A 57,671-nucleotide genomic window follows, 5' to 3' on the forward strand; every position below is an offset into this window, starting at 1 on the left:
GACAGCCAGGGGTTCTGGTTTTTCACGCACCAGCCGCTTTCTGGGTTTGATGCGTAAATTCAGTTCTAGCTCACGATATATCCGGTAGACCCGTTTGTGGTTCCATGAAAAGCCCTTTACGTTGCGCAAATGCAGGTAACACAGACCAAAACCCCAGTTCTTTTGGTTATGCGTGAGGCGGATCAGCCAGTCGGCAATTTCAACATTCTCGTCGCTCAGTTTCGCCTGGTAGCGATAGCAAGTTTCGCTGATGCTGAAGATCCAGCAAGCCAGACGGATGCTAATCCCATTTTCAGCAACAGCTTTCTGCGCCATCTCTCGACGACGAGACGGCTTTACCACTTTTTTTCGATGGCTTCCTTGAGGATGTCAGCTTTCAGCCGTTCCTCCGCATACATCTTCTTCAGACGCCGGTTTTCCTCTTCCAGCTCCTTCAGACGAGCCATCATGGAGGCATCCATACCGCCAAACTTTGCACGCCATTTATAAAAAGTCGCGCTACTGATTCCGTGCTCACGGCACAGTTCTGGCACCGGAATGCCATTTTCAGCTTGCTTGAGGACTGACAGGATTTGGCTGTCGGAAAAACGTGATTTCTTCATTGCAGAATCTCCCTGCGTGTAGCTTACGGAAAATTCTACTTTTGATCACCGTTGTTTTCTGGGGGGATTACCGGTTGGCACGTTCGAGTGATTTGGTGGCGGACTCCCTGGATATGCTGGCCGATGTGCTGGCGTATTCCGTGAGTCTGTACGCTGTTGTTGGTAGAGGGCTTGCTGAGAAAGAAAAAGCGGCCTTGCTTAACGGTAGCCTGCAACTGTTGTTGGGCGTCAGCGCTTTCCTGCAGACGAAGTAGTGCGTCCGGAATCTTCTCGTTCCGACTCCGGTGGGCCTGATTCATCTTTATTGCGTCCGGGAACGGAGCAAAATGCGTGTCGCAATTCATACGCAATACTCAGACTCAGTACAGTTCTCACGACAATCACCAAGCCCAACAAAGCAATGCCCTCCAGCGTGGGGGTATGCAACGTGGCAAGAATGTCCGCCGCAACGAGAAATTCCAACGCCAATACCAGACGTTGACCGAATTGCAGTCGGAGTGGTTCGATATCTTCCCGTAGCCCTTTATTGAACCAAGTGCGTACAAGATCAAATGATGACAGTGCTGCAGCACAGGCAATAATCAAGCCGCCAATCCCTTCCAGGATCAACATGGCAAGATGTAGCAACGTTTCCATTCCGTCCTCCGGATGTTAGTGATGTTTGTACCAACCGACGTTCTTGATGTCATTCCAACTGTTGGTTTTATGGCAGAGAAAGCATTGAGAGACGTCGGCGTGCATCACACCCGATACTTTCATAGACACCATCTTGAAATGTTCCATGTAATGACTCGGCGGGGCTTGATGACATTGCGCGCACTCTGTCGACGTCGCTGCCGGATGTTGGAACTCGGGTACGGTCCATGCGGCGGTTGAGTGGCAGATGACGCAGTCGGCGCCAAAGAGGTTGCGATGCGGCTCTTCGTTGCTGTGGCAGTTGGCGCAGTCTAAAGGGGTTTCGAGCACGGATATTCCTTTATGCGGTGCTGCCAGATTTCCGATCCGCTCGTGCTCTTTGGGTGGCAAACGCTGTCGGCCAATTTTGGCCAGCACCTTATGATCCATTTTTATTGGGCGCTGATTATTCCCCAGATGCTCTACATGGCAACTGCTACAACTACCGATATCTGCGTGAAAAGCGGTGGACTGTGTCCCCAGCAAGGCCTTATTGTTGGCGTGGCAGACGATACAATTGTTTGCCTCTACACCTTTGACTGACGTATGACAAGCAGCGCAGTCGTGCTCGAGGAAAGCATGACCACCCGTCAGCGGACCGGGGTTTGCCATGCGTTGCCAGGTTATTTTATCAAGTAGGCCCGAGGCCTTGCCGCCAGGATGCGCACCACCGTAATAGACCCACATTGACAGGGCACCCATGACAACTAGCGCGACTAAAAAATGTGGCCAAAGCTTCATGTAAACCACCGTAAACCGAAGTAAATACCTGCCCATACATGCAGAGCCAGCAGCAGGTACAGAACAAAAGCAATGGTAATGTGAAAGCGCAGCCACCACTGGAAGGCGGATTTGAACCATTGGTGCATCTTCACTGCATACTCAATCTCTGCCATGGCATCCACCAGTGCAAGCGCCCGCATCGGTGGAGGGCTTTCTTGTCCCAGCTGATTTCTCAGAATCAGCTTATTGGCAATCCAGCGTGTGAAAAGCCCTGTAAATGAACGCAGCATCGCGGCATGTCCCGGATCTCCGACCAATTCCGCAGCCACTTGGCGGTAACTGATTTCCAGTTGGGTAAGGGTTTCTTTTTTCTCACGGATGGTGTCGGAGAGGCGAGTCAACAGGTAGCGACCAACAAACCCGCTGAGGACAACAATCAGGGTCATGACGGTGAGTGCGATACCCAATGCACTATCGAATTTGTGGCTGGAATGGAATATGACGAGAATGGGTCCCAGCACACCGGCATAAATATGCCAGGTTAACAATGTTCGCATCGACACGAACCTCGTAACCCACCGGTTCAGGATTTTGATGCGTTTTACGATGAGGTAGGCCAGCGGAATCAGCATCAGCACCGCTCCCGACACACCAAGCACCCCACCGATAGCACTAACAGGAAAGCGGGGCGAGCGATGGAAAAGGAATCCCAACCAGAAAGCCAGCAACAGCAGGACAAGTGCTGTGACGATAAACCGTTCGCGTTCTTTCATGCCTTTACCGAAATGTCGCAATTGGCTTTGGCTTGGCAGGCCAATATTAGGTTTTTTTCCTTATCCCCCGGCTCCAGGCCGTCTTCAACGTCCATGCTAACTTCACCAGCAAGTAGCTCTACCCGGCAAACCCCACATATGCCGGCGCGGCAGGAGTAATCGATGTCCACGCCCAATTCTTCAGCCACATCGAGCACAACTTTATCAGGAGGAAGGGGTCCCGCTCTGTCCGAATCCGTGAAGGTAACCGTGGGAAGCCCAGGCTTGGGAGAACTGGGGCCTGCGGTCTTCTGATCAGCGCTCGGCAAGCGTTCCTGTTTGCCAAGAGCTGGACCGAATGCCTCTGTTTTAATGCGGTCTTTAGGTATGCCAAGTTCTGAGAGAATCTGCTTCGTCGCCTCCATCATTGGGACAGGACCGCAAATATGGATATAGCGTGACGGCAAATCCGGGATTGACTCGGCCAGCAACTCTTTGGTGATGCGCCCCTGAGGGCCAGCCCATTTTTCCGCCCCGCTTTGCGATACTGTAATGACCACCTGAAGATTGGTGTGACGGCGCCTCAAATACTCCAGTTCTTCTCGAAAAATGATGTCCTCTGGTGCACGGCAACCATAAACCAGGAAAATGTCACCTTCCCAACTACGATCCAGAAGATAGCGCAATACACTCATAAGTGGGGTGATGCCAACACCTCCGGCGATCAGAACAATGCATTTGCATTCCCGGCCTGTGAAAACAAACGAACCGGCCGGTCCCGAGAGATCCAGCAAGCTACCTTCGTGGATCTCGGAATGGAGATAACCGGACACCACACCCTCAGGCGCATGTTTGACAGTGATTTCGATGTAATCCCGTTGTGTCGGCGAAGAGGCGATCGTATAGCCACGGCGAACAGTTGCTTCACCGTGTGGCACTGTGACTGTGATGAATTGCCCGGGCAGGTAATCGAAAGGCAGCATCCCTCCGACCGGATTCACGAGCCGGAACGTTTTGACGTCGCCGGTCTCCTGGAAAATACGATTGACGCGCAACTGACCAGACCAGTGTCGTCCAGGCGCGGAAGTCTCAGCAGACCGAGGAAGTCGGGTTGGCGGCGGCAGGGGTGAAGACTGCTGCGTTGGCACTGCTAAACTGCTCAGGAGCTGCGAAGCTCGGCGCATCTTGAGTATGTACAACCAAAAGAAACTGGCGATGAGTGCCGCCGAGCTGAGCATGATCCAGAAATGGAACCAGGTCATACCCATGACCCCCGTGTTTGCAACAGGCGGGTTTGGCAAAGGCAGTTCCATTTCGCGCCGGAACCAGTCCAGCGCAACGGTCTGCGGATCGTCGGTGCCGAGCAACACCTGATGAGCCGCCAGCCCACTCTCGAATTGGGCCATACCTTCATGCAGCAGGCTCACGGCCTGTTGCATCAGTTCATAATCATTGGAGGATGCAGAATCGGCGAGGCGGGTGAGCCCGTCGGTCATCAGTGCCGTGCCACTGGCCATACGTTCATGGGCAGCGGCTTCCACCTCCGCCCGTTTTTCGGGCGGAAGATCAGACAACGTCATGAGTGATGGATAAATCTCTTTCGGGGGAGGTACACCCATTTGGCGCATCATCTCACCCATGCCTTCCATCATGCCGGTACTTTTTCCGACAACCGGAGAAGCTAGTGTGGGTTGTGGTGGTGGGGCCGCTACGTCTGGGTGATGAGCTTGATGATCCTCCGGGGAGACCTGAGCCTGAATGGGGCCGGACAAAAAAACAGTTGCTACGACCAGGTATATCGCCGCCCGCTGTAATAGTTCGGAAAAGCGTTGGAGCGCGGCCAAAGGTAACCACCTATTCAGGTTTAGAGAGCTGGATACTTCCCAATATGACGTATGTTTTTTGCAATAAGCCATGAGGTTTGGGTTCCGGCTTCAGTAAACGTTATATAGCGATGATGATATTACTGGTCGGTTTGCGAGCTCGGGCAGTAATGTAAACTGCCTTTCCGGTAGCGTGCAGGCAAAGGCAGTTAGCATTTTTTCTTAAGCAATTACTTACTGCTTGGCGGATTTTTCATGCAACTCAGCCAAGGCATCGTACTCTTCGGCTACAGATTGCTGAAGCTTGATGACACGTTCACAATGTTTTTGTGTGGATTTTCCGGCATCCATACCCTTCATTTGAGCGTGACTATGGCGATATTTGCCTTTCATTTTCTCATGCAGACTGGCCTCTTCTCGCGCCTCACCGGCCTTTTTTCGGTAATAGTCGGCAATCGCCTTATGATCTTCTGGCTTGTCAGCCATGCTGTTCAGCAGTTCCATGATAGGTTCTTCGGCAGGTTGAGTTTGCGCCTGAGCCTGAGTCTGGAAAGAAATTACCAGAGCTGTTGCCACAATCAGATTGAAAAACAATTTAGAAAATTTCATATGTTTATCTCCGTTTTGATGAAAAATTACGCTGGATAACCCGGCATGTAAAAAACCTGTTTCTATTGAGTGCAATGACAGTTATGTACCTGCTTTACTTTTGCGCTTGTTGCCTTCGCGCAAATGTCAGCGAAGTGAGCAAGGAGGCTTACATATGGCCACCAGACATACCCATACCACCTTTCATCTGACCCATCATTTGTTCCATCATTTTATGCATCATGTCCATGCGATCACTCATCATGTCCATACGTTTTTCCGCGTTCATTGTGTCTTTTTGAGAATCATTTTTCATATTCTCACTCATCATCTGCATGCCGTGCTCCATGGCTGTCATGTGCTCCTGCATAAGCTTTTCGCGGATTTCAGGATTCTGTTCTGATCGGATGCGCTCCATTAGACCTTTCATTTTTTCCATTTGGGACTGCAGGTCGGGCATTTGAGTGGGCTGCGTCGTCATGCCACCTGCCTGCGTATCGGGCTTACTGGGGGTATGTCCGCTTTGGGAAAAGGCCGGCATGGCGAAAATAGTTGTTAAAGCTAACGCTGTAATGATCTTATTCATTGATGTCTCCAAAATTGCGTTGTAAACCAACCTAATTGATAGCTGTAAATGATCCGCCGCAGATTAATCAATTCGAGCCAGGGCCAAGTTGATTTGATACAAGCTTTTCGCCAGTAAAATGCGATTTTGATTTGCAGGCCGCTGGCTCAGTTACAGAATAAGAGGGACTCGCGCCTCTGCGGATGCCACTAACAACCGGGCGATATGCATTATATCTCGTCCGCTATTTTTGAAGCTCTACGATGTCATTTTTTGCAATGTCACCTTCAATAACACGCGCTTTTGCGAAGTGATCATCAATGATATTTACAATTTTCACCTTGCCTACCGGCACTCGGCGAACGTTCGACGCCCCTTCTTCAACAACACCTTCTGCAAATACTATCCGGTACGCACTCAACAGCTGCCCAGGTTCGGCACCGTCGCGTTTACCTACACATACCACCACATCGGACGCCGTAGACTGAACTACCTGGCCTCTCATGATTTGGCCGTGATAGAAGGGGCTATTGGCGCAGCCTGCAAGCCACAGGATGGCTGTTCCAAGCACCAGGACGCGTAAAAAACGGATTTTCATAGCGGACTCCTTTTTGAGTTGTCGCTGATAGGGGGAAGTGCGTGGCTAAAAAGTTTTACCCATTTAGTACCTCCGAGGTTAGTCGCTTATGTCTGTCACAAACATGACCCCAAGATGACGATGTTGTAATGTTTAAGCCATATTGATGCGTGCAGTCGGCGTGCTTGATGGAGAATGGCATTAACTCCTTTCATAGTGTTCCTTCTTGATATTGGTGTGTCTGCTGTTCCACACGAGCGAATACCTCGGTGCTGCCATCGTGCTTCAATAACAACACCTGATACGGTATGAACTTATCGCCCACTTCCATCCCGGGGCTGCCCACCGGCATGCCGGGCACGCTCAGGCCAATTGCATCGGCAGGAGGATTATCCAGAAACTGTTGGATGTAGCGGGCCGGAATATGGCCTTCAAACACGTAGCCCCCTGGGGAGACGGCCGTGTGGCAGGAACGCAAATTGGTCGCGATGCCGTGCTGATCCTTAAAGCGTTCAAGATTCGCCGGATGACGTGTTTCAGTGGTAAAGCCCGCTCTTTCTATGTGACTGATCCACTCCTTGCAACACCCACAGGTTGGGCTTTTATAGACCGTCAGAAATGTAGTTTCCGTGCTGGCGGTAATCTCCAGACCCCCTCTATCTGGGGAGGAAGGCGCACTCGTCGGATCTGAAGTGTCACAGCCAGTTAGGAATACCAGAAAAAACAGGCCCATGAGTGAGCCAGCTACGCGTAGTAATGACATGATCTTGTCTCCGAATGGATGGGTTCTACCCCGTTTTCATGGACGGTTTGATAAAGCACTAAATCTCTGATCTTATGCTGCCAGTCTACGTCTCATTCAGATATGAAATGTCTTATTTCCTATATTCGATGCAAACCCCCACACTCAAAAATGCCACCGCCAGCTCATTGCTGTTGCGCAGGCAGCCCTGGTCATTCCTGTGGATCATCAGTACCCCATATTGGCTGCGGGTGCCGATGCATTCTCCGTCTTCAATAATCTCGAACGGATCCGGTATTAATCGGGTGTTGGCGGATGAAGCCTTATCGATGGGTTTCACCACGAAGCCTTGCTCGGTCAGTTGCCGGGTTATTTTTTCATTGTCGTTGGCGGCCGCCACGCTGTAGTGCTGAGGATTTACCTCAAACATCCTGAGTGCGGCTTTCACCAGCGGATAATGCTCTTGCGAGGCCATCAGCAGTTGCCGTTGGCGGCCGACCAGCGATGGCAGCGTATCCAGATTGGGCGCGCACTCTATCTCTGACAAAACGTCAGCTGTCACAGCGGCTGCTTTATCCAGCATGCGAGTCCAGGCATCGTGGTTGATATAATGCAGCAACGCATGGGGGTGATTCTCACCGGTAATGCGTGCATCCTCCCCGCGTTTGTTAAACCACATTTTACGGTTGGCATTAAAGAATACCACCTCCGTTGCGGTGACCAGCTGCGGATTTAATCCCAATGCCGCCCCGGCTTGTGTGAACGATCGCCCAACCGATACCAGACGCAGCATTTTTAACAGGTTCAGCAGCGTCGGCGGCTCAAAGGTCAGGCTATGCGGCGTTTTCTGAACCGGTGACTGGTATTTTTCATACCGATCTGTCTGCCATGCACCGGGGATGGTTCGTGTCCGGAGTGATGCAGCCGGCACCACTCGATCAGCCCAGTCCAGTAACAGGTGGTTGTAACTCATCATGCCGGTTGTGACGTGCTGATGCCCCATAAGACGCGCCAGCGCCATCGAGGAACGACGGGAAAGATCATGCTGATCCCCCAACACGCATCGCTGTATTCCTTCCACATCCAACCCGTCCATCAGTTTATCCGCCGCCGGTGTGCCAATCCCCAGCAGCACACTCGCCATGCGGTTATGAAACGTATGCCGGGCATGGTGCAGCACCAGAGTGGGATTGCCGGTTGCTTCTCTGATCACCCGGATCAGGGCGGGAGAAATCAGTTCCATTAAAAAGCTGGGCTGGATTTTCCCGCTTACCAGATCACACAGAATGGGCTGATTACGATTCTGTCCTGCGATGGCGTCATAGCGCGCCATGATACGGTCCAGAATCTCAATTTCTTTCGGGACCAACGCAAATAACAACGGTATGGCCCGACGACTGCCATCATTTTTTAACCGGCGGTAGCGATTGTTACGCACCAGAATCCAGTGTTGTGTTTCGTTCTGGCACCAGTCTTTGCGCAATAAAAAGCAGGCTTCATTTCTGCGCAGTCCAAAACGGTAGCAGGCCATCAGCACAAAACTCAGCAGCAACCACTGATCATCCTCTGGGTATTGCTGTTTGATCAGCGACAGACTGTGCAGATAATCGGCCTCGGTTATTAACCCTGGCCGAACCCGTCGCTGTTCATCGCCCAGCGATAATTCAGCCCAATCGGGATCGATTACCCCAGCTTTACGGGCGACCCGATGAAAACTGTACAGCCGGTCGCCCAGATAACCGATCTGATTATCACGGATGCGTTTGAACTCCAGCATGCTGCGGTACAGATCGGTGATCTCGTCCTCATCCAGTGACAGCAGGTCGACATCGAATGCCAACTCCAGAAACGGCATGCTCAGAGTGCCGAAATAGGTACTGATGCTGGACAGCGCCAATGGCTGGAATCGCTTACCTCGCCCTTTTCCTCGTCGAATCACATGACATAGCCAATGGCCCAACAGCAGCATGGCGGTGCTGATCTTGCCTTCGAATTGTTTGGTTATTGCCTGAATCTCATCGGCTATGCGGCGCGCGTCAGATGTCGTATAGCGACTGATGCAGTCATGAATGGCTCGTTTGAATTGTTTGGCGTGCTCTTTCAGCGCGTCGTTATCGGATGTTGCATAGCGCCCGCTCAGAACGAACAATTCCGGATCTGTGGCGCTGTTGTCCTCAATATCATTAGCCTCAGCACGGATGGCCACCGGCTTTTTGCCTTCCAGTCGGATCTGGTCCTGCATGGGTAAGCTGCAGCTTAAAATCCGACCGCTCAACACTGCGGCTACCATGCCCGGCAGAGTGATCAGATTGACCTGATTAACGACCGTTGCCACAGCGCTGACGACGGTTGTTATCTCGGTGTCAGCCGGCAATCCCAGCACGGACTTTAATTCGAGCACGGCAGAATGCTGGCCGCCAGTCTGCGGATCCGGCTGGCTTTTGCCAGCCTGGCCCCACGCCAATAGGCTGGCCACCTGGTAGCTCACTTCATGACGTTGGACGGGCGCGTGCAGGTTGTCCTGTTCCAGTTCTTCAGAATATTCCAGATAATTGCGCCGCTTATGCTGAACGATGCGGAAATTCAAACCCTGCATCACATCGTTCAGCAAGCGCTCGTAGCCGACGCGCTTCTTGATCGCCAGCAATAATCCACCCAGTACGGCGGCATCGCTTCGACCTGTTTTCGTGCTGTTATTGGTGATGCCCTGCGCCCATTCCAGCAGTCGCGGCAACAAACCGAGACTTTTTATGACACTGGGCTTCAGGGGGTTGGGTTCCCGCAAGACCGGTACTGGATAGCGTTTTAATAAGAACTGATGATCGCCGCCATCTTTCGCCAGCCGCTTACGCAGTACATTTAACCGCACTGCCGCAAAATGGTGGCCGATCTGCTGTTTGCCCGAGAGCATTTGTCCGATCAGTCGCTGGATCTCATCGGCGCCCAAGTCTGAAAGAGGCCTCTGCTTGGCTAAGTCATCAATTTCAGCACCCGCTGTTTTAATCGCGTTGTTTAGTGCGATGCGGCGTTGTCGCTTACGCTGTTCTGCACCAAAGAGCCGACGCGTTCTGAGCTCAGGAGTATCAACGGATATTCCATCTGCCACCGCTGAATAATCGGGTATCGCCGTGGTTGGCAGTTCGGTTAAAAACGGCAGCGCATTGAATGCCTGCTCAATGGCATCGCGGTACTGTTTAACATCATCTATCCAGCAGCGGGGTGAACGGTCGCCCCAGGTTTGGGCATGGCGCTCTGAATGCCCCATCCAGCCATCGATCACCTCCGGATGTACCTGTAGCCGTTGCAGCTGTTGCGCATAGCGGTGACGAAACAGGTTTTTAGGCAATGGCCAGGCAAACAAATCGGCCCCAGGTACTTCGCTTGCATTCATGCTGTACCAGCACAGCTTCTCGCTGAGTGTAAAAAACAGCGGCAGCTCAGCCGCGGTACCGCTGAGCAGGTGCTGAATCGCCTGAGCCAGTAAGGGCCTGCGATCTGTCAGCGTCTCGGCCAGTTGCTGCAGGTGTGCCAGATACTGTTTTACTAATGCAGATATACCCGCAGGCAGCGGTACTATCCGGCCATCGTGGCTGGCGTCATCGGATTTATCGTTAATAAATGCAAAACCCCGCTCCGGATCAAGCCAGCCCGGTTGTTCGAACGGATCGCTCAGATAACGGCTGCCGGTCGCAGCATACAGCGCAGTGCCCACATAGATCGCGATGCGGTTGTGTGCCTGTGCCAGTGAGTCGGGAGGCTGGTGCAACACCTGGTTGGCTTGCTCAATGGCATCCACCAATAACGGCTCCTGAGCCGCCAGCAGGCTGCCGAGCACATGAGTATCCGTTGGTGCATCGCGTAATGAGTCGGTTGGCGTTAAATCGATACCGCGTTCAATGGCTTTAATGTCCCAGGCGGAATAGCCACAGGCTCCCGGTAATCCCGAACGTGGGTGAGCACTCATTATCCGGGCCAGATAATGATCGCCGGTGTGCTCAAAAACAGTCAGCGCATTGAAACCCAGCAATTTACCGCCCGTCAGACGTTGCAAGGGGGGCGGCATAACCTGGTTAAACCACACATCCACAGCCAGCTCGTCCGCTAATGCGATCCAGGCATCCTGCAGAGAATGGTACTGTGCTGAACCCACCAGGCCTGCGTGTGTCAGTGCCTCAGTCACGGGCGGCGGTAGCTCAAACGCCAGCACATCCATAAACGGAGCAACCAGCTCTCGTTGAGCATCATCCGGACGCCAGGCGTTCTGACGGCGTGTGACCCGTTTATGCAACCGGCGACCATCGGGACTGATGGCCCATTCATCAGCCGGTTCATCCTGAATGCAGAATCCCAGCGTCAGTCGTAATGAGCGACTGGTATAGCACGCCAGCCAGCAGACGGCGGCACCCAGTGCATCGACCGTCTGCGTTGAGCTCAGTGTTGTGCTGATCCATTGCTGCAGCGCATCACGTTCAACCGGTAATGGTGTTTCCCATTCCCACGGCAGGTAATGAGCCGCAGCAGCCGTCTGCAAATACACACTGTTCACCGACAACGTTTTACGGGCGTGGCTGGCGCGTGGTTCGACCGGAACCAGCAATAACGGATCGGATTCGTCGTCGGGGGTATCCGCATAGGCTGATGGCGGTTCTGCCAGTGGAATCTCTACCGGAGTGTCGTCATTACTGGGAGCCGTCAGCCATTGCAGGATGGGTTGCTGGCGTAACCTGGCCAGAATATTAGGAGGCTTTGTCTGGATTGAGCCGGGTGTTGCCTCCGGACGATGCAGTTCGCCGGCAGCCACCGCCAACACCCGATGGAGAAAATCGTTCTCAGTTTTACCGGACGGCTGACTCCTATTGGCTTGCTGGAATTCAGCGGCTGACTTCAGAGCAAAATTGAACCCTTGCAAGGTGTTCTCGAAACGCCTCGCCTCGATCTGTGCGCGCGCTAGCAGTGAATCAATAACTGACCATTTGTCGCCGTCCTCACTACCGAGAACGTATGATTTAATCAATGGAACGAGTTTCTGATCACCGTGGTACCCATGATCCACCAGACGAATGGCATCCTGAACGGTCAGCCATAGCCGGAATTGACGACGCAGTCTCGTGATGTCCGGATCTGTGGAGTGATGTAACGGATTGATCAGTAACAGCAGCGTGTGTTGGGACGGATGTTTGAACTCATCACGATTTTTTTGTGTTGAACCCAGATGGCCCACCGCAGGAAATTGCTCTTGGATTGCAGTGTCACTTCTGACTGCATCAGCGAATCGCACCAATGCACCCACCACCGGCTCGTCGAGCCAGTGATTCAGAATCGAACGTGACTCCGGATGAGAGAACTCTGCCGACAGAGTGGTCATGTTGCATGACGTACTTTTTGTGCTGTTCAGCCCTAACAGATGATGGACGAGCAGAGCTTCTGTCAGCAGATTGTGGCGATCGGCCCATTGGAAATAGGGGATCAGATGTTCCCTGACATGCTCTGCGTAGGGTGCGGGTGATGGTCTGTTTGATCTGCTGTTAGCGAGAGATTCTGTGCCCAAAACCGTGTCCCTAGGGTCATGAATGGCGGCCTGAGTCGCGAGTTCCGTGTGCCACCAAAATCCATAAATGACGTTCTGGGATGTAGTTGTACCTGAAATTGCCAGGGCTTTAAAGTGATCTAAAATGGCTATTTAGCTGGTTTAGTGTAGTTTAAGAATATTCATAGTGATCTCTAGTCGTAATTCTCATAACCATCCTGCTCCCGCAACCAAAATTGATAAAAAGCCTGTATGTTCGCATACGGGCTTTTTTATTGCCTGTCATTCCGTGTCCGTTTGGCACAAAAGTCCCTGTTCGCCTGTTGGCCTGCCCGCCATAATCCGCTGCGTTCTCACCTTTTCTTATGAGTCGCAACTGCGGCACGGGTATCTCTGTGAATAATAAAAAGTACAAACAGCACATGGGTCTGCGTCAGGCCTTGTTTCTGCCGCTTCTGGCAGCTTCCACTTTATTAGCGGGTTGCGGCCAGGTATTTGACTGGATCAGCGAACGCAATCTTGATCCTTCTGTGGGTGTGGTTCAGGTTCGTGGTCTGCAGGAAGATGTCAGCATTCGCCGCGATGAATACGGCGTGCCCTTTATTGAAGCGCAAAGCCTGCAGGATCTGACCTTCGGCATCGGCTATGCCATGGCAGAAGACCGTCTGGCGCAGATGGTATCGATGAATCTGCTGGCGCGTGGCCGTCTGGCGGAGATGACCGGTGATATCGCGCTGGATATGGATATCTACATGCGCACCCTGGGTATTCCGCAGATTATTGAAGAACGCTATGCCGCATTAAGCCCGGAGCTGAAACAGCACCTCACAGGCTTTGCCGCCGGAGTTAACGCTTACATTAACAGCCACCGTGATCGTCAGCCGCTTGAGCTGACCATCAACGATTATCAGCCGGAAGCCTGGCAGCCCGCCAACACGCTGGGATTGTTTGTGATGCTCAATCTGGGGGTGGGTTTTAATCTGCACGAAGAGCTGGGCTTTCTGCAGCTGGCAGAAAAACTGGGCGTGGAAAAAGCGGCGTATCTGGCGCCTATTTATCCGGATGAACCCATTGATGTGGCAGAAGCCAATAAACTTGCCGGTGTGGATTTATCCGGCACGGAAAGCTCTGTGGCTGCCCTTAAAGAGCAGCTCAGCTATCTGGCTGCGGTTGAGCAGAAGCTGAAGCGGATTAACGGTCAGGGCATTGCCGCCTCCAATAACTGGGGCGTACATAAAGATAAAACCGCCGCCGGCGCGACACTGGTCGCCAACGATACCCACCTGTTGTTATCGCATCCGTCAACCTGGATTCTGATGGGCGTGAAAAGCCCGGAATACAGCGGCGTGGGCATTACCTTACCGGGAATACCGGCGCTGGTTGCCGGTTACAACGGCCATATCGGCTGGGGTGAAACCATGGTGATGGCGGATACCCAGGATGTGTTTCTGGAGAAATTACGCGAGCGCGATGGCAAAACCGAATATCTGTATCAGGGGCAGTGGTATCCGGTCAGCAGCCGCAGCGAAACCATTCAGGTTAAAGGTGCAGAACCGGTCACTATTGAAGTGCAGTCCACACGCCATGGCCCGTTGCTGAATGCGGCGATTAAGGGCAAACCCAAACACGAAATGATCGCCATCCCTGCCAGCTCGGAATTCGGTCTGGCATTAAGCTGGACGGCGCAATTTCCGGATAACACTATCGACTCCTTTTTTAATCTGGGTAAAGCCAAAACCATGGATGAGGCCGAGCAGGCATTAAATGGTGTCGGCTTTATTCACCTGAACGTGATTTATGGCGACAAAGATAATGTGGCTTGGCAGGTCACGGGTAATTACCCCAAACGCAAAGCCGGCAGCGGCCATTTTCCGAGCCCTGGCTGGAGCGGCGAGTACGACTGGCAGGGTTACTGGGGTGGGGCCGATACACCGCGTTCACGTAACCCGCAAAGCGGTTATTTAGGTACAGGTAATAACCGCACGGTGGCAGCCGATTACAGCCCGCGTCTGACCAGCTCCTGGTATTACCCGGAACGTTCCGAGCGCATTATGCAAATGCTGACGCAGCAGGAGGCTGGCCACGACTATGCCAGCATGGAAGCCATGCAGGCTGACCGGCGCGATATTCTGGTTGCCAAGGTGCAGCAGCTCTGGGGGACTGAAGCGTGGCGAAATATGATCCGCGATGGCATTGCAGCTTTACCACAGGCACAGCAGGCTGATGCTGAGAACGTGCTGCAGATTATCCGCAGCTTTGACGGCGACATGGCGCAAGGCTCACGCAGCGCAGCGGTGTGGGGTGGCTTTGAGCATAATCTGATCCGCGCGATTTTTATGGATGAACTGGGGCCTGAAGACGGCCAGCTCTGGCAGGCATTTCTGGCAATGAATGGCCGTGCCTATTCCGGTTATCAGGATCATTTACTTGGGCGTACACAGGGCGGGGGCTGGGCACCGTTCTGGGATGATATTAACAGTGCCGAGACCGAACTGCCGGGGCAGATTATTGCCCGCGCACTGGCGGCGACCTGGCCTTATCTGCAGCAACAGTTAGGTGAGGATGACAGCCAGTGGCGCTGGGGAGATCTGGCGTTTTATCACTGGCAAACCGAAACCACCCATATGCTGCCATTTCTCTCCGGCCTGAAAGCCGCTGCGGTGGAAAGTCTGGCGGATTATACCGACCGCGGACCGTATCCGGCTGGTGGTAACCGTAATACGCTGAATGTGGCAGGCTACGATTTGGGCTCGGATTATGAAGTCTGGAATATTCCGGCAATGCGTATGATCGTCGATTTCAGTCAGCCAGAACCGCTGAATCTGATTGTCGCCGGTGGGCAGTCCGGTAATCCGGCGTCGTCACATTATGACGACGGTATTCAGCTGTGGCTGTCACGTAAAAACCGCAATTTACCCTTTAACGATGCGGAAAAAGTCAGGGCGCACTTCAGTCATGAACGTGTACTGCACGCAGAGTAATTTCACTCATCCGTGACAGCTGCAATAAAGCCGGTTAACGTACCGGCTTTATTGTTTCTGCGCGTGGAAAAGTCATGAGCAAACGTATTCTGATTACCGGTGCCGGGCGGCGGCTGGGAAAGGTACTGGCCGAACATTATCTGGCGCAGGGCTGGCAGGTTGTTGCGCACTACAACAGCGCAAATGAATTAGCCGATCATGCGGCACTGGCCAGTGTACGGGCGAATCTGGCAGACCGTGAGGATATCCGTCAGCTGGCTCTGAAATTACCGGCGCTGGGTAATTTTGATGCGGTTATTCATAATGCTTCCTGCTTTGTCCCCGATGCCGCCGCAAGTGATCTGATTGCCCATCATGAAATGCACCAGCGCGTTCATGTACTGGCACCGGCGCTGATTACCGAAGCGCTGAGCAGCGCGTGGAATCCGGGCGCATCAATGGTGTGTATCAGTGATATTTATGCCGATATTCCCAACCAGCGTTTTTCCGCTTATTGCGCCGCAAAAGCCGGATTACAGAATTTTGCCCTGAGCATGGCGCAGCGTCTGGCGGGCAGGGTGCGGGTGAATGTTATTCAGCCCGGGCCGATTCAGTTTTTACCTGAGCATGATGAGGCGTACCGGAAAAAAGTGCTGTCGCAATCGCTGATCGGTGAAGAGTTGGGTTATGGTGCAATTGTCCGTGCCTGCGATTATTTACTGCAGGCTGAGGCGGTAACCGGTACGGTGATGCGCGTCGATGGCGGGCGCTTTGTTGCCAACCGCTACGATCAGACGTTTTCTTCCTGATTCCACAATTGCTGTAATTCGCGGTAGTAGCTCTCTTCCAGAATTGCGTGGCGGCAGTCGGTTTCTGTCGCTGCGGTGTATAAAATATCAATATCTATTGTGCGGTCTTTGACTTTGCGCGATGGATTTTTAGGCTCACGGCCAAGATCCACTTCAATTTTCTGCAGTCGTTGCTTCAGCGGTCCGGGTAATAATTCTGACGACAGAATCAGCAATTGATTTTTAAATTCAAAATGAAAAGTATCGCCGACCGGAGCACTTCTCAGTATCGCTGATTCCGCACAAATCACGCCAAGAGACGAGAGTGCTTCACGTGCTTTTAACAGATGCTGTTCCGGGTCGATATTGCTGCCAAGGCCGAGTAAATAAAATTGCATAATATTGATGTACATTAAGGAGGCTCAAGGATTAGCGTTCAGCGTTATTCTGTCAAGCGCACAGCCCGCAGACAGATGAAAGCAGGGCAGACTCGTCTGAAAGTGTGAAAATTACAGTAAATGCTGGTATTTGGCTGAAGCAATTGCTTGATTGACTGGATTGTCGGCAAAGACCAATGGTGTGTTCAGGGAGGACTGGCCATGGATAATGTAATTGCGCTGCTGATGTTGCTGCTGGTCGGGTTCTGGCCACAGCTGCTGATGGCTTCGGAGCTGATCCCGCCACCGTTGATGCTGGCCAAGGTGTACAGCAAAGGCATCGACGTCAGCCAGTATTATGTCAGTGAAAAGCTTGATGGTGTCCGTGCATACTGGAATGGTCAGCAATTATTAACCCGCAGTGGCCGACCGATTAATGCGCCCGCCTGGTTCCTTTCCGCGTTACCTAAAAATCCGTTGGACGGCGAATTATGGGCTGGTCGCGGGCAGTTCTCTTTTGTCAGTGGTCTGGTCAGACGTCATCATGCAAATGACGATGACTGGATGAAAGTAAAATACATGGTCTTTGATCTGCCACAAATGGCAGCCCCTTTTACTGAGCGGCTGTGGGTACTGCGCACACTGGTAGCACAACAGTCCAACCCGCAGCTTAAAGTGCTCGACCAGAGTAAAGTCAGCAGCGAGCAGGAACTGGAAAAAAAACTGCAGATCATTACTGCTGCCGGTGGAGAAGGCTTGATGCTGCGCCGCAGTCAGTCGTTGTATCAGGTAGCGCGCAGTGATGACTTATTAAAAATGAAGCTGAGTCAGGACGATGAAGCCGAAGTTGTTGGCTATGTCGCCGGCGAAGGCAAATATCGTGGGGCGCTGGGGGCATTGATTGTACGTACCGCCGATGGCCGCGAATTCCGCCTGGGAACCGGCTTCAGTGATGATGAACGTTTTTCGCCACCACCGCTTGGTGCGCAGGTAACGTTCTCTTATAACGGTCTGACTGAGCACGGTTTACCTCGTTTTGCCCGTTTTGTTCGGGTAAGACCGCAGGAATAGCGGCTCCTTTATCCCGCTGCCAGCCGGACAGGAAAAGCCGGGGCTGTTAAACTGCCGGTCTCAGTTCGGTATCCGTGCTTATGCACGCAGGTTCACCTCTTTTCTCAGACGATAATTCATGGTTCAGATCAGTCAGCGTCCTTTCTCTGCCGGGTTGCAGTTACCCGGAGTGCACCCTGTTTTGCAGCGCGTTTATTCTGCCCGTGGTATAGCCGAAGCTTCACAGCTCGAGCTCAGCCTGCAGGGGCTGCTGCCATTTTCTTTGCTGAAAGGTGTCACCGCTGCGGTGGAGCTGTTATTGCCGGTGGTGACGCAGCAGAAGCGTTTGCTGGTGGTCGGAGACTTTGATGTCGATGGCGCCAGCAGCACGGCGTTGGCGATTCGTGCTTTGCGCTTGCTGGGAGCGCGCCATCTGGATTATCTGGTGCCTAACCGCTTCGATTTTGGCTATGGCCTGTCACCGGAACTGGTGCAGGTGGCATTGCCGATGAAACCGGATCTGATCATGACGGTGGATAATGGTATTGCCTCCCATGAGGGGATTCAGCTTGCACAGGCGGCCGGAGTTCCGGTGTTGGTGACGGATCACCATCTGGCGGGAGCAACTTTGCCGGAGGCGGCGGCCATTGTTAACCCAAATCAGCCGGGCTGTGAGTTTCCCAGCAAAGCGGCCTGTGGCTGTACGGTGGTGTTTTATCTGATGCTGGCGCTGCGCGCGCGTCTGGCTGAGCTGGGGCAATTGCCGCAACCAGCGCCGAATATGGCGCAGTTGCTGGATCTGGTGGCGCTGGCGACTGTCGCCGACGTTGTCCCGCTCGATTACAACAATCGCATTCTGGTGGAGCAGGGCTTACGCCGTATCCGTGCCGGGCATGCCAGTGCAGGCATTCTGGCGCTGTTGCAGGTTGCCGGGCGTGAGCCGTCGCGCATTATTGCTGCCGATTTTGGTTTTGCTATAGGCCCGCGTCTGAATGCCGCCGGCCGGCTGGACGATATGTCGCTGGGGATTGAATGCCTGCTGAGTGATGATGCCGGACGGGCGTCGCAGCTGGCACAGACGCTGGATGAGATGAACCGTGACCGGCGTGAAATCGAGCAGGGCATGCAGGCGGAAGCCTTACAGTATTTAAGCCGTTTTGAGGCGGACGACAACCTGCCTACCGGATTGTGTCTGTTTCAGCCGGACTGGCATCAGGGTGTGATTGGCATTCTGGCGTCGCGCATCAAAGAAAAAGTACACCGCCCGGTCATTGCCCTGGCAGCGGATGAACAGGGCATGCTGAAAGGCTCGGCGCGTTCGATTCCCGGTTTGCACATGCGTGATGCACTGGATGAGGTTGATAAACGCGCGCCACATCTGATGAAAAAATTTGGTGGTCATGCGATGGCGGCAGGGCTGACCCTGCATGCTGAAGGGCTGGCAGAGTTCTCGCGTTTATTTGATGAGGTCTGTTGTCGTCATCTGAGTGAGGCGCAGTTACAGCAGCGGATTGAAACCGATGGTGAGCTGAGCCCGGCGGAATTCAGCCTTGAGCTGGCGCAGCTGCTGCGCTGGGGCGGGCCCTGGGGGCAGGCATTTCCTGAGCCGTTGTTCAGTGGCGATTTCCGTTTAGTGCAGCAGCGTATCGTTGGCGAACGTCATCTGAAGCTGGTGCTGCAGCCCAAAGGCTCGGATCTGGCACTGGATGCTATCTGGTTTAATATCGACCCCAAAGTCTGGCCGCAACCACAGGCGGAGTGGGCGCATTGTGTGTTTCAGCTGGATGTTAATGAATTCCGCGGACGCCAGAGCGTGCAGCTGCTGGTGCGTAATCTGGTGGCGCAGATGTAATTTTCTGACGGAGGACTCAAGGATGAGTTTTCACTATCTGATCGCTTTATTGCTGTTAAACAGTCTGTCTGCACAGGCTGATATTTATCGCTGGGTGGATGAGCAGGGACGGCTACAGTTTTCTGACCGTCCGCCATCACAGCAACATGCCGAAACCTTAGAGCTTGAACCGCTGAATCGGTATGAACCGGATGAGGCCGGGCGGGAGGGACGTCCGCTGACAGAAGGGCGGGATTACCGGGCAGAAGAAAAGGCGGATAAAGCCAGACGCAAAGCTCAGCGTCTGGCGCAGGAAAAAGAACAGAAGCAGGCGCAGCAACGTGCGGCTAAATGTGAAAAAGCGCGCTACGATCTGCGCCTGTTCAGTGCCAAACCTTATGGTTCAACCAGCCTTGAAGCAATGCAGAAAAAGCGTCAACGACGTGATGCTCTGAACGACAGGATAAAAAAATACTGCCGTTAGAGTTTACTCAGCTGTCACGGTGACCCAGCACTTCTTCTTTAAAACGCTCACTGACCGGATGATCGCCGATCCAGATCTTCAGCAAAGCATCATTCAGGTCTTTACCCGGAACGCTGCCGCGCACGGTATCGTCAATGACGATGCGGGATTCCTGCAGGTCCGGAACCCATTCGATATAACCCACCGTACCTTCGACAAATTTGTGATCAAACAGGCTGACCAGCTGGTTTACACGTTCGCTCATGGCTGCCATTTCACCGGTGGTGATATTAATGGCCAGACCTTCCTGAATCGCGTTGGTGAAGCGTCGTGCACTGACACGCTCGGAGGTAACGTAGAACACCATGCGGCGGGGATCATCGACCCGGATAATTTCTTTATCTTCAAGGGCGCTGTTCTTCAGATATAAAGCACCAACATAGACTTCAACAAAGCCATATACCCGGCGTACAGAAGCGCCACGCAGCGTCATTTCCGGCGAGTCGGCAGTTGCCGGAACAACGTCAGGAACATCAACATTCTCTACGGTGATTGCCCATAACGGGCCAGTCGCCGTCAACAGCAGTGTCATCATCAGAGTGCGTAACATAGGGGACCTTCTTATTGTTATTTATCGTATTGGTGCAGAGGGTAGTGCGATGAGGACAAAAAGTGCAAGCGAAAGATGCAGCTGTCTCTTTATGACCTGTCAGGTATCAATAATGAGGGGAGAAAAAAGCGCCCGGCGATGCCGGGCGCTGGTTCTTACTGTGCGTTCTGGCCGCGCAGTTTGTGGGTGAGTTTCATCACCAGCACATAGAACAGTGGCACAAAGAAAATGGCCAGGAAGGTTGCTGCCAACATACCACCAATCACACCGGTACCAATGGCCTGACGGCTCATGGCGCCAGCGCCGGTGCTGATGGCCAGCGGCAGTACACCGAGAATGAAGGCCATGGAGGTCATCAGAATCGGGCGCAAACGCATACGGGCTGCTTCCAGAGTCGCTTCCACAATACCTTTACCCTGATCAACCAGTGATTTGGCGAATTCTACAATCAGGATGGCGTTCTTGGCTGACAAACCAATGGTTGTCAGCAGGCCTACCTGGAAGTAAACGTCATTCGCCAGTTCACGGCTGTTGGCCGCAATCAGTGCACCCAGAATCCCCAGTGGTACTACCAGAATGACGGAGAAGGGTACCGACCAGCTCTCATACAATGCCGCCAGACAGAGGAATACCACCAGCAGCGAGATGGCATAAAGCAGCGGAGCCTGTGAGCCGGCGACACGTTCCTGATAGGACATACCTGTCCACTCAATGCCGACACCAGGCGGAAGTTTGGCCACAATCTCTTCGATCGCCTGCATCGCATCACCGGTACTCAGTCCCGGTGCCGCCTGACCCTGAATATTCAGCGCAGGCACACCGTTATAGCGTTCCAGACGCGGAGAGCCGAAGTCCCAGCGGGTGGTGATAAAGGCACTGAAAGGCACCATTTCACCGTCGCGGTTACGTACATACCATTGCTCCAGATCTTCCGGCAGCATGCGGTACGGTGCATCGGCCTGCAGGTAGACGCGTTTTACCCGGCCGCGATCAAGGAAGTCGTTCACGTATGAGCCACCCCAGGCGGTGCTCAGCGTAGAGTTAACGTCGCTGATATTCAGACCCAGAGACTTCACTTTTTCGTAGTCGATATCGATACGGAAGATCGGTACATCCTGCATGCCGTTCGGACGCACACCGGCAAGACGAGAGTCCTGTGCCGCCATCCCCAGCAGCTGATTACGGATGCCGACCAGCTTGTCATGACCCAGGTTATTGCGATCCTGCAGCATTACATCAAAGCCTGAAGCAACGCCCAGTTCGGGAATCGGTGGCAGGTTAATCGGATAGACGGTTGCATCTTTAAACTGACTGACAGCGCCCCAGGCACGGCCAATAATCGCATTAGCGGATTGTGACGGGTCTTTACGCTCATCCCAGTCTTTCAGTTTAACGAATGCCAGACCCATGTTCTGACCCTGACCGGCAAAGCTGAAACCGGCAACGGTGAAAATAGATTCAACGCTTTCTTCACTGAGGAAGTGGTTTTCCAGCTTTTTCATGACCTTGTTGGTACGTTCCAGGGTTGCACCCTGTGGCAGCTGCACCAGGTTGATCAGTACGCCCTGATCTTCTTCCGGCAGGAAGGAGGTTGGCAGACGCACATACAGGAACGCCATGATTAACAGCATGATGATGTAAATAACCACCAGACGAACCGGACGGCTCAGGGTAGCGCTGACGCCGCCCATGTATTTATCGGTCGCTTTGGCAAAGGTACGGTTAAACCAGCCGAAGAAACCTTTCTGATGTTCCAGTTCACCTTTGTGAGCAGGCTTCAGCAGTGTGGCACAGAGCGCCGGGGTCAGAATCAGGGCGACCATCACCGACAGCAACATAGCCGATACGATGGTGAGTGAGAACTGACGGTAAATAGCGCCGGTAGAACCACTCATAAAGGCCATAGGTACAAATACCGCTGACAGAACCAGAGCAATACCGACCAGTGCGGCGGTGATCTGTCCCATGGATTTACGTGTGGCTTCTTTTGGCGGCAGGCTGTCTTCATCCATTACCCGCTCAACGTTTTCCACCACAACAATGGCGTCATCCACCAGCAGACCAATGGCCAGGACCATACCGAACATGGTCAGCGTGTTGATGCTGTAACCAAAGGCGGCCATAACCCCAAAAGTACCCAGCAGAACCACGGGAACGGCAATGGTTGGAATCAGGGTTGCGCGGAAATTACCAAGGAACAGGTACATCACCAGGAATACCAGTACAACGGCTTCGATCAGGGTCTGAACCACTTCTTCGATAGAAATCTGTACAAACGGCGTGGTGTCGTACGGGTACACCGCTTTAACCCCTTCCGGGAAGAAGGCTGACAGCTCGCTGATGCGCTCGCGTACGGCTTTGGCGGTGTCCAGAGCGTTCGCACCGGAAGCCAGCTGAATAGCGATACCGGCTGCCGGGTTACCGTTATAAAAGCTGGATACTGAGTAGTCTTCTGCACCCAGTTCAACACGGGCAACGTCTTTCAGGCGTACCTGAGAACCATCGGTGTTCACTTTCAGCAGAATATTTTCAAACTGATCCACCGCTTCCAGACGGGTCTGAGCAATGATGGTCGCGTTCAGCTGCTGGTTCTGCACCGAAGGCAGGCCACCCAGCTGGCCGGCAGCAAACTGCGTGTTCTGTTCACCGACGGCGGCTTTAACTTCCAGCGGCGTCAGACCATAGGCGTTCAGTTTTTCCGGTTGCAGCCATAAGCGCATGGCGTACTGCGAACCAAAGACACGGATCTCACCGACACCAGAGGTACGGGACAGTGGATCTTTCAGCTGGCTGTAGGCAAAGTCGGCTAGGTCAGCACGGCTCATACCGGCGTTTTCTGAAACCAGACCGACCACCATCAGGAACGATGTGGAAGCCTTGGTAACGCTGACGCCTTGTTGCTGAACTTCCTGTGGCAGCAGGGCTTCGGCCAGCGCCAGTTTATTCTGTACCTGTACCTGCGCGATATCCGGATCGGTACCGGCGGCAAAGGTCAGAGTCACAGTGGCACTACCGGCACTGCTGCTTTGAGAGGACATGTACAGCAGGTTATCCAGACCCGTCATGTTCTGTTCGATAACCTGAGTCACACTGTCTTCCAGTGTTTGTGCCGAGGCACCCGGATACACCGCACTGATACGCACAGATGGCGGGGCGATGGTCGGATACTGCTGCACCGGCAGCGTGATCACCGACATCACGCCCGCAAGCATAATGATGATGGCGATCACCCAGGCAAAAATCGGCCTGTCGATAAAATACTTAGCCATGTTTCAGGATTCTCCTTAAGGCTTGGCGCTGGTCGTCTTGGCTTCTTCCGGGGCCACAACGATGCCCGGTTTTACCTTTTGCAGTCCGCTGACAATCACGCGATCACCGTTGTGCAGGCCGCTTTTAACCAGCCACTGGTCATCAATTGCGCGGCTGACTTCAACAACCCGCATTTCGACGGTATTGCTTTCATTAACAACCATGGCAGTGGTAACTGCGTTGGCCTGACGGATGATGGCGATTTGCGGTACCAGAATGGCGTTTTCAATACGCTGGCTTGGTACGTTGGCGCGGACAAACATGCCAGGCAGCAACAGTGCTTCTTTATTATCAAACTGAGCACGGACGTTAACGGTGCCGGTACCCGGATCAACGCTGACATCGGCAAACTGCAGTTCACCGGATTCGCTGTAAGGGGTGCCGTCATCCAGCTCAACGGTAACAACGCGCGACAGTGATGGATTTTTCATCTTCACCAGAGACGCGGCCGGACGCTGAATATCAACATACACAGGTGACAGCTGGCGGATGGTGGTCAGAGCGGTTGCCTGCTGAGCAGAAACCAGCGCACCCTCAGTAATGGTTGAGCGGCTGATAACACCGGGAATCGGCGCAGTAATCTCGGTATATCCCAGATTGATTCTGGCACTGCGCACTGCGGCCTGGGCTGCTTTTACCTGAGCATCAGCCTGTTTGGCAGCGGCTTCTGAGTCATCAACTTCCTGGGCACTGATCGCCGATTTTTTTGACAGCTCTTTGTAGCGCTTGGCTTTCAGGCTGGCAGCGTAAGCGTTGGCTTCAGCCACGGTCAGTTGAGCTTCTGCACTGGCCAGAGCAGCCTGATAAAGCGTCGGGTCAATCTGATACAGTTTGTCTCCGGCTTTTACCGTCGCGCCTTCTTCAAAAAAGCGCTTGAGAATAATGCCGTTAACCTGAGGGCGGATTTCCGCAGTACGGAATGCCGATACACGTCCGGCCAGTGTGTCTTTCAGCTCCAGAGGCTGGCTCTGTAAGGTGACGACATCGACCGCTGGTGGTGGCATCTGCATGGCTTGTGGTGCAGCCGCTTGCTGCTCACTGCATCCGGCCAGAGTCAGCAATGCTGCGCTGGCTGCTGCGAGAAGGAGCCTGTAGCGGATACGTGGTTCAAATTTTCCCATAATGTCCTCGTAAAGTGACGGTGCGTCGTTGAGCAGTCTTGTTGATCTGGTGTGGTGGAATAGGCCGGGATATTTCCCAACAGGCCCACAGAATACTGCTGTTAATCTGATGGCAGATTTATAACGGCTCACCCCGGCGGTGACTAGGTGAGCCATACGGAATGGATTGTTTACTTGTATGGAATAATCACAATCCGTTGTTTTACTGATTTACTACTCATTGCCCGCCGCTCTGATTCGCTCCAGGCTTCATCCTGAGTGGCCCGGAGCGTGGCTTTTACTATGAACCTGATTTATCTGGCGGGCTAGTTTTGCTGGTCAGACAGGTTCTCTTTGCGCTGATAGTGAACCAAATTGCTCACAATACCGCTGGCAGGTGCAAGCAGAATTTGCTCTTTTGCTCCAATGAGGACAATCGGTGGCAGGGTGATCGTCATCGGGAAAACAGAAGATACAGAGGCGGCGAATTACTGTCTTTTGTGCAACAGTTGCAAATATTCAACGATCTTGCTTAGCAGTACAAATGTTAATTGATAAAGAAGACAAAAAAATATGATTCCCATTCATCGGCTTAATCTGTCACCCGCGGAGGGCCTGTGCCGTTACTGATTACTTTTGTCCTGCTGGCTTTTGCCGCCAACTCCCTGCTGTGCCGCTGGGCGCTCTCGGTTTATGAGCTGGATCCTCTGTTGTTCAGTGCGCTGCGCCTTGGCAGCGGGGCGCTGACGCTGACGTTGTTACTGACATTTGGCGGCCGTCCGGCACTGCAGTGGCGTGATGGTTATACCGGTGCTGCGCTGCTGACCTACGCCCTGGCTTTTGCTTACGCCTATCTGGCACTGGATACCGGAGTTGGTGCCTTTATTTTATTTGCCACCGTGCAGCTCAGCTTATTACTGGTAGCCCACCTGCGAGGTCAGCGTTTGCAGGGGATGGCGCTGGCGGGGGTTATGCTTTCTTTTATCGGGCTGGTTATGTTGTTGCTGCCGGGCAATGAGCTGCCGGACCCTGGGCCTTCCTTATTAATGCTGTTATCCGGTCTGGGCTGGGCGGCCTTTGTGGTGCTTGGGCAGGGCTCGTCACAACCGCTGCGTGATGTGCAGGGGGCTTTTGTCAGCGCTTCCCTGTTATTGCTGCCGTTGCTGATGGTCTGGTTATTCTGGTTTGCTGATCCGGTAACAAGCGGGCTGCAAAATGCGCTGCCGTGGCAGGGAATTCTGCTGGCACTGACCTCGGGCGTTTTGGCATCGGGTTTAGGTTACTGGGGCTGGTATCGCCTGTTGCCGGCGCTGGGGTTACAGCGGGCCGCACAGTTGCAGTTGCTGGTTCCGGTTCTGGCAACATTAATGGGCAGCCTGATTCTGGCGGAGTTGCCGGATCTGCTCAGTATTCTGGCGATGGCACTGATTATTGGCGGCGTATTTATCGCACTGCGTTTCCGTGCCGGCTGAGTGCATTCCTAGGGCCTGTTTAATTAGTGTTAACAGGCCCTGGCTCATTTTATCTGACCCGTGACGTCCACTGTTTCGTCACAGGTCACATGCTATAGTGTGCGGCATTAAATAGGATGCCGGGAATGCATTATGTTGAGTATGTTGGCAAAACTGCTGAAAGCGCTGAATTCTGAATCAGCACCGGGCCAGATTGCGCTGGCCTTTTCATTAGCTCTGATCGTCGCACTGACCCCCATGTTTACACCGCACAATGCCCTCATTATGTTGCTGGCATTTATTCTGCGCATCAATCTGAGTGCATTTTTCCTTGCGGTCGCAGCCTTCTCTGCACTGGCCTGGTTTATCGATCCTTATGCAGCACGTCTGGGTGAAAGTCTGCTGGCAAATCCGGCGTTAGTGGACACCTGGCGCGATATGTATCAGAGCGATTTCTGGCGTATGACCGCGTTTAATCATTCTCTGGTGCTGGGTGGGCTTGTCATCAGCCTGCTGGCCGCGGTTCCGGTTTTTGTGCTTAGCAAAGTACTGATCAATCTGTACCGTCATCGCTTACTGGCCTGGTTTAATAAACTGAAAATTGCTCAGGTATTAAAAGCCTCGAAATTCTACAACCTGTATAAGTCAATCGCGGAGTAAGGCTATGAAGCAATGGATTCGCTGGTCAGGCCTGGCCGCATTTATCGTTATTTCCCTGGTTCTGGTTGCCCTGTTCTGGTTTGTTGCCGGCCCGTTAATCGAAAAAGGCATTGAATCGTTTGGCTCTGATGCCGCCGATGCCAAAGTTGAAGTGGACAGTGTGTCGCTCAGTTTAAGCCCGCTGGGCTTTGTTATTCATGGTCTGACGGTTGCTGACAGCCGTAAGCCAATGACCAATGTGCTGCAGCTGGATAAAGCGACCGCAGAACTGGAACTGGCGCCGCTGTTTCTGGGTAAAGCCATTATCAGTGATCTGGCCGTGGATAATCTGCAGTTCGGTACTGCACGTACGACCTCCGGTGTACTGGAGAAAAAGGCGGTTAAAGAAGACGAAGCAGAGCAGGTTGCAGCTCAAGAAGAGGCAGCTTCGTCTTTCAGCAGTGTGGACCTTCCCAGTGCCGAAGAAATACTGGCGCGAGAATCCCTGCGCACCGAGCAGGCCGGTACCGAATTCCAGCAAAGTTACTCCAGCAATAAAAATGCTGTCGATAATGCACTGAGCAATGTCCCCGATGATAAAGCCCTGAGTCAGTACGAGCAGGAAATCAAAGCGCTGACCTCCGGCAGCTTTAAATCATTGGATGATTTTAAAGCGCGTAAGAAAAAACTGGATGAACTGAAAGCCCGTTTCAAAAATGACAAAGCCGCAATTGCAACGGCTAAAAAAGCAGTGGCTGAGGCCCGTAGCGATATCAGTGACAAACTCAAAGCATTAAAAGCAGCTCCGGGTGAAGACCTCGACAGTATTCGTGGAAAATATCAGCTCAGTGCCGGTGGTGCTGCCAATATGAGTGCCTTACTCTTCGGCGAGCAGGCTGGCGAATGGGCGGAAAAAGCCCTGTACTGGTATGAAAAAGTAAAGCCGTATCTGGCTAAAGATGAAGCAGACAGTGCGGCAGAGGAAGAAAGCCCAAAAGCTCCGCGGGATGGCCGCTTTGTGCATTTTCCGTCGGATAATCCATGGCCGGGCTTTTTACTGCGTAATGCACAGCTGACAGCAAGCACAGCTTCCGGAAATCTGCTGATCAGTGCGCAGGATATTACCAGTGAGCCTCGGGTGTTAGGTCGTCCGACGCGGGTTCTGATCAATGGCTCAGGCTTAAAGCAGGTTGAAGATATGAGCGTAGATATTGTACTCGACCACCGTAAAACGCCGGGTACCGATACACTGACGCTGAATATTAAAGACTGGCAACTGCATGATATGAATCTGGGCGTTGCCGGCGCCAAACTGGCTTCGTCACTGGTACAGGTACAGGGTCTGGTCGTTGTCAGTCGGGGTAAACTGAATGCCCAGAGTGATGCGCAGTTTGGCCGAACTCAATTCAGCAGTAAGGGTAAAACAACCTTTGCCAAAGAACTGGGACTGGCACTGGCAAAAGTACAGCAGTTTGATGTGAATGCCAAAGCCAGTGGTAAAATCACCTCGCCGGATTTCAGTTTAGGTTCAGATCTGGATAAGCAATTAAATGCCGCTTTTGGTGCCCGCCTAAAAGATAAACAGGCGGAGCTTGAAGCGAAGCTGCAGGCCAGACTGGAGCAGAAGCTGCAGAGTTATATCGGTGACTACGGCGGAAAACTGGGTGAGTTTAACCAGCTGGATGGCACGCTGGATCAGCGCCTGAATAAGGTGTCAGAGCTGGCTGGTCAGAACCTTGAAGATTATCAGGCGCAGAAAGAGCGTGAAGCCCGCGAAAAATCAGAGCGGGAAAAAGCCGAAGCTAAAGCCAAGCTGGATGCGGAAAAAGCAGCCGCTAAAGCGGAAGCTGAGCGCAAGAAAAAAGAAGCTGCAGAAAAAGCTAAAGACAAACTGAAGAACCTGTTTTAACGAGAGATAACGATGCAGACCCGTAAGCTGAACCCGCTGGAATTTCATGAAACCCGTATCAACCCGCAGCGGGTTGAGGCCGGTGAGCCGGTGGTTGATTTCTGGGAATACGTTGCCGCAATTCCACCCGAAGATTTTGCCTTTGCAGATTGCCGGGCCGGTAACGTTACCCATGTGTACCGTATGGAAGATAAGTACGAACACGTGCTGATCAACAGCCAGTATCAGGGGGTGGCGATGGTGATTGTGGTGGACCTGCAGAGCCAGTCCATTTATGGACACATGCTGCTGGATCTGAATCCGGCGGGAACCAAAGAGCCGGAAGCCTGAGGTTAAAGCGGAAATAAAAAAACGGGGCTGATGCCCCGTTTTTTTATCAGAAGAATAAACCCGCTTCTAACTGGGCTTCTTCGGTCATCATGTCACGGCTCCATGGCGGGTCGAACACCAGTTCAACTTCAACACGTTCCACATTCGGTACCTTGGCGACACGGTATTTAACATCGGAAATCAGTACCGGGCCCATACCGCAGGTTGGCGCGGTTAAGGTCATACGGATTTTTACCGCTTTATTGTCGATATCGATACCGTAAATCAAACCCAGATCGAGCAGGTTGATCGGAATTTCCGGATCATAAATGGTGCGCAGCGCCTGACGGATCTGATCTTCATGCACCAGACCGTCGCTGCGCTGTTCAAATTCAATTTCTTCGGCTTCAAGACCCAGGGCCGCGGCATCGGTACCGTCAACGCGCAGCATATTGCCGTTCAGTGTCACGGTGTAATTGCCACCCAGAGCCTGATTGATGGTGACAAAGCTGCCGGCCGGAATGGTGGTTGGCGTACCGGATGGCACCATACGGGCGGGGCAGGTGGCGTGCGCCACGACCATTCTTCTTTCCACGTTGACTCCTGTATGAAGCTACTGCGCTTGTGACGCTTCATGAATGTTGCTATTGCCGTGACGTTTTTCAACAAACCTCAGCAGCTTCGGTTAAACCGAAAATGATTCACCGCAGCCGCAGAGATCTTTGGCATTCGGGTTGTTGAACTTAATGGTGCTGTTCAACCCTTCTTTGCTGAAATCAATTTCAGTGCCGCGCACATAAGGTGCAGCATCGGCGGCAATAAACAGCAGAATATCGTCGGCCACCTGAATGGTCTGATCGCCGTCATGAGCCTGTTCGACAAATTCGATATCGTATTTAAAGCCGGAACAACCGCTTTTTTTCACACCCAGACGAATACCTTTCATCGCCGGATTTTTCGCCAGCTGTTTGCGGATATGGCTGATAGCTGCTTCCGTCATACTGGCGCTGGCAACCGCATTTGGGTCGTAGGTGGCCGGTTGTACATTTGGATCAAAGGTTTCGGTGCTCATTGTCCTTCCATCCTCAGAGTAAAAACAGTTTGGCTTTTTCCAGGCCTTTAAACAGTGCGTCCACTTCTTCCAGCGTATTGTAGAAGGAGAAAGACGCCCGCACGGTGCCGGGAACTTTAAATTGCTCCATCACCGGCATGGCACAGTGATGGCCGGTACGTACCGCAATACCCTGCTGGTCGAGCAGGGTGCCGACGTCGGCAGGATGCGCACCTTCAAGAATAAAGCTGAATACCGAGGCCTTGTTGGCGGCATTACCGATAATGCGGATGCCACCCATTTCTGCGGCCAGCTCGTTGGCGCGCGCCAGCAGCGCATCTTCGTGGGCTGCCAGAGCTTTGCGGTCGAGGGTATTTAAATAATCAATGGCGGCAGCCATACCAATGGCACCGGCAATGTTGGGTGTACCCGCTTCGAATTTATACGGCAGAACGTTATAGGTGGTTTTGCTGAAGCTGACGTGCTCAATCATTTCACCACCGCCCTGATAAGGAGGCATGGCATTGAGCAGAGCTTCTTTGCCATAGAGTACGCCGATGCCGGTCGGGCCAAAGAGTTTATGGCCGGAGAAGGCGTAGAAATCGGCATCCAGCGCCTGCACGTCGATATCCCAGTGAGCAACGGCCTGCGCACCATCGATCAGCACTTTACTGCCGTTGGCATGGGCCAGAGCAATAATATCGGCCACCGGATTAATGGTTCCGAGGGCATTGGATACGTGTACAACCGAAACCAGTTTTACTTCGGGAGTCAGCAGGGTTTTAAAGGCGGCCATATCCAGCTCGCCGTTTTCCAGTACCGGAATCGGCAGTAATTCGGAGCCACTTTGTTCGCACAGCATCTGCCAGGGCACGATATTGGAGTGGTGCTCCATACCGGAGACCAGAATACGGTCGCCGCTTTTAATATTGCTTCGGCCCCAGGTGGCGGCTACCAGATTAATGGCTTCGGTGGTGCCGCGGGTCCAGACAATTTCTTCCGCTTTGGCCGCATTTAAAAAGCGCTGTACGGTTTTACGCGCATTTTCAAAATATTCAGTCGCGCGGTCACTCAGGGTATGAGCACCACGGTGAACATTGGAGTTATCGTGCTCGTAATAACGGCTCAGCGCATTGATAACCGCTTTCGGTTTTTGCGTGGTGGCGCCGTTATCCAGATAAATCAGCGGCTTGCAGTTCACTTCCTGATGCAGGGCAGGGAACTGTTCACGAATGCTGTTTAATTGTTCCGGGCTGATTGTGCTCATGCGTTTTCTCCGCTGAGACCGGCGGTTTCATTTTCCAGCAGATGACGGCTTAACGACTGATCGCGGCCAAAACGGTGCGCCAGTAACGGACGCAATACCAGCGCGATGTCTTCGTGCGGTAACGCTTCCAGTAATTCGTTAATAAAACCAAAGCTGAGCATGACTTCAGCTTCTTTTTTGCTAATGCCGCGGCTCTGCATATAGAACATGGCTTTTTCTTCCAGCTGAGCAACGGTGGCACCGTGGGCGCATTTTACGTCGTCGGCGTAGATCTCCAGTTCCGGCTTGGTGTAAATCTCGGCGGTGTTGGTCAGCAACAGGTTTTTATTGCTTAACTCGGCCAGTGTTTTCTGCGCCTGCGGATGAATATGAATACGGCCATTAAATACGGCACGGGCCTTATCATTCATAATGCCGCGGAATACTTCATTGCTGGTGCAGTGCGGCACTTTGTGTTCAATGCAGGTGTGGAAATCCAGCAATTGCTGGTTCTGCGGAATATACACGCCGTTCAGTTCGCAGTGCGAACCACCAACATTGTGATTAACCACAATATCGTTACGGGTCAGGCGGGTGCCCAGGCCCAGATGAAAAGCGCTGTACTGGCTGTCACGTGCCAGATCAACATGAGTGCTGCCGATGTGCAGGGCATCTTCCTGCATTAATTGCAGGCGGTAATGCTGCAGGCGGGCGTTATCGCCAATCACCAGCTCGGTCAGGGCGTTGGTAAAACTGTTCTGCGGCTGTTCATCGGAAGCATAATGCTCAACCAGCGTTGCTTCGGCACCGCTCTCCAGTACCATTAACAGACGGCTGGTGATGCTGAAAGGCTGCGGATTATTGCTGCTCAGCCAGCTGATCTGCAGCGGTTGTTCGAGGCGCTGGTTTTTACCGACGTGAATCAGTACGCCATCGTTCAGGGCGGCATTATTCAGGTCATTAAATAAATGCGCGCTGCCGCTGTTATTGCTGCTGGCATGTGCCAGTACAGTGCCCAGATGCTGGCTGATTAATGCCTGTTGCTCTGCATCTGCCTGGCTGAACAGGGTAACCTGTTGCAGCGCCAGGGCATCGGATAATTCGCTGCTTAACTGGCCATTAATAAATACCAGTCGTGCTGCTTTTAAACTGCCCAGAGTCGCCACTTCACGCAGCCCGGCGGTTAAGTCCGACTGGCTGGCAGTACGCTGAAAATCACCGGTCAGCAGGTTATGCAGCGAGGTGTATTTCCAGGCTTCGGTTTTACGGTTGGGCACAGACGCTGCGGCAAAGGCCTGTTGACCGGCTGCATTCAGGGCAGCCAGCAGCGGGTTGCGGGCCTGCTCTGTGGCCAGCGCCAGCTGTTGTGCGTGAAACTGTTCTGCCATGTTACGCCGCTCCGTTGTCTGCGCTTTCCAGCCAGCCGTAGCCTTTTTCTTCCAGCTCCAGTGCCAGCTCTTTACCGCCGGATTTAACGATACGGCCGTTGGCCAGTACGTGAACGTAATCCGGTACGATGTAGTCGAGCAGACGCTGATAGTGGGTCACCACAATAAAGCTGCGGTTGGCATCGCGCATCGCATTCACACCTTCGGCCACCACCTGCAGTGCGTCGATATCCAGACCGGAGTCGGTTTCATCAAGAATGCACAGGGACGGTTCGAGCAGCATCATCTGCATCAGTTCGTTACGTTTTTTCTCGCCGCCGGAGAAGCCTTCGTTCACACCACGCTTAAGGAAGCTCTGGTCGAGGTTAACGGCTTTGCATTTTTCCCGCGCCAGCTTTAAAAACTGGACGGAATCCAGTGCAGGCTTGCCCTGATGAGCGCGCACGGCATCAACAGAGGCTTTTAAAAATTCGAGGTTGGAGACACCGGGAATTTCCACCGGGTACTGGAACGCCAGAAATAACCCTTCACGGGCACGTTCTTCCGGCTCCATCTCAAGAATATCTTTACCGTTCAGGGTGACGCTGCCGTCGGTCACTTCATAACCATCACGACCTGCCAGAACGTTGCCCAGAGTACTTTTACCGGCACCGTTCGGACCCATGATGGCGTGCACTTCACCGGGTTTAATCTCCAGGTTCAGACCTTTGAGAATGTTTTTGTCTTCAACGTTGGCGTGCAGGTTTTTAATGCTGATCATGGTTAGCAGTACCTTTTTTCAGTCTGTCATCCGCGCAGTGGCAGATAAATTTCAATTTTTTAGTCCCGGTTGAGTCTGGCCTTAATCAGCCGACAGAACCTTCCAGTGACACTTCCAGTAACTTGCCGGCTTCCACCGCAAATTCCATCGGCAGCTCTTTGAATACCTCTTTACAGAAACCGTTAACGATCATGGAAACGGCTTTCTCGGTATCAATACCACGCTGACGGCAGAGGAATAACTGGTCGTCGCTGACGGTTGAGGTGGTGGCTTCGTGCTCCACGACCGCAGAAGGATGTTTGCTTTCGATATAGGGGAAAGTATGGGCGCCGCACTGATCACCGATTAACAGCGAGTCACACTGGGTGTAGTTACGCGCACCGGCGGCGGTCGGATTCATACGCACCAGACCGCGGTAGGCATTCTGACTTTTACCGGCAGAAATACCTTTGGAAATAATGGTTGAGCGGGTGTTTTTACCCAGATGAATCATCTTGGTGCCGGTATCGGCCTGCTGATAATTATTGGTTAACGCCACGGAATAAAATTCGCCGACCGAGTTATCGCCTTTTAATACACAGCTTGGGTATTTCCAGGTCACGGCAGAACCGGTCTCTACCTGAGTCCAGCTCACTTTGGCATTGGTATGGGCAACGGCACGCTTGGTTACGAAGTTGTAAATACCGCCTTTGCCTTCTTTATCGCCGGGATACCAGTTTTGCACAGTGCTGTATTTAATTTCGGAGTTGTCCAGCGCGATCAGTTCAACCACCGCCGCATGCAGCTGATTTTCATCACGCATCGGAGCGGTACAGCCTTCGAGGTAGCTCACGTGGGAACCTTCGTCGGCAATAATTAAGGTACGTTCAAACTGACCGGTTTTGGCTTCATTAATACGGAAGTAAGTGGACAGCTCCATCGGGCAGCGTACACCTTTAGGGATGTACACGAAGGAGCCGTCAGAAAATACGGCTGAGTTCAGCGCTGCGTAAAAATTGTCACGTTGTGGCACCACGGTGCCGAGGTATTTTTTAACCAGTTCCGGATGCTCATGCACGGCTTCGGATATCGGCATAAAAATAACACCGGCTTCGGCCAGTTTTGCGCGGAAGGTGGTGGCAACGGATACCGAGTCGAATACGGCGTCAACGGCAATGCCGGCCAGTGCCATCTGCTCATGAAGTGGTATACCGAGCTTTTCGTAGGTACGCAGCAATTCAGGGTCGACTTCGTCGAGGCTTTTCGGCTTGTCAGCCATGCTTTTCGGCGCGGAATAATAAGACAGCGCCTGGAAATCGACTTCCGGGTAGTGCACATGCGCCCAGGTTGGCTCGGCCATTTCCTGCCAGGCACGGAAGGCTTTTAAACGCCATTCGGTCATCCACTCGGGTTCACCTTTTTTGGCGGAAATAAAACGCACCACATCTTCGCTCAGGCCCGGTGCAATGGTGTCTGACTCGATGTCGGTAACAAAGCCGGCCTGGTAGTCATTACCAATGCGGCGTTCGATTTCAGCGTTGCTGCTCATAGTGAACTCTCTCATATGGATGCGGCCCGATTTGCCTGCGGTTCCGCTCAGTGAAACCGCTGTGCGCCGGACCCGCGTCTGGCGTTTACCCTGATGTTCATCCGCTCCGTCCCGGGGGATGCCTGATGTGTAGTGCGCTTTCAGCGCGTATTCTAACGCAGATCAGGGTAATAACAGAGTAATTTAGTCGGGTATATTAATCAATACCGTATTGGTATGCTTTAATGGATGTGCGCATTCTAGCAAAGCGGATGAATTCTGACCAATCGCGACATATTCTCGTTTGGATGGTCTTCTGACTCAGGAATCAGGCAGGACAGGTTTATGCTGAAAATAGGCAAGCTTACCGATTACGGTGTGGTGGTATTAAATGAGCTGGCGCAGGCCGGTGCGGTTAAGCTGTCGACCGATGACATTACCGGTCTGACCGGGCTGGCGCTGCCCACGGTACGTAAAGTGATGAAAGCCCTGGTCGACAGTGGGCTGGTGATTGCACAGCGTGGTGCCCGTGGCGGCTACCGCCTGGCCAGGGCTCCGGGGCAGATCCGTATGCTGGATGTGGTACAGGCTTTTGAAGGGCCGGTTGCCCTGACCGAATGTGCTGCTGATGATCACCAGTGCGATATCACGGCCAGTTGCTCGTTATCGGCTAACTGGGGCGGTATTAATCAGCTGATTACCCAGGTACTGGCACGGGTAACTTTACAGGACATCCGTAATCCGGAACGTCAGGAGCAGCTGGTGCGCGATGCCTTGCCGCTGACTTCCTTTATTGAGTTGGTGAATCTGTCCTGATACAGGTCCTGCTGCCGACAATTTTCTGTCATCTTTTCTTATTAGAATCGCCGGAAATCTTTCAGGATGACCGACGATGCGCTTCTTACTCTTCTTTCTGACTTTTTGGCTGGCTCCTGCCCAGGCGCTTGAGTTACAGGCGATGGGAACTTATCGCCGTCTGAATAACGATGTGTATCTGGCGGCTGTTTACAGCGATCTGAACGACAGCCAGCAGTGGCTGAGCGCAGAGCAGCCTTTGGCTCTGGAAATCCGTGTGCTGGCGGAGCGCATATCGCCGCGCCGTTTTTACCGGCTGTGGAATGAAGGGCTGGCCATCAATCTGAGTGAAGCGGAAATGAATGCGCGTTTGGAAGATATCAGCCGCTTTACCAATCTGCTGCAAGATGATTTACGTGAGGGAGACCGGATGCTGATCAGTAATGAAAGCGGTCCCTGCCGTGTGCTGATCAATGATGTGGAAGTGCTGTTGATTGAGGATGGTAGTTTTGTGCGTCTGTTGCTGGCTGCCTGGATTGGCAAGTTCCCGCAGTCTCCCGGATTTCGTGAAGACCTGCTGCGGATGAAAGCAGCGGAGCGCAGCGAGCTGAAAGCCAGTTGGGATGCCAGACAAATGAAACCGGGACGGGCAGAGGTTATTGCTGGTTGGCTGAAACGTGATGCGGATCACACCGCCCGGGCACAACCGGTCACAGCGGCGCGACCTGTCGCAGCCGAAAATGTAACGGTGGTGGCGCAAAAAGTGGAACCCAATGTGCCAAAATTGTCACAACCTGCAGTAAAAACGCCGCCAGCGGTTACAGAACAGGTGTCGCTGCCGGAGGTGTCGGAGCGGAAAAAACAGCCGGAAACGGCATCGGATCTGGCGGCCAGAATGGCAGAAAAACGCGAAAAAGAGCGTGTTCTGGCAGCAGCCGAACAGGTGCACGCGCGAGCGCAGCTGATCGCCCGGCAGCAGGCTGAGATGCAGTATTACCGTGCCTTGTTACGGCAGGCCAATAGCCAGGTTCAGTACCCGGATCAGGCACTGAGAAAACGGCTGGAAGGCACGGTACGTGTGAGTTTGCAGCTGAATCGCGAGGGGGAGTTACTGCTTGCCGATACCAGTGAAAGTTCGGCGGTCAGTCTGCTCGACCGGGCAGCATTACGGGCTGCGAAAAAAGCCGCGCCATACCCTCCGGTGCCGGAGCTTCTGCAGGGAGAAAACTTCGAATTTGATATCCCTTTCCGCTTTGTACTTGCCCGCAACTGATTTTATTTTTGTGATTAAAAACAAGGAATTAGTTCACATTTTAAGAGGTTGCAAAACCTTTCTCTGGTGGCGCAAAGGGTCGTTGAGCCCTGTTGATTGAGGGAACATTATACGGGTGTTTATTGAGTTGTTTGAAAGCAGGAGTGGAGGCTTCACCATGCGTAATCTGTTAACCGTTATTGTTGCCCTGATCTGGTCCGTCCAGAGTCAGGCGGCTGAGTTACAGGGCGTTGGTATTTTTCAGACGCTCAATAAACCCTGGTTTCTGACTGCACTGTATACCGCTGAGGTCAGTGCGGCTGATAAGACTGTCGCCACCGAGTCCGCCGTTGCAGAGCCGGAACGCCTTGAATTCAAAGTGCTGGAAGACAAGATCAGCGCCTACCGTTTCCGCCAGCTGTGGCAGGAAGCTTTTGCGGTGGTTCACGGTGATGATGTCTGGAACACCTATGCCGCCGACCTCAATGCTTTTTTTGAGCTGGTGAAAGGGCCGCTGAAGACCAATGACCATCTGATTATCGAGCAGGAAGGCGACGCTGCTGTTGTAACTCTTAATTATCGTGAACATGCACGGCTATCGTCTGCATTCCTGCCGTTACTGGTCAGTACTCTGACCGCACGTATTGCCCCGATTCCGGAACTGAAAGCCGGCCTGCTGGGCGAGTTACCGGCATCCGAAGCCAAGACTCTGTTACTGCAATATGACCGTGGTGAACCTTCGCTGCGCCGTATTGCCGAAACGGCCCGCTGGTTGCGCCGTAAAGAGCCAATGGTCAATGCTCAGGCATCCACATCTGCCAATCTGCAGGCAGCCCGCGTCTCTACCCTCTGATATACTGCGCGCCGGTATTAACGGCGGCGCTTCTTTGTGTTCGCCTGATATTGCTCTGGTATTGATCTGCTATTGCTCAAAAGGTGTGCATGACTCCCGACTATCTTGATCGTTTTGGTGGTATTGGCCGTTTGTACGGCGTTGCCGGTCTTCAGCGTCTGCACGCATCCCATGTCTGTGTGGTCGGCATTGGCGGCGTGGGCTCCTGGGCGGCGGAAGCACTGGCGCGCTCCGGCGTTGGGGAAATCACGCTGATCGATATGGATGATATCTGTGTCACCAACACCAACCGTCAGATTCATGCGCTGGGCGGTGATATCGGCAAGCTGAAAGTCGAAGCCGTGGCCGAGCGTATCCGTCGCATTAATCCGGAGTGCAAAGTGCATGCGCTGATGGAATTTGTGACCGTCAATAATCAGCGTGAATTAATCCATACCGGCATGGATTATGTGATCGACTGCATCGACAGCGTGAAGAATAAAGCCGCGCTGATTGCGCACTGTAAACGCAATAAAATCCGTATCGTTACCACCGGTGCTGCTGGTGGTCAGACTGACCCGACGCAGATTCAGGTCGCGGATTTAAATAAAACCTTTAATGACCCGCTGGCGCGCAAGGTGCGTTCTTTACTGCGGCGTGAATATAATTTTTCGCGTAATGCCGCGCGTAATTATTCTATTCCCTGTGTATTTTCCAGCGAGCAGCTGCAATACCCGCAGCCGGATGGCAGTGTCTGTCAGACCAAATCCTTTGACGGCGACAGCACGCGGCTGGATTGTTCATCGGGTTTTGGTTCGGCCACCATGGTGACCGGTACCTTTGGCTTTGTTGCCGCCGCCCGGGTGGTGAAACGCATTGCCGACGAGTCCGGCAAAAAGAGCTGAGGCGTTTTAACCGCTGCAGGCGGCGCCTTACAGCGCCGCACCATCAAACACTTCAGTACGCAGGCTGAACGGGTCTATACCTTCAATGCAGCCGATATTCACACGGTAATGGCCAGGCTTGCGCAAGGTCTGGTGAAACGTATAAATACCGCAATGGCGGCAGAAGTGATGTTTGGCGATGCCGCTGGCAAATTCATAGGTGGCCAGGGCGTCATTCTGTACGTCGATGGTTATCTCATCCGCAGCCAGTACAAAGCTGGTCATTAAGGCGCCTTTACGGATGCAGATGGAGCAATTGCAACGCAGGCCTTCGCTTATTCCTTCATGGCTAAAAGAAAATTTTACAGCGCCGCAGTGGCAGGAACCTGTATACGCTCTCATTGCACATCCTCTTGTTTAAGATTCAGCCAGTTGAATGAACGGCGCAAAAAAGGGACGGCATTGCTTTCAACCATCAGGCCGTGTGCCATGCTGATTTTCTCCGGCTGCCAGTTGATAATCCGTAGCATATGAGCGCGGGCTTCAGCTTTGTGAAACAAAAAGCTTAAACGCCAGTCGGCCGGCATTTTACCGTTGGGGGCGAGAATCCCCGCGGCTTTGGCCAGCAGACGTTTCAGCGGGGTAAAAGAATCCGGGGCAAAGTTTTCGATCAGGTCTGTCACGATCAGTATTTTTGATGCTTTGTGAAAGAATACGGCTTCTTCCATCACCGCAGAGCCGGTAAACAGCAGTTGTTCTATATCCTCCTGCCAGGGGGCGGTAAAGTCGGGGGTGAACACTCCGTCAAAGCGGATATCGGTACGTTTTTGTTGCACACCCTGAGTTCCGAACAGCTGCGCCTGAGGGTATTGCTGCTGCCACTGGGGCAGAAAAAGATGATGCAGCTGGTTGGGTGCTATCAGATAGCGAACGGGGCCAAGCTGATCAATCTGCTGCTTCAGTGTCTCATCCAGGCGGATTGGACTGTGTATCCAGAGCGAGCCACACGACAGGCGAATCACTGTCATGCGGGTGGTATAGGGAAGGGTGAAAAAAGGTACCGCTTCCCCGTCAAAAGACCAGATATTATCTGCAAGATTATTCATCGCACTCCCTGCTTTATGTCTGTTCTGTTTAGGGCCTGTCGACACTAATTAAACAGGCCTGTTATCGGCTAAAAATTCCTCAGACAAGGCGCTGAGAGTGTGGGATGTTCAGCACATCCCTGTGCTTCACCCCTTCGGGGTTGGCACGCCAACCTGTTCCAGACAGGTTGGTAACGGGTTAAGCGAACGAACAGCAACGCAGGATGAGGGATTTTTAGCCATAACCCTCCGGGCTGAGGCTAGTTTTTCCCATCAACTTCGTCGTTCGTCATTCATTTAGCCCGCTAATATCACTCCTCTCTCCTTGTTCTGAGAAAAACTGGCTCTCAGCAGGCCGGATTTACTTAGTGTCGACAGGCCCTAATGTTGCGGACGGTTAACCGGGCACTCCGGCATCCGGCATTCATTCACCTCGATGGTGATATGCGCCAGTTGGCGGAAATCACTCAGCAATGCTTTGTAGTGATCGGTATGGCGTGGCTGGTGGGTAACCAGCGAAATAATCGCCGCGTAATCATTACCACTCACTTTCCAGATATGAATATCGGCCACCTGATTATCGCCATCCTGTTCAATGGTCTGACGGATAGCGGCACGCTGTTGATCGCTGATACTGGCGTCGAGTAATACCGGTGCGCTTTGTTTAACCAGACCGATCGCCCAGCGTGAAATAATCAGTGCACCGACAATACCCATTAACGGATCAAGCCAGTTCAGGCCGAAGAATTTTCCGCCCAACAGCGCGGCAATGGCCAGCACCGAGGTCATGGCGTCCGCCAGTACGTGCAGGTAAGCGGCGCGTAAATTATGGTCATGGCCAGTATGGCTGTGCTCATCATGATGATCGTGATCGTGATCGTGATCGTGATCGTGATCGTGATCGTGGTGTGCATGGCTATGATGATTATGGCCGTGATGATGGTGGTCTTTCAGCAACAGCGCACTGACCAGATTAACCGCTAAGCCCAGCAGAGCCACCAGAATTGCCTGATCAAACTGAATGGCGTGCGGTTCAAATACCCGTACCACCGATTCAACCAGCATCACCAGGGCCACCACCGCCAGCGCCACTGCACTGGCAAAACCACCCAGAACATTCACCTTACCGGTGCCGAAACTGTAGGCCGGATTGTTGGCATGGCGGCGCGCATAACGGTAAGCGAATAATGTAATAAGAAAGGCGGCCACATGGGTGCCCATATGCCAGCCATCGGCCAGCAGTGCCATGGAGCCGTACCAGGCGCCGGCGATAATTTCTGCCACCATGGTAACGGCGGTCAGAATCAGTACATAAAAGGTATTGCGCTCGCCATCCGGATTGCTGCCACTGAAGTGGTGTGGGTGTTGCCAATGGCTGATATTGTGTTCGGTCATTAAAACCCCTGTCATACATTTGGCATATGACTTCCGCTAAATTGGAACGGTATGCCCAGATTTCATGGTGTATCGCGACAATCTTATCGCACTTACCGGCAAAAAGGACGTACCACAAAATTCCGGGGGTTAGTGTCCGCCTTTATGACAAACCACTATTGACACCATGGCCCGGTTAAAGAGAAGGTTCAGCCAATGAAAAAACAACAAGCGGCAGATTAACTGTCCTGTCTCTGTATTAAGCAAACACCGCAAACAAGGAGTACGAACGAGTGAAGCATCTGTTGTTACTGATGATGGCCCTTGGGTCAGTATTGATGAATACAGCTCAGGTGAATGCTGATGAAAACCCGGTAAATACAAGCCAGCCTCAGGTAAACCTGAGCGCCGACACAGTGCGCCAGCGCTTGTTATTGCAGACTCTGGCCTATCGCAGCAGTGCTGAATTCAGCCTTTATTCTTTACAGCATGGTGATCGTAAATCCGCACAGCGTCTGGATGCCGTACTGGCTGAAGGGCAGGCTCTGGCGAACGCTCTTAAAGCAACCTGGCCAGAGCTGGCACCTGCCTGGCAAGACATGACTCAGTTCGTTGACAGCAACCGTGCAATTGCGGCAAAAGCGGAAGACGTTAGTTTTTCCATCCGCCTGAATGAAAACTACAACAAACTGTATGCGGTACTTGATGGCAGTATTCCTGATACCACGGTACTGGATAATGAAACCCGGCGCATATTAAATATGCTCGATAGTCTTGAACATATGGTTTCTGCTTATCTGTTTTTTAATATCAATATTTTCGGTGGCCTGTCGGTGACGGATACCGGTATCGAACAACAGAATAAACTCTTCAAGGCGTTAACTGCCGAACTGGATGATGCGGAATTACGTACCCAGGTTGAGCGCAAGTGGGGCTTTTTGGAAAGTACTTTGTTGGCCTATAACGAACGCTCAGCCGTTTTTATTGTGACCCGCACCTGTGACTCCATTCGTGAGTTGTTACTGAAGAAACTGCAGCCCGAAGACAGTGCTGAATCCTGAGTTAAAAGCATAAAAAAAGCCGCAGTTGCGGCTTTTTTTATGTCCGGATTTTTATTCTTCGGCGTTGCCGGTAATCAGGATTCTTTTAATTGTTTCAGCAGCGACTCCGGCACCTTGGTGATGCGCAGCTCGTTACTGCTTTTATCAAAGATAATATCTTTATCCAGCAGGCTGGCAGAGAAACTCAGGCTCAGGTCTTTATTTTTACCGCTGTAGCGGATAAATCCCCGCAGCTTTTTACGGTCGGGGATCAGCTCGGTTTTAATGGCTTCCGCCACTACCTGTTGTGAAGCTCCCTGAGCCGCCAGCTGCTCCGGCGTTAATCCGCTGTTTTGTCGCTGGCTTTGCTGGCGTTCTTTTTGTTTGTCGACAATATAGTGAGCAAAGGCTTTGGCCGGTTCGGCTTTGACCTGGGTTTCCATATAGCTGGCCAGCTCATCGAACACGACCGGTTCACCGCGCAGATCCTGCTCAATACAGTAATCCACCACCTTGGTTTTGTATTCAAAGCTGTCTTCCGGACTCAGGGTCTGGCTGAACTCGTCAACAATTTCCAGAAACTCTTCGGTTTCGGCAGCGGTATTTAAGGTATCGGTAAAACCAATGCATTCGGCAAACTGGTTCTGCAGTGGCTTATCGCCACGGCCAAAACTGAACGTCAGGTATTTGCTGTCGTCATCGGCCAGCCAGTCGGTGATGTTGAGCATGACACCAAAACCGGTATTGGAAAAATCCAGATAATGGGTTTCGCTCAGCGTCATATCGGTATTGATTGATACGCTGCTTTTGCGCCGCAGGTGGAACATGTACAGGCGGTCACTGTCGGCCAGCTGCTCGTAAAAGAAGGCGAGGTAGCCTTCCAGTGCCAGCTCGGTATTGTCGAGGGCGTTGGCGAACTGTTTGCTCAGGCGGCGGGTGAGGGCAACAAAGCTCTGACGCTCGCCCTGCCAGTCCTGAATCTGCGCCCGTGCCTGGGTAATTTCCGGATGAAAAATACCGTAACGCTTACCCGCGCGCTGGGTCAGCACGGCTTTTAGCTGCGCCGCAGTCTGGGCGTAGAAGTGGGCGACCAGTTCGCTGTCGAGATCGGCTTCCTGTTCACTGCATACCAGCGTTGCTGCCGGGTCTTTGATGTCTTTGCTGATCTGATGGGTTACAAAATGGCGCAGGCTCATGATTTTTTATCTCTTAGCGGGCTTTTAGGGCCTGTCGATACTAATTAAACAGGACTGTTATTGGCTAAAAATTTCTCAGACAAGGCGCTGAGAGTGTGGCCTAACGGGTTAAGCGAACGAACAGCAACGCTGGATGAGGAATTTTTAGCCATAACCCTTCGGGCTGAGGCCAGTTTTCCCCATTAACGTCGTCGTTCGTCATTCATTTAGCCCGCTAATATCACTCCTCACTCCTCACTCCTCACTCCTCACTCCTTGTTCTTAGAAAAACTGGCTCTCAGCAGGCCGGATTTACTTAGTGTCGACAGGCCCTAGTGTCCGTCAAATTCGCAGATGGCATAAACGTCGAAACCGGCGTTACGCAGTTTTTCGCTGCCTTTCAGGTCCGGCAGGTCAATGATGGCGGCCACTTCCACCACCTCCGCCTGCAGCTGGCGCACCAGTTCACAGGCCGCCAGCATGGTACCGCCGGTGGCGATCAGATCGTCCATCACCAGTACGCGGTCGCCGGCTTTAAAGGCATCGGTATGCAGTTCGATAGTGGCGCTGCCGTATTCCAGATCATAGCTCTGGGTCACGGTTTTAAATGGCAGTTTACCCTTCTTGCGCACCGGTACCAGGCTCAGACCCAGCTCGTAGGCCAGCGGCGCGCCGAGGATAAAGCCGCGGGCGTCGATGGCGGCGATGGCATCCAGCTGCTGGTCCTGATAGCGGTGTACAAAGCTGTCGATCAGCTTACGGAATACGGCACGGTTCTGCAGCAGCGGCATGATGTCGCGGAACATCACTCCATCTTCCGGCCAGTTGGCTACGGTACGGATGGCGTCTTTAATTTCCTGGCTGTAGGCACTCATGGTCTGTCTCTGTCGGTTCGGGTACGGCAATGTACGTGGATATAAGAGCGGGTGCGGCGTATGGCCTGCGATGCTGGCCGGCAAAAGAACCGACCATTCAGTCAGGTTTTCTTGGGCTTTGGCCAGCTGGGCATTATAATCCGCGGCCACAAAAAGTCTCCCTCCGCCGGATGCGGATGGCTCATGGCAGCAGTCTGCCTGAGTTGAGGCCGCATGAATGCTGGCTGCCGGGCTTGTTTCGCTAACCAACAAAGGTTCTTCCCATGCTGGAAAAGCTGTTTCAGCTGTCGCGCTTCGGCAGCAATGCACGCACCGAGCTGCTGGCCGGTGTTACCACCTACCTGACCATGGCGTACATTATTTTCGTTAACCCGTCGATGCTGGCCGATGCAGGTATGGACCATGGTGCGGTATTTGTGGCGACCTGTCTGGCAGCGGCTGTTGGCTGCTTTATTATGGGCTTCTGGGCCAACCTGCCGGTAGCGCTGGCACCGGGCATGGGGCTGAATGCCTTCTTTACCTACGGTGTTGTACTGGGTATGGGTTACAGCTGGCAGACCGCACTGGGTGCGGTATTCCTGTCGGGCTGTATTTTTATTCTGCTCAGTCTGTTTAAGATCCGTGAATGGGCGATCAATGCCATTCCGGTCACGCTGAAAAAAGCCATTGCTGCCGGTATCGGCGCCTTTCTGGCACTGATCGCTCTGAAGAATGCCGGCATTATTGTGGCGCATCCGGCGACGCTGGTGAGTCTGGGCAATTTAGGTGATTTCGGCCCGGCGATGGCGATTCTTGGTTTCTTCCTGATTGTTGCTTTTACCCAGCGCAATATTCACGGAGCGGTGCTGCTGGCAGTGTTGCTGGTGAGTGTGATTGCGGTCGCCACCGGCCATGTGGAATATCAGGGCATTGTTTCTGCGCCACCGTCCATCGCGCCGACCTTTATGCAAATGAACCTGGCGGAAGCCTTCGATGTGGCGATGCTGAGCGTTATTTTCGCGTTCCTCTTTGTCGATCTGTTCGATACCTCCGGCACCCTGATTGCCGTGACCCAGCGTGCCGGTCTGACCAAAAGTGACGGTCAGGTGCCGCGCTTAAAGCAGGCCTTGCTGGCTGACAGTACCGCGACCGTGACCGGTGCCATGCTGGGTACCTCAACCACCACCAGTTATATCGAAAGTGCGGCCGGTGTTTCCGCCGGTGGCCGTACCGGCTTAACGGCGGTTGTGGTCGGCGTTCTGTTTCTGCTGAGCATTTTCTTCGCGCCACTGGCCGGTATGATTCCGGCTTATGCCACGGCCGGTGCGATTTTTTACGTCTCGATTCTGATGCTGTTCACGCTGAAAGAAGTGGACTGGGAAGACCTGACCGAAGCCGCGCCGGTGGCTGTGGTGCTGCTGATGACGCCGCTGACCTTCTCCATTGCCCATGGCATCACGCTGGGCTTTATCACCTATGCACTGGCGAAAGTGCTGGGCGGTAAAGCGCGTGAACTGTCTGTCGGTGTCTGGGTGCTGTCGGCGCTGTTATTGCTGAAAGTAATTTTTGTGCACTGATAGAGAGTGCGCAAAACACCGGCTGAAGATCGCGGGCAATAAAAAAGGCAGTGGAGCAATCCACTGCCTTTTTTGTTTTACCGTTCTTTTTGGTTTTACCGTTCTGGCTGATCAGCCAGCCAGATACTGCGCATGAAAACGCAGATGATCATCAATAAAACTGCTGATGAAATAGTAGCTGTGATCGTAGCCTTCATGACGGCGCAGGGTCAGCGGATAGCCGCTGGCTTTGGCGGCGTCTTCCAGTGTTTCCGGGTGCAGCTGGTTGCTTAAGAAATCATCGGCCAGACCCTGATCGACCAGCGCGGGTAAATGCGCAGACGCCGCACTGTTGCGCATTAACTCGCTGCTGTCGTAGGCCAGCCACTGCTCGCGGTCGTTGCCCAGATACGCGCTGAACGCTTTGATGCCCCAGGGGCAGCGGCTCGGGTTGCTGATCGGGCTGAACGCCGACACCGAGGTAAAACGCTGCGGATTTTTCAGAGCCAGCGTCAGCGCACCGTGTCCACCCATAGAGTGACCACTGATGGCGCGCTTGTCGTTTACCGGAAACAGCGCTTCGATTAAGGCCGGTAATTCCTGCAGTACATAATCTTCCATACGGTAGTGCGCGGCCCAGGGTGGCTGAGTTGCGTTCAGGTAAAAGCCGGCTCCTAAACCCAGATCGTAAGCGCCCTGCGGGTCGTCGGCCACGCCGTCGCCACGCGGACTGGTGTCCGGGGCGACGATGGCAATGCCCAGCTCAGCGGCCAGGCGCTGGGCGCCGGCCTTCTGCATAAAGTTTTCATCGCTACAGGTCAGGCCGGACAGCCAGTAAAGCACCGGCACCGGGTTGTCGTTACTGGCCTGTGGCGGCAGAAAAATCGCAAAGCGCATGCTGCAGTTAAGCACCGCCGACTGATGCCGGTATTGCTTATGCCAGCCGCCAAAACTTTTGTTCTGGCTGAGGCGCTCAACATCGGTATTCACGTCCGTCATAACAGCCCCTTACTGGTTGTAATGAATAACGCTGCGGATGCTTTTGCCTTCGTGCATTAAATCGAAGGCGTCGTTAATGGCATCCAGACCCATGGTGTGAGTAATAAAATCACTCAGTTTGAATTCGCCTTTTAAATAACGCTCAACGTAATCCGGCAGTTCGCTGCGGCCTTTCACACCACCAAAGGCGGTACCGCGCCAGACGCGGCCGGTAACCAGCTGGAACGGACGGGTGGAAATTTCCTGACCGGCACCGGCAACACCGATAATCACCGATTCGCCCCAGCCTTTGTGGCAGCATTCGAGTGCTGAGCGCATCACGTTAACGTTACCGATGCATTCGAACGAGAAATCCACGCCGCCGTCGGTCATTTCGACGATCACGTCCTGAATCGGCTTATCGAAGTTTTTCGGATTTACGCAGTCGGTCGCACCCAGCTGCTTGGCCAGTTCGAATTTACTTTCGTTAATGTCGATAGCGATGATGCGCGAGGCCTTGGCCATGGCCGCACCAATCACCGCCGATAAACCAATACCACCCAGACCAAAAATAGCCACGGTATCGCCTTCTTTTACTTTGGCGGTGTTCATCACCGCGCCCATACCGGTGGTGACGCCACAGCCCAGCAGGCAGACTTCTTCCAGTGGCGCCGTCGGGTTGACCTTGGCCAGAGAGATTTCCGGCAGCACGGTGTACTCAGAAAAGGTTGAGCAACCCATATAGTGATAAATGGTTTTGCCGTTTTGTGAGAAGCGGCTGGTGCCGTCCGGCATCAGGCCTTTGCCCTGGGTGGCACGGATTTTCTGACACAGGTTGGTTTTACCCGACAGGCAGAACTTACATTCGCCACATTCCGGGGTGTACAGCGGAATCACATGGTCGCCAACGGCAACGCTGGTCACGCCTTCACCAATGGATTCCACAATACCGCCGCCTTCGTGGCCGAGAATGGCTGGGAAAATACCTTCAGGGTCTTCACCGGACAGGGTGAAGGCATCGGTATGGCAGACGCCGGTGGCAACGATGCGCACACGCACTTCACCAGCCTTGGGTGGCGCTACCTGAACTTCTTCGACGGATAACGGCTGGCCCGGGCCCCAGGCAATAGCGGCGCGGCAGGTAATGGTTTCTGCGGTCATGGTGTATCTCCAACAGCAAAGATGATGAGTAAAAAATTCTGAACAGGCAGTGTAATCATTTCTTTTGGTGAGATAATCCTGCTGGTTATAAAATCACTTTTACATATTTGTAATAATCGGGCGAGAAAGATGCAATCAATACCCCAGTGGGAGGGCATCCGTGAGTTTGTGGCGGTGGCGGAATCCGGCAGTTTTACCGCGGCGGCGGTGCAGCTTGGGTTGTCTACCGCGCAGGTGAGCCGTCAGGTGCGGGCGCTGGAGCAGCGTCTCGGCAGTGAGTTGCTGTTCCGTACCACGCGACGGGTAGCGCTGACCGAACCCGGACAACTCTATTACCAGCACTGCCGCCTGCTGCTGGATGGTCTGGCCGAGGCGGAGCTGGCGCTGGGCAATCTGCAGGCTACGCCGCAGGGTAAGCTGCGCATCACTGCGCCGATGAGCTACGGCGAGCGCCATATTGCGCCCTTGTTAAATGACTTCGCTCTGCGTTATCCGCAGATTCAGCTGCATTATCTGCTCACCAACGAAAAGCTCGACCTGGTCGGCGGCGGTTACGATATGGCCGTGCGACTTGGCAAACTCGATGACGACCGGCTGGTGGCGCGGCGCCTGGCATCGCGCGAGCAGTACACCTGCGCTTCGCCGGGCTATCTGGCGGCCCATGGCGAGCCGCATTCGCTGGCGGAACTGAAGCAGCATAATTGTCTGGCCGGTACCCTCGATTACTGGCGTTTTCAGGAACAGGGGCGCGAGCGTGTGGTGCATATCAGCGGCAGTCTCAGTGCTAACAGTGGCCCGGCGCTGCTGGATGCGGCGCTGAAAGGCATCGGTATCGTGCAGCTGCCGGATTATTACGTGCAGCCCTATATTGAGCGCGGCGAGCTGATCAGCCTGCTGCCGGCCATCCGCCCCTCGCGTGAAGGTATCTGGGCGCTGTATCCGCCAAGCCGCAATTTATCGCCCAAGGTGCGCCTGCTGATTGATTATCTGGAGCAGCAGCTGAACGGAGCGGGCAGCGATCCGGACGCTGAATATCTGTAATGACTTAACCGCTACGAGTCCTTATAGTGCGCTTTTTAACGCCCGCATTAAGGCACGCATCATGAGCTATACCCTCAGTCAGAAAGAACATCAGGCCAGCCTGAAACTGTCGAATCATCAGCGCTATCAGTATTTTATCGACAAGGTCGTGGCGCACGGCGAAATCTGGAGTCTGGCCAACGACGAAGGCTGGGTAACCCTGACCTCAGAAGGCGATAACTGCCTGCCTGTCTGGCCCCATGCAGACTATGCCGCTGAATGGGCAAACGGCGAGTGGGAAGACTGTGCCCCCAAAGTCGTACCACTGGATGTCTGGCTGGAGCGCTGGACAGCGGGCCTGACCGCCGATGAAACCTATCTGGTGGTGTTCCCCAACCTGAAAGAAGAAGCGCTGCTGGTTGAGCCGAATGAGCTCGATGAAGCCCTGCGTGAGGCGATGGAATAAACCCGCCTTTAGCGGCGCTCATTGCTTGTTGTATAGGTTTTGTATAGTGTTGATGTTCTGTGACATCAACCCTTTCCTGCGGAGAACACCATGACTGTTATTCCCCTGCTTAAACGACTCGCCATGAGCGCTTTGCTGCTCAGCGTCAGCGCCTGTTCAACCCAGGCGGTTGCCATCGATCGCAGTGCTTTTACCACCACCGCTGAGGGCAATGCCTGTGCACCGATTTTTCAGCATAAAATGAAAAAGCTGCACAGTTCCAAAACGCTGGATCTGTGTGAAGTGGTGCAGGGCAGACCGGTACTGTTAATCAACACCGCCAGTCATTGTGGCTTCACCAAGCAGTTTGGCGATCTGGAAGCCATTCACGAAAAATACAAAGACCGTGGCTTGGTGGTGATTGGTGTATCGTCGGACTCGTTTGATCAGGAAGCCAAATCGGAAGAAGAAGCGGCGACCATCTGCTTCGAGAATTTTGGTGTCAGCTTTACCATGCTGGCGACCGTGCCGGTAAAAGGCGATAACGCTCATCCCCTGTTTAAAGAAGTAGCCCGCCAGGACACAGCACCGAAGTGGAATTTTTACAAATACCTGATTAACCGCGACGGTCAGATCATCAGCTCCAACTCCAGTTTTACCATTCCCGGTGACGACGATATTGAAGCGCTGTTGCGTTAATGTCCGCGTTATTTAACGTCACCTTAAAATGCAAAACCGGGTTTTTACCCGGTTTTTTTATGCGTTTTTATAACAGAACGATCTTCTTGCTAGGGCCTGTCGACACTAAGTAAATCCAGCATGCTGAGAGCCAGTTTTTCTCAGAACAAGGAGAGAGGAGTGATATTAGCGGGCTAAATGAATGACGAACGACGATGTTAATGGGGAAAACAGGCCTCAGCCCGAAGGGTTATGGCTAAAAATCCCTCATCCAGCGTTGCTGTTCGCTCGCTTAACCCGTTAGGCCACACTCTCAGCGCCTTGCCTGAGAAATTTTTAGCCGATAACAGGTCTGTTTAATTAGTGTCGACAGGCCCTAGGAATAAAGATGAAATTCTTTCAGCCCCGAAAGAATGGCAGAAGGGCGGATGCCAAATATTTTTTTGTAAGAATTACTCAGGTGAGCGCTGTCACTGAAACCGCTGTTCAGTGCTGAGTGGGTAATGTTGCGGGTGTTATGCACATCGCGCATAAAAATAGCCAGCCTTGACCACAGGCTGAAATGCCGGAACGAAATACCGGTATGTTGTTTAAATAAATGGTTCAGACGCGAATTCGATAAGCCAATCCGGGCGGATAATTCATCCTGTCGCCAGGGGTATTCATCTTTCTGTTGCATCAGTTGAATACATGACGCCACTCTGCGGTCGTAGCTGTTAATGTCTGCCTTCAGGGAATAGCGGATAAGTGCCGATAAATCAGCATTTAATGCCCGTTGTTCAAACCCTTTGCGACACTGATCCAGGTTGGCAATATCAAAAACAGCGGCATCATTACGTAAAAAATTTGCGCGTAATGTTCTTCCCTGCAGTGAATTGACCTCAAAATACAGCGTGGCCATATCCTCACTTTGGCAGTCAACAATATGAGCAGTACCTGCATCGATTAAAGCGCTGCGGCAGCGAACCATCGTCTGGCCACGAAGCTGAACATTAAAATGTCCTGACAGTCCCAGCAGTAATACCAGAGCGCCATGCCGGTGCTCTGTTGTTAAACCGAAATTACCGAGATACACCGCCTGTTGCGGGCGTATGTGCAGAATGCTGTTCATCGTTAGCGTAGCCTAAACTTACAAGTTATAAACGCCGGGCGCTGTTAAGCTTCAACGCATTGTGCTGCATAAAGTAACACAAAAAATAATAACAGGAACCGGGAGTCTTGATCGTGAACATTGCCCCCAAAATACGTGTTGCTGCTTTGCAGACCGATACCCGTATCGGTGATACCCAGCGCAATCTTGCACATTGTGAAGAGCTGGTTGCGGAAGCCTGCAGGGACGGAGCCGAATGGATTGCGTTGCCGGAATTTTTTAATACCGGCATTGCCTGGGACCCTGCTCTGGCCGCCGCGATTGAAGATGAAAATGGCCCGGCTGCACATTTTTTACAACGCCTGTCAGCTCAGCACGGTGTTGTACTGGGTGGATCATTTCTTTGTCGTCTGGCGGATGGTCATGTGCGTAACCGTTACCTGTGTTTTAACCGGGGAGAGCGGCTTGGTTACCACGACAAGGATTACCCCACGATGTGGGAAAACGCCTTCTATGAAGGCGGCGCAGAAACGGACAGCGGTGAGCTGGGCCAAATCAACGGCGTCCGTGTTGGCGCTGCTGTGTGTTGGGAATTTATGCGCACAGCAACTGCACGGCGTTTACGCACCAGGGTAGACGTTATTATGGGCGGCTCGCACTGGTGGAGTATTCCGCAAAACTGGCCGTTATTGTATGCCTGGCTTGAGTCCGGCAACCGCAAGAATGCTTTGCAAGCTGTACAGGATACGGCGCGTTTGGTGGGAGCGCCGGTTATTCACGCGTCACACTGTAATACCTTCCGTTGCCGTATGCCCGGGTTGCCGCTCTCTTATCACGGCCATCTGGAAGGGCAGGCCGCCGTTATTGATGCTCAGGGCAATGTTATTGCCAGTCGCAGCTATCAGCAGGGGCCGGGAGTGGTGGTTGCCGATGTCTGTTTACAGGCTCTGACCCCGCCTGATCCGCTTCCTGAACATATCTGGTTACGCTCGCGGGGAGTGGTTCCGGCGTTGTCCTGGCATTTTCATGGCATGTTGGGACGCCGCTGGTATCGGCACAATATTCTGCGCGCGCGCTGAGCCAGTGCTGCTGACGCTATCTGTTTAATTTGGATGGAAAATACAATGTCTGAACTGATGATAGGCCGTGCTCAGGCTGTTGACCTGAGTACGGTGTCTGTTTCCTGGCTATTGGTAACGGCCGCACTTGCGTTGCTCATATCACTGGTTGAAGCCTGGATCGCAACGCTGATTGTGTATGTCAAAGTAAAACCGTTGAAACGTCTGTTTCCGGCACCGCATAACCTGATCCGTTCTCATGTGGATTATACGATTATGACGGCGCTGCTGGGGTTCAGCTATTTTGCGGTAATACAGCTGGCTATTGATTTGCCGGATACGATTATTGTGCTGCTTTGTATCGGGGTTCTGTACAACCCGTTTGGCTTTCTGGTGAAAGCAATCTGGCCGAATGCGGGCCACAGCGATACGTTCTGGGGAAAACTGGGTGTATGCATCGGTTTTCTGCCAGCCAGTATCGGCTTTGGCTATGTCATGATTATGATTCTGCTCAGACTACCGGGCGGATCAATCGGTTGAATTCCGCGCTTTGGCCCAGGGATCAACCTTGGTGCCGGACGCTGGCTTATCACGTTTTTCTGCGGCTTCAGTGCTTTGGTTGTGTCTGGACGGGCGCTGTTCAGAGCGGGCGGCAGGGCGCTGTTCAGAGTGGGCGGCAGGGCGCCCTGAGGTTTGTTGCCCGGAACGCTGACCCGGGCGTTGACCTGAACGCTGCGGACGTCCGCCACGGCCAAAGGCCGCTGTTTTTTCTGCCTGTTTGGCCCGCATGCGCTCGGCGTCTTCCAGGCTCAGTACGGCAGGTTCGCCCGGAGTCTGGTCGGCCGGAATAATGCGGTCACGGGGTGGCAGAAAAAACTGCTTACCCATTGCCCGCGGCAGGCTTTTAAACTGATACAGATAAAAGGCTTCTACTTTTTCCCGCGCCCAGTCGGTTTTTTTCAGGAATTTTACGCTGGATTCAATGCTGGGTTTGGTTTTAAAGCAGTTGATATTCAGATACGCATGCAGGATTTCAAAGCCATAATGATCAACAAGTTCAATCAGCAGATTTTTTAAACTGACCCCGTGCAGCGGGTTGTTCTGGTAATTGACCTGATCGTTCATGGCGGTATCCGGTAGGAAGAATGAACGCTCTATTGTACGGATTTCAGGCGGGCGATCCTATAGCGGTTTTGTAGCCGGGAGTAATGCTTGCAGAAACAACCTGTCTCCCGCTTTTCTCTTCACAATCAGCGCTGCTAAACTCGTGGTTAATAACGGAGGTTATCGATGATGCTGACTGAATTTCTGAGTGTTGATCCGCTGAGCTGGCCGGCAATTGCCGCCTGTTTACTGTGTGGCTCCATTGTTGGCCTTGAACGCCAGCTGCGGGGCAAGCCGGTGGGCATCCGCACCTCATCGCTGATTGTACTTGGCACCTATGTGTTTATTGCTTTATCACAGGCGGTCACCACCGATGCGACCGATGCCTCGCGTATTATCGGCCAGGTGGTAACCGGTGTTGGTTTTCTCGGCGCCGGAGTCATGCTGGCCAAAGACGGTATGGTGCTGGGCGTGACCTCGGCGGCGACCATCTGGGCGCTGGCTTCCATCGGTATCTGCGTGGCGGTGGCCAGCCCGCTGGTGGGTATTAAGCTGGCGTTGCTGGTGGTCGCGATTCTGGTCGGCGTCGATATTCTGGAAAGCTATTCCAGCATGCTGACCCGCGGTGTGCATGCCCGCTACAGTGCCTGGCGTCAGCGCCGCTGATTTTTGTGGCTGTCTTTAGCGGCAGCCATTCTCCGACGTCCTTCCTTTTCCTCTCCGCCCTGTGCTACCTTGCGCCGCTTTTTTGCAGCGGGGTTTTTTATGATCTGTGGTTTTGACTATGGCACATCCAACTGTGCCATCGGTGTAATGGCACAGGGGAGTGTCAATCTGCTGCCGGTCGACGGCGAAAAAACCTTTATGCCATCGGCACTCTATGCACTGGCACGCGAATTAATCTGCGAGCAGGTTGGACTGGGGCTGCCTGCCGGTACGTTGCGTGATGATTTCCTGCTCAGCCGTAAAGTGCCGTTACAGCAGGCACTGCGGGCCCGCCGTGAGCTGGAGTTAAGCAACGATGAGCAGGTTATGTTTGTTGGTCATCAGGCCTTTGCTCATTATTTTGCCGATCCGGAAGAGGGCTACTTTGTTAAGTCGCCGAAATCCTTTTTAGGGGCCAGCGGCTTACGGCCGGAATTTGTGCATTTTTTTGAAGATATCGTCACCGCTATGATGCAGACGGTAAAACAGCGTGCTGAGCAGGCTTGCGGAAAAACACTGACCCACACCGTAATTGGCCGGCCGGTTAATTTTCAGGGCTCACGCATCAGCGATAACAGCGCAGAACAAAGCAACCAGCAGGCGCTGGCTATTTTAACCGCCGCAGCCAAACGCAGTGGTTTTCAGCAGGTTGAATTTTTATACGAGCCAATCGCTGCAGGCTTAAGTTTTGAACGCAATCTTGCTGATAATAAAACCGTGCTGGTGGTTGATATCGGTGGTGGTACGTCCGATTGTGCCATGGTGCGCATGGGGCCAGATCACCGCGGGCGCAGCGAGCGCAAAGCGGATTTTCTCGGTCACAGTGGTGAGCGGGTCGGCGGTAACGATCTGGATATTCAGCTGGCGGGTAAACAGCTGATGCCACTGTTCGGCATGACCGCGCCATTAAAAAGCGGCAAGCCCATGCCCACCAAAACCTTTCTCGATGCCGTATGCACCAACGATGTCGGCGCTCTTGGCCGTTTCAGCAGCCTCGACACCGGACTCTACCTTGAGCAATTGCAGCGTGATTGTTTACAGCCGGAATTAATTGCCCGGTTAATCCGCCTGCGTGATAACAAGCAGAATCAGCAACTGGTGCGCAGCGCAGAAAATGCCAAAATTGCCTTATCCGACAGCGATAACACCTGTGTGGCACTGGATTATATTGAAACCGGGCTGAACACCCATATTCAGCGCACAGAGCTTGAACAAGCGATCGAACGTCCGCTGCAGCGTATTATGGCGTTAATGCAGGAAGCGGTTGCTCAGGCCGGCGTACAGCCGGATCTTATTTTTGTGACTGGCGGCAGTGCCCGTTCGCCGGTTATCCGTGAGGCCGTTGCCCGGGTGTTTGGCAATATTGCATTACTGGACGGTGATCATTTCGGCAGCGTGGCATCGGGCCTGACGGAGTGGGCGGAGAAAATTTACCGCTGATTTTTCAGCCTGCCAACTGACCGCCGGTAGGGTATCGCGGCGGTCAGTGTAAGAGGCTTGCCCGATGTTTCATCCATTCTGGTTACATCTTTCAATCTTTTGGCCAGTATAGCTTGTGTCAGTATTCGCTTATTGTCAGGAATTATTCTGATGAGACCTGTGATATGAGCGCCTTTTGTTTGCCTGAGCACAGGCCCACCTCTTTATTTCTTGCTGCAGTTATGTGTTTGACCACGTTTCTGCTTGCGTCTTTTCCTGTTTATGCTGAAAAAGTGGTAGAAAAAAATCTGACACTGACAGCGTTTATTGGTACCGATTCGACCGCTGTCCGCCTCAGTGATAATTCGGCGGGTGCAGATATTATTGATGGGCTGAAGTTTTACCGTAGCAGTAACAACGATTGTGACAGTGAAAATTATGCTGCCTGCAGTTCCGGGCAGATGGATATTTTCAGCCGTAATGGTAGCAACAGTAATATTATTACCGACACCGCTGCGCAGTTAAATCAGACCGGTTATTACCGTTTCCAGCAAGGCAGTTTTTTCAGTGATCAGATTGGTGTGACGGCCGGAGAGCATCTGACCGCAATGCCGGTGCGCTTTGGCCATGCAACGGTGAAGTTTAAAAATAAAATATGGGTTATTGGTGGCCGTACCCGCAGTACTTTTGACAATGATGTCTGGTCATCCAGCGATGGCGTGTCCTGGGTGCTGGAAACCGCCCATGCTGCCTTCAGAGGGCGCGCCGGACATTCGGTTGTCTCTTTTCCCGATCCTGCAACCGGCGAGGAAACATTGTGGCTGACAGCCGGTATGACCTGGGACGGAATTCCTTTTAATGATATCTGGTCGTCAGCGGATGGTGTTAACTGGACTCAGGCTTATCCTACAGACCCGGCCTCGGAACGTTTCCAGCGCCGTGATCAGACCCAGCTGGTTGTTTTTCCTGATCCGGTAACGGGCAAAGATAAACTGTGGCTGATTGGTGGTGGTTTTAATTATTTGCAGGTTGGTGTGCATTTTTTCGGCGTCCTTAACGATGTCTGGTCGTCTGTCGATGGCAGAAACTGGGTCGAAGAAACCAGCAGTGCTGCATTCCCGCCACGATTATCCCATCAGGTGGTTGTTTTTCCTGATCCGGTCACTCATGAAAAGAAACTCTGGTTGATCGGTGGTGGTACGGGTGGGGCCGACAGAATTGACGACTACAGGCATGATATCTGGTCATCAACGGATGGTGTTAACTGGGTTCAGGTAAGAGAGACCAGCCCGTTTTCTCGCAGAACTCATCACCAGACCGCCATTTTTACCGATCCGGTGGATGGTATTGAAAAAATCTGGCTGATGGGTGGTTTCTTTATGGGGACTACTCTGGGCGATATCTGGTCGTCTGCGGATGGCGAAAACTGGCAGAAGCGGCTTGAGCGGGGAGCATTTGTATTTGCCAGCCGTTATGGGCTGGAAGTCTTTACGGACCCTCTGACCGGTCAGAAAAGGATGTGGAAAATTGCTGGCAGAACACCAACCAATGGTCCGGAAAAAGATATCTGGGTATCCGACGACGGCGTTAACTGGGCGCAGGCTTACCAGCGACAGCTGACATTATCTCCGACCTTTTATGATATTACGGCTCCGGCAATCAGAAGCGGGAAAGTATCTCCGGCTACCACCTCACTGGTGCAGGGGGGCAATACTACGCTGACCGTTGTACCGGATGCTCATTATCGTATTCAGAATGTGATGGGGTGCGATGGGGAATTAACCGGCAATCTTTATCAGATTAATAATATTGCCGCTGACTGCATTGTCATCGCTCAGATGGCG

At 53.0% G+C, this 57,671-nt stretch carries 52 protein-coding genes and 1 pseudogene (1 of these 53 only partly in view); 24 read left to right on the forward strand and 29 right to left on the reverse strand.

Annotated elements, in window-relative coordinates; all coding sequences use genetic code 11:
• A pseudogene (locus tag LGT44_RS13055) lies at positions 1-602 on the reverse strand (transposase); the annotation flags it as partial.
• A gap of 41 nt (positions 603-643) precedes the next feature.
• Here LGT44_RS13055 and LGT44_RS13060 point away from each other — a divergent pair.
• Positions 644-856: a hypothetical protein gene (locus tag LGT44_RS13060; RefSeq protein WP_230332527.1), complete on the forward strand. Its 213-nt coding sequence runs from the start codon at positions 644-646 to the stop codon at positions 854-856.
• On the opposite strand, the gene LGT44_RS13065 is transcribed toward LGT44_RS13060, so the two are convergent.
• The 9 genes from LGT44_RS13065 to LGT44_RS13105 form a co-directional block, all read right to left on the reverse strand.
• Positions 831-1,238: a DUF1622 domain-containing protein gene (locus LGT44_RS13065; protein WP_226070211.1), complete on the reverse strand. Its 408-nt coding sequence runs from the start codon at positions 1,236-1,238 to the stop codon at positions 831-833. The genes LGT44_RS13060 and LGT44_RS13065 overlap by 26 nt on opposite strands.
• 15 nt (positions 1,239-1,253) lie before the next feature.
• Entirely contained in the window at positions 1,254-2,018 is a 765-nt protein-coding gene (locus LGT44_RS13070; RefSeq protein WP_230332526.1) for a cytochrome C, read from the reverse strand.
• A complete protein-coding gene (locus LGT44_RS13075; RefSeq protein WP_230332525.1) occupies positions 2,015-2,773 on the reverse strand; it encodes a hypothetical protein in 759 nt (252 codons plus the stop codon). Before LGT44_RS13075 ends, LGT44_RS13070 begins: the two co-directional genes overlap by 4 nt.
• Positions 2,770-4,668 carry a 2Fe-2S iron-sulfur cluster-binding protein gene (locus tag LGT44_RS13080; protein ID WP_230332524.1) on the reverse strand — a complete coding sequence of 633 codons (1,899 nt, stop codon included), beginning with the start codon at positions 4,666-4,668 and terminating at the stop codon, positions 2,770-2,772. Before LGT44_RS13080 ends, LGT44_RS13075 begins: the two co-directional genes overlap by 4 nt.
• A gap of 141 nt (positions 4,669-4,809) precedes the next feature.
• Positions 4,810-5,184 carry a hypothetical protein gene (locus LGT44_RS13085; RefSeq protein ID WP_230332523.1) on the reverse strand — a complete coding sequence of 125 codons (375 nt, stop codon included), beginning with the start codon at positions 5,182-5,184 and terminating at the stop codon, positions 4,810-4,812.
• A gap of 148 nt (positions 5,185-5,332) precedes the next feature.
• Positions 5,333-5,749: a hypothetical protein gene (locus tag LGT44_RS13090; protein WP_230332522.1), complete on the reverse strand. Its 417-nt coding sequence runs from the start codon at positions 5,747-5,749 to the stop codon at positions 5,333-5,335.
• A gap of 223 nt (positions 5,750-5,972) precedes the next feature.
• Entirely contained in the window at positions 5,973-6,326 is a 354-nt protein-coding gene (locus LGT44_RS13095) for a hypothetical protein (RefSeq protein WP_230332521.1), read from the reverse strand.
• A 190-nt stretch (positions 6,327-6,516) separates the two neighbouring features.
• Positions 6,517-7,068 (reverse strand): DUF411 domain-containing protein, encoded by a 552-nt coding sequence (locus LGT44_RS13100; RefSeq protein WP_226070197.1) that lies wholly within the window; start codon positions 7,066-7,068, stop codon positions 6,517-6,519.
• 112 nt (positions 7,069-7,180) lie between these two features.
• The gene (locus LGT44_RS13105) at positions 7,181-12,412 is read right to left on the reverse strand and encodes a site-specific integrase (RefSeq protein ID WP_230332520.1); all 5,232 of its coding nucleotides are present in this window, start codon (positions 12,410-12,412) and stop codon (positions 7,181-7,183) included.
• Between the two features lie 557 nt (positions 12,413-12,969).
• Between LGT44_RS13105 and LGT44_RS13110 the strand changes: the two genes are divergently transcribed.
• Together LGT44_RS13110 and LGT44_RS13115 are read left to right on the forward strand one after the other, a co-directional pair.
• Entirely contained in the window at positions 12,970-15,555 is a 2,586-nt protein-coding gene (locus LGT44_RS13110) for a penicillin acylase family protein (protein WP_230332519.1), read from the forward strand.
• Between the two features lie 74 nt (positions 15,556-15,629).
• Positions 15,630-16,343 (forward strand): SDR family oxidoreductase, encoded by a 714-nt coding sequence (locus LGT44_RS13115; RefSeq protein ID WP_230332518.1) that lies wholly within the window; start codon positions 15,630-15,632, stop codon positions 16,341-16,343.
• On the opposite strand, the gene folK is transcribed toward LGT44_RS13115, so the two are convergent.
• On the reverse strand, positions 16,325-16,735 hold the full coding sequence (gene folK, locus LGT44_RS13120; RefSeq protein ID WP_230332517.1) for a 2-amino-4-hydroxy-6-hydroxymethyldihydropteridine diphosphokinase: 411 nt from the start codon (positions 16,733-16,735) through the stop codon (positions 16,325-16,327). The two genes, LGT44_RS13115 and folK, sit on opposite strands and share 19 nt — an antisense overlap.
• A 186-nt stretch (positions 16,736-16,921) precedes the next feature.
• On the opposite strand from folK, the gene LGT44_RS13125 reads away from it, so the two are divergent.
• The 3 genes from LGT44_RS13125 to LGT44_RS13135 all read left to right on the forward strand — a co-directional run bounded on the left by LGT44_RS13125 (position 16,922) and on the right by LGT44_RS13135 (position 20,064).
• Positions 16,922-17,770 (forward strand): DNA ligase, encoded by an 849-nt coding sequence (locus LGT44_RS13125; protein WP_145470082.1) that lies wholly within the window; start codon positions 16,922-16,924, stop codon positions 17,768-17,770.
• A 118-nt stretch (positions 17,771-17,888) separates the two neighbouring features.
• Positions 17,889-19,601 carry a single-stranded-DNA-specific exonuclease RecJ gene (gene recJ, locus LGT44_RS13130; RefSeq protein ID WP_230332516.1) on the forward strand — a complete coding sequence of 571 codons (1,713 nt, stop codon included), beginning with the start codon at positions 17,889-17,891 and terminating at the stop codon, positions 19,599-19,601.
• A 22-nt stretch (positions 19,602-19,623) separates the two neighbouring features.
• Positions 19,624-20,064: a DUF4124 domain-containing protein gene (locus tag LGT44_RS13135; protein WP_230332515.1), complete on the forward strand. Its 441-nt coding sequence runs from the start codon at positions 19,624-19,626 to the stop codon at positions 20,062-20,064.
• Positions 20,065-20,071: 7 nt separating this feature from the next.
• On the opposite strand, the gene LGT44_RS13140 is transcribed toward LGT44_RS13135, so the two are convergent.
• From LGT44_RS13140 to LGT44_RS13150, 3 genes are all read right to left on the reverse strand, one after another.
• The gene (locus tag LGT44_RS13140) at positions 20,072-20,653 is read right to left on the reverse strand and encodes a chalcone isomerase family protein (protein WP_145470085.1); all 582 of its coding nucleotides are present in this window, start codon (positions 20,651-20,653) and stop codon (positions 20,072-20,074) included.
• 155 nt (positions 20,654-20,808) lie between these two features.
• On the reverse strand, positions 20,809-23,922 hold the full coding sequence (locus LGT44_RS13145; RefSeq protein WP_230332514.1) for an efflux RND transporter permease subunit: 3,114 nt from the start codon (positions 23,920-23,922) through the stop codon (positions 20,809-20,811).
• 15 nt (positions 23,923-23,937) lie between these two features.
• A complete protein-coding gene (locus LGT44_RS13150) occupies positions 23,938-25,083 on the reverse strand; it encodes an efflux RND transporter periplasmic adaptor subunit (RefSeq protein ID WP_225690888.1) in 1,146 nt (381 codons plus the stop codon).
• 596 nt (positions 25,084-25,679) lie between these two features.
• On the opposite strand from LGT44_RS13150, the gene LGT44_RS13155 reads away from it, so the two are divergent.
• The 4 genes from LGT44_RS13155 (at position 25,680) to LGT44_RS13170 (ending at position 29,391) form a co-directional block, all read left to right on the forward strand.
• Complete coding sequence (locus tag LGT44_RS13155) at positions 25,680-26,534, forward strand: DMT family transporter (protein ID WP_230332513.1); 855 nt, start codon at positions 25,680-25,682, stop codon at positions 26,532-26,534.
• 132 nt (positions 26,535-26,666) lie between these two features.
• Entirely contained in the window at positions 26,667-27,173 is a 507-nt protein-coding gene (locus LGT44_RS13160; RefSeq protein ID WP_145470089.1) for a TIGR03546 family protein, read from the forward strand.
• 4 nt (positions 27,174-27,177) lie between these two features.
• Positions 27,178-29,061, forward strand: coding sequence for a TIGR03545 family protein (locus LGT44_RS13165; protein ID WP_230332512.1), 1,884 nt, complete (start codon positions 27,178-27,180; stop codon positions 29,059-29,061).
• Between the two features lie 12 nt (positions 29,062-29,073).
• On the forward strand, positions 29,074-29,391 hold the full coding sequence (locus tag LGT44_RS13170; RefSeq protein ID WP_225690885.1) for a hypothetical protein: 318 nt from the start codon (positions 29,074-29,076) through the stop codon (positions 29,389-29,391).
• Positions 29,392-29,437: 46 nt separating this feature from the next.
• Here the strand turns inward: LGT44_RS13170 and sufT are convergent, their stop codons facing one another.
• The 6 genes from sufT to sufB form a co-directional block, all read right to left on the reverse strand.
• Entirely contained in the window at positions 29,438-29,965 is a 528-nt protein-coding gene (sufT, locus tag LGT44_RS13175; protein ID WP_225690884.1) for a putative Fe-S cluster assembly protein SufT, read from the reverse strand.
• Positions 29,966-30,055: 90 nt separating this feature from the next.
• Positions 30,056-30,442, reverse strand: a complete 387-nt coding sequence (locus LGT44_RS13180) for a HesB/IscA family protein (RefSeq protein ID WP_230332511.1) — start codon at positions 30,440-30,442, stop codon at positions 30,056-30,058.
• Positions 30,443-30,455: 13 nt separating this feature from the next.
• The gene (locus LGT44_RS13185) at positions 30,456-31,688 is read right to left on the reverse strand and encodes an aminotransferase class V-fold PLP-dependent enzyme (protein WP_230332510.1); all 1,233 of its coding nucleotides are present in this window, start codon (positions 31,686-31,688) and stop codon (positions 30,456-30,458) included.
• Positions 31,685-33,055, reverse strand: coding sequence for a Fe-S cluster assembly protein SufD (sufD, locus tag LGT44_RS13190; protein ID WP_230332509.1), 1,371 nt, complete (start codon positions 33,053-33,055; stop codon positions 31,685-31,687). Before sufD ends, LGT44_RS13185 begins: the two co-directional genes overlap by 4 nt.
• Position 33,056: 1 nt before the next feature.
• Positions 33,057-33,815, reverse strand: coding sequence for a Fe-S cluster assembly ATPase SufC (gene sufC, locus LGT44_RS13195; protein ID WP_145470095.1), 759 nt, complete (start codon positions 33,813-33,815; stop codon positions 33,057-33,059).
• A gap of 85 nt (positions 33,816-33,900) precedes the next feature.
• Positions 33,901-35,343: a Fe-S cluster assembly protein SufB gene (sufB, locus tag LGT44_RS13200; RefSeq protein WP_145470096.1), complete on the reverse strand. Its 1,443-nt coding sequence runs from the start codon at positions 35,341-35,343 to the stop codon at positions 33,901-33,903.
• Positions 35,344-35,667: 324 nt separating this feature from the next.
• Between sufB and LGT44_RS13205 the strand changes: the two genes are divergently transcribed.
• From LGT44_RS13205 to tcdA, 4 genes are all read left to right on the forward strand, one after another.
• Complete coding sequence (locus tag LGT44_RS13205; RefSeq protein ID WP_145470097.1) at positions 35,668-36,138, forward strand: SUF system Fe-S cluster assembly regulator; 471 nt, start codon at positions 35,668-35,670, stop codon at positions 36,136-36,138.
• Between the two features lie 76 nt (positions 36,139-36,214).
• On the forward strand, positions 36,215-37,390 hold the full coding sequence (locus LGT44_RS13210; protein ID WP_230332508.1) for a TonB family protein: 1,176 nt from the start codon (positions 36,215-36,217) through the stop codon (positions 37,388-37,390).
• A gap of 157 nt (positions 37,391-37,547) precedes the next feature.
• The gene (locus tag LGT44_RS13215) at positions 37,548-38,222 is read left to right on the forward strand and encodes a hypothetical protein (RefSeq protein ID WP_230332507.1); all 675 of its coding nucleotides are present in this window, start codon (positions 37,548-37,550) and stop codon (positions 38,220-38,222) included.
• 89 nt (positions 38,223-38,311) lie between these two features.
• Positions 38,312-39,106: a tRNA cyclic N6-threonylcarbamoyladenosine(37) synthase TcdA gene (gene tcdA, locus LGT44_RS13220; protein WP_225690878.1), complete on the forward strand. Its 795-nt coding sequence runs from the start codon at positions 38,312-38,314 to the stop codon at positions 39,104-39,106.
• 27 nt (positions 39,107-39,133) lie between these two features.
• Here tcdA and LGT44_RS13225 read toward each other — a convergent pair whose 3' ends face one another.
• From LGT44_RS13225 to dmeF, 3 genes are all read right to left on the reverse strand, one after another.
• Positions 39,134-39,487, reverse strand: a complete 354-nt coding sequence (locus LGT44_RS13225) for a GFA family protein (protein ID WP_268866473.1) — start codon at positions 39,485-39,487, stop codon at positions 39,134-39,136.
• Positions 39,484-40,191 carry a DUF4336 domain-containing protein gene (locus LGT44_RS13230; RefSeq protein ID WP_230332505.1) on the reverse strand — a complete coding sequence of 236 codons (708 nt, stop codon included), beginning with the start codon at positions 40,189-40,191 and terminating at the stop codon, positions 39,484-39,486. Before LGT44_RS13230 ends, LGT44_RS13225 begins: the two co-directional genes overlap by 4 nt.
• Before the next feature lie 360 nt (positions 40,192-40,551).
• Positions 40,552-41,565: a CDF family Co(II)/Ni(II) efflux transporter DmeF gene (dmeF, locus tag LGT44_RS13235; RefSeq protein ID WP_230332504.1), complete on the reverse strand. Its 1,014-nt coding sequence runs from the start codon at positions 41,563-41,565 to the stop codon at positions 40,552-40,554.
• 272 nt (positions 41,566-41,837) lie between these two features.
• On the opposite strand from dmeF, the gene LGT44_RS13240 reads away from it, so the two are divergent.
• Positions 41,838-42,605 carry a hypothetical protein gene (locus LGT44_RS13240; protein WP_230332503.1) on the forward strand — a complete coding sequence of 256 codons (768 nt, stop codon included), beginning with the start codon at positions 41,838-41,840 and terminating at the stop codon, positions 42,603-42,605.
• A gap of 74 nt (positions 42,606-42,679) precedes the next feature.
• Here the strand turns inward: LGT44_RS13240 and LGT44_RS13245 are convergent, their stop codons facing one another.
• Positions 42,680-43,780 carry a nucleoid-associated protein gene (locus LGT44_RS13245; protein ID WP_145470105.1) on the reverse strand — a complete coding sequence of 367 codons (1,101 nt, stop codon included), beginning with the start codon at positions 43,778-43,780 and terminating at the stop codon, positions 42,680-42,682.
• A 311-nt stretch (positions 43,781-44,091) separates the two neighbouring features.
• Positions 44,092-44,634: an adenine phosphoribosyltransferase gene (locus tag LGT44_RS13250; protein WP_145470106.1), complete on the reverse strand. Its 543-nt coding sequence runs from the start codon at positions 44,632-44,634 to the stop codon at positions 44,092-44,094.
• Between the two features lie 263 nt (positions 44,635-44,897).
• Between LGT44_RS13250 and LGT44_RS13255 the strand changes: the two genes are divergently transcribed.
• The gene (locus tag LGT44_RS13255) at positions 44,898-46,190 is read left to right on the forward strand and encodes an NCS2 family permease (RefSeq protein ID WP_230332502.1); all 1,293 of its coding nucleotides are present in this window, start codon (positions 44,898-44,900) and stop codon (positions 46,188-46,190) included.
• 111 nt (positions 46,191-46,301) lie between these two features.
• Here the strand turns inward: LGT44_RS13255 and fghA are convergent, their stop codons facing one another.
• Together fghA and LGT44_RS13265 are read right to left on the reverse strand one after the other, a co-directional pair.
• Positions 46,302-47,168, reverse strand: coding sequence for an S-formylglutathione hydrolase (gene fghA / locus LGT44_RS13260; protein WP_230332501.1), 867 nt, complete (start codon positions 47,166-47,168; stop codon positions 46,302-46,304).
• Between the two features lie 9 nt (positions 47,169-47,177).
• Positions 47,178-48,308 (reverse strand): S-(hydroxymethyl)glutathione dehydrogenase/class III alcohol dehydrogenase, encoded by a 1,131-nt coding sequence (locus LGT44_RS13265; protein ID WP_145470110.1) that lies wholly within the window; start codon positions 48,306-48,308, stop codon positions 47,178-47,180.
• Between the two features lie 129 nt (positions 48,309-48,437).
• Between LGT44_RS13265 and LGT44_RS13270 the strand changes: the two genes are divergently transcribed.
• From LGT44_RS13270 to LGT44_RS13280, 3 genes are all read left to right on the forward strand, one after another.
• Complete coding sequence (locus LGT44_RS13270) at positions 48,438-49,349, forward strand: LysR substrate-binding domain-containing protein (RefSeq protein WP_268866474.1); 912 nt, start codon at positions 48,438-48,440, stop codon at positions 49,347-49,349.
• A gap of 61 nt (positions 49,350-49,410) precedes the next feature.
• On the forward strand, positions 49,411-49,794 hold the full coding sequence (locus LGT44_RS13275; protein WP_225690873.1) for a DUF2750 domain-containing protein: 384 nt from the start codon (positions 49,411-49,413) through the stop codon (positions 49,792-49,794).
• Between the two features lie 90 nt (positions 49,795-49,884).
• Complete coding sequence (locus LGT44_RS13280; RefSeq protein WP_145470114.1) at positions 49,885-50,472, forward strand: glutathione peroxidase; 588 nt, start codon at positions 49,885-49,887, stop codon at positions 50,470-50,472.
• Positions 50,473-50,827: 355 nt separating this feature from the next.
• Here the strand turns inward: LGT44_RS13280 and LGT44_RS13285 are convergent, their stop codons facing one another.
• Positions 50,828-51,562 carry a helix-turn-helix transcriptional regulator gene (locus LGT44_RS13285; RefSeq protein ID WP_230332500.1) on the reverse strand — a complete coding sequence of 245 codons (735 nt, stop codon included), beginning with the start codon at positions 51,560-51,562 and terminating at the stop codon, positions 50,828-50,830.
• 113 nt (positions 51,563-51,675) lie between these two features.
• Between LGT44_RS13285 and LGT44_RS13290 the strand changes: the two genes are divergently transcribed.
• The gene (locus LGT44_RS13290; protein WP_230332499.1) at positions 51,676-52,620 is read left to right on the forward strand and encodes a carbon-nitrogen hydrolase family protein; all 945 of its coding nucleotides are present in this window, start codon (positions 51,676-51,678) and stop codon (positions 52,618-52,620) included.
• A gap of 45 nt (positions 52,621-52,665) precedes the next feature.
• Positions 52,666-53,139, forward strand: a complete 474-nt coding sequence (locus LGT44_RS13295) for a hypothetical protein (protein ID WP_145470118.1) — start codon at positions 52,666-52,668, stop codon at positions 53,137-53,139.
• Here the strand turns inward: LGT44_RS13295 and LGT44_RS13300 are convergent.
• Positions 53,128-53,724 (reverse strand): VF530 family protein, encoded by a 597-nt coding sequence (locus LGT44_RS13300; protein ID WP_230332498.1) that lies wholly within the window; start codon positions 53,722-53,724, stop codon positions 53,128-53,130. The genes LGT44_RS13295 and LGT44_RS13300 overlap by 12 nt on opposite strands.
• A 165-nt stretch (positions 53,725-53,889) precedes the next feature.
• Here LGT44_RS13300 and LGT44_RS13305 point away from each other — a divergent pair, with 165 nt between their 5' ends.
• The 3 genes from LGT44_RS13305 to LGT44_RS13315 form a co-directional block, all read left to right on the forward strand.
• Positions 53,890-54,369 (forward strand): MgtC/SapB family protein, encoded by a 480-nt coding sequence (locus tag LGT44_RS13305; RefSeq protein ID WP_230332497.1) that lies wholly within the window; start codon positions 53,890-53,892, stop codon positions 54,367-54,369.
• A gap of 99 nt (positions 54,370-54,468) precedes the next feature.
• Entirely contained in the window at positions 54,469-55,848 is a 1,380-nt protein-coding gene (yegD, locus tag LGT44_RS13310; RefSeq protein ID WP_230332496.1) for a molecular chaperone, read from the forward strand.
• A gap of 227 nt (positions 55,849-56,075) precedes the next feature.
• A protein-coding gene (locus LGT44_RS13315) for an InlB B-repeat-containing protein (protein ID WP_230332495.1) crosses the window boundary here: on the forward strand, positions 56,076-57,671 show its 5' end (the start). Its footprint extends 1,692 nt past the window's final position; the window shows 1,596 of its 3,288 coding nt (coding positions 1-1,596); the start codon lies at positions 56,076-56,078; its stop codon lies off the right edge, out of view.

Origin of the sequence: Thalassolituus alkanivorans (assembly GCF_020447205.1) — a bacterium.
GTDB classification, from domain to species: Bacteria; Pseudomonadota; Gammaproteobacteria; order Pseudomonadales; family Oceanobacteraceae; genus Venatoribacter; species Venatoribacter alkanivorans.

Bases quoted from the DNA above. Each gene is read 5' to 3' on its own strand.
- LGT44_RS13065 (WP_226070211.1), bottom strand. From the start codon at position 1,238: ATGGAAACGTTGCTACATCTTGCCATGTTGATCCTGGAAGGGATTGGC.
- LGT44_RS13070 (WP_230332526.1), bottom strand. From the start codon at position 2,018: ATGAAGCTTTGGCCACATTTTTTAGTCGCGCTAGTTGTCATGGGTGCC.
- LGT44_RS13075 (WP_230332525.1), bottom strand. From the start codon at position 2,773: ATGAAAGAACGCGAACGGTTTATCGTCACAGCACTTGTCCTGCTGTTG.
- LGT44_RS13080 (WP_230332524.1), bottom strand. From the start codon at position 4,668: ATGGCTTATTGCAAAAAACATACGTCATATTGGGAAGTATCCAGCTCT.
- LGT44_RS13085 (WP_230332523.1), bottom strand. From the start codon at position 5,184: ATGAAATTTTCTAAATTGTTTTTCAATCTGATTGTGGCAACAGCTCTG.
- LGT44_RS13090 (WP_230332522.1), bottom strand. From the start codon at position 5,749: ATGAATAAGATCATTACAGCGTTAGCTTTAACAACTATTTTCGCCATG.
- LGT44_RS13095 (WP_230332521.1), bottom strand. From the start codon at position 6,326: ATGAAAATCCGTTTTTTACGCGTCCTGGTGCTTGGAACAGCCATCCTG.
- LGT44_RS13100 (WP_226070197.1), bottom strand. From the start codon at position 7,068: ATGTCATTACTACGCGTAGCTGGCTCACTCATGGGCCTGTTTTTTCTG.
- LGT44_RS13105 (WP_230332520.1), bottom strand. From the start codon at position 12,412: ATGACCACTCTGTCGGCAGAGTTCTCTCATCCGGAGTCACGTTCGATT.
- LGT44_RS13115 (WP_230332518.1), top strand. From the start codon at position 15,630: ATGAGCAAACGTATTCTGATTACCGGTGCCGGGCGGCGGCTGGGAAAG.
- folK (WP_230332517.1), bottom strand. From the start codon at position 16,735: ATGTACATCAATATTATGCAATTTTATTTACTCGGCCTTGGCAGCAAT.
- LGT44_RS13125 (WP_145470082.1), top strand. From the start codon at position 16,922: ATGGATAATGTAATTGCGCTGCTGATGTTGCTGCTGGTCGGGTTCTGG.
- recJ (WP_230332516.1), top strand. From the start codon at position 17,889: ATGGTTCAGATCAGTCAGCGTCCTTTCTCTGCCGGGTTGCAGTTACCC.
- LGT44_RS13135 (WP_230332515.1), top strand. From the start codon at position 19,624: ATGAGTTTTCACTATCTGATCGCTTTATTGCTGTTAAACAGTCTGTCT.
- LGT44_RS13140 (WP_145470085.1), bottom strand. From the start codon at position 20,653: ATGTTACGCACTCTGATGATGACACTGCTGTTGACGGCGACTGGCCCG.
- LGT44_RS13145 (WP_230332514.1), bottom strand. From the start codon at position 23,922: ATGGCTAAGTATTTTATCGACAGGCCGATTTTTGCCTGGGTGATCGCC.
- LGT44_RS13150 (WP_225690888.1), bottom strand. From the start codon at position 25,083: ATGGGAAAATTTGAACCACGTATCCGCTACAGGCTCCTTCTCGCAGCA.
- LGT44_RS13160 (WP_145470089.1), top strand. From the start codon at position 26,667: ATGTTGAGTATGTTGGCAAAACTGCTGAAAGCGCTGAATTCTGAATCA.
- LGT44_RS13165 (WP_230332512.1), top strand. From the start codon at position 27,178: ATGAAGCAATGGATTCGCTGGTCAGGCCTGGCCGCATTTATCGTTATT.
- LGT44_RS13170 (WP_225690885.1), top strand. From the start codon at position 29,074: ATGCAGACCCGTAAGCTGAACCCGCTGGAATTTCATGAAACCCGTATC.
- LGT44_RS13180 (WP_230332511.1), bottom strand. From the start codon at position 30,442: ATGAGCACCGAAACCTTTGATCCAAATGTACAACCGGCCACCTACGAC.
- LGT44_RS13185 (WP_230332510.1), bottom strand. From the start codon at position 31,688: ATGAGCACAATCAGCCCGGAACAATTAAACAGCATTCGTGAACAGTTC.
- sufD (WP_230332509.1), bottom strand. From the start codon at position 33,055: ATGGCAGAACAGTTTCACGCACAACAGCTGGCGCTGGCCACAGAGCAG.
- sufC (WP_145470095.1), bottom strand. From the start codon at position 33,815: ATGATCAGCATTAAAAACCTGCACGCCAACGTTGAAGACAAAAACATT.
- sufB (WP_145470096.1), bottom strand. From the start codon at position 35,343: ATGAGCAGCAACGCTGAAATCGAACGCCGCATTGGTAATGACTACCAG.
- LGT44_RS13205 (WP_145470097.1), top strand. From the start codon at position 35,668: ATGCTGAAAATAGGCAAGCTTACCGATTACGGTGTGGTGGTATTAAAT.
- LGT44_RS13210 (WP_230332508.1), top strand. From the start codon at position 36,215: ATGCGCTTCTTACTCTTCTTTCTGACTTTTTGGCTGGCTCCTGCCCAG.
- LGT44_RS13215 (WP_230332507.1), top strand. From the start codon at position 37,548: ATGCGTAATCTGTTAACCGTTATTGTTGCCCTGATCTGGTCCGTCCAG.
- tcdA (WP_225690878.1), top strand. From the start codon at position 38,312: ATGACTCCCGACTATCTTGATCGTTTTGGTGGTATTGGCCGTTTGTAC.
- LGT44_RS13225 (WP_268866473.1), bottom strand. From the start codon at position 39,487: ATGAGAGCGTATACAGGTTCCTGCCACTGCGGCGCTGTAAAATTTTCT.
- LGT44_RS13230 (WP_230332505.1), bottom strand. From the start codon at position 40,191: ATGAATAATCTTGCAGATAATATCTGGTCTTTTGACGGGGAAGCGGTA.
- dmeF (WP_230332504.1), bottom strand. From the start codon at position 41,565: ATGACCGAACACAATATCAGCCATTGGCAACACCCACACCACTTCAGT.
- LGT44_RS13245 (WP_145470105.1), bottom strand. From the start codon at position 43,780: ATGAGCCTGCGCCATTTTGTAACCCATCAGATCAGCAAAGACATCAAA.
- LGT44_RS13250 (WP_145470106.1), bottom strand. From the start codon at position 44,634: ATGAGTGCCTACAGCCAGGAAATTAAAGACGCCATCCGTACCGTAGCC.
- LGT44_RS13255 (WP_230332502.1), top strand. From the start codon at position 44,898: ATGCTGGAAAAGCTGTTTCAGCTGTCGCGCTTCGGCAGCAATGCACGC.
- fghA (WP_230332501.1), bottom strand. From the start codon at position 47,168: ATGACGGACGTGAATACCGATGTTGAGCGCCTCAGCCAGAACAAAAGT.
- LGT44_RS13265 (WP_145470110.1), bottom strand. From the start codon at position 48,308: ATGACCGCAGAAACCATTACCTGCCGCGCCGCTATTGCCTGGGGCCCG.
- LGT44_RS13270 (WP_268866474.1), top strand. From the start codon at position 48,438: ATGCAATCAATACCCCAGTGGGAGGGCATCCGTGAGTTTGTGGCGGTG.
- LGT44_RS13275 (WP_225690873.1), top strand. From the start codon at position 49,411: ATGAGCTATACCCTCAGTCAGAAAGAACATCAGGCCAGCCTGAAACTG.
- LGT44_RS13280 (WP_145470114.1), top strand. From the start codon at position 49,885: ATGACTGTTATTCCCCTGCTTAAACGACTCGCCATGAGCGCTTTGCTG.
- LGT44_RS13285 (WP_230332500.1), bottom strand. From the start codon at position 51,562: ATGAACAGCATTCTGCACATACGCCCGCAACAGGCGGTGTATCTCGGT.
- LGT44_RS13295 (WP_145470118.1), top strand. From the start codon at position 52,666: ATGTCTGAACTGATGATAGGCCGTGCTCAGGCTGTTGACCTGAGTACG.
- LGT44_RS13300 (WP_230332498.1), bottom strand. From the start codon at position 53,724: ATGAACGATCAGGTCAATTACCAGAACAACCCGCTGCACGGGGTCAGT.
- LGT44_RS13305 (WP_230332497.1), top strand. From the start codon at position 53,890: ATGATGCTGACTGAATTTCTGAGTGTTGATCCGCTGAGCTGGCCGGCA.
- yegD (WP_230332496.1), top strand. From the start codon at position 54,469: ATGATCTGTGGTTTTGACTATGGCACATCCAACTGTGCCATCGGTGTA.